This is a genomic window from Erythrobacter sp. SN021, assembly GCF_021864455.1.
Genome location: NZ_JAKKUW010000002.1, coordinates 1 through 57,061 on the forward strand (window position 1 = coordinate 1; position 57,061 = coordinate 57,061).

The 57,061-nt window shown below is 62.0% G+C and carries 55 protein-coding genes, 2 tRNA genes and 1 pseudogene (1 of these 58 cut by a window edge); 20 read left to right on the plus strand and 38 right to left on the minus strand.

The features are described 5' to 3' along the window. Nucleotides 1–1,806, minus strand: a pseudogene (locus L5849_RS04625) (hypothetical protein); the annotation flags it as partial. An 821-nt stretch (nucleotides 1,807–2,627) separates the two neighbouring features. Further along, nucleotides 2,628–2,861 carry a hypothetical protein gene (locus L5849_RS04630; RefSeq protein WP_306664120.1) on the minus strand — a complete coding sequence of 78 codons (234 nt, stop codon included), beginning with the start codon at nucleotides 2,859–2,861 and terminating at the stop codon, nucleotides 2,628–2,630. A 236-nt stretch (nucleotides 2,862–3,097) separates the two neighbouring features. Here L5849_RS04630 and L5849_RS04635 point away from each other — a divergent pair, with 236 nt between their 5' ends. Genes L5849_RS04635 through L5849_RS04670 form a run of 8 tightly spaced genes read left to right on the plus strand, consistent with a single transcriptional unit; the run spans nucleotide 3,098 to nucleotide 10,767 of the window. Next, nucleotides 3,098–3,385, plus strand: a complete 288-nt coding sequence (locus L5849_RS04635; protein ID WP_115416534.1) for a type IV secretion system protein VirB3 — start codon at nucleotides 3,098–3,100, stop codon at nucleotides 3,383–3,385. Continuing rightward, a complete protein-coding gene (locus L5849_RS04640; protein ID WP_236925067.1) occupies nucleotides 3,364–5,739 on the plus strand; it encodes a VirB4 family type IV secretion/conjugal transfer ATPase in 2,376 nt (791 codons plus the stop codon). The genes L5849_RS04635 and L5849_RS04640 overlap by 22 nt, the downstream gene beginning before the upstream one ends. Before the next feature lie 5 nt (nucleotides 5,740–5,744). Continuing rightward, nucleotides 5,745–6,941: a type IV secretion system protein gene (locus tag L5849_RS04645; protein WP_236924625.1), complete on the plus strand. Its 1,197-nt coding sequence runs from the start codon at nucleotides 5,745–5,747 to the stop codon at nucleotides 6,939–6,941. Next, a complete protein-coding gene (locus L5849_RS04650) occupies nucleotides 6,938–7,672 on the plus strand; it encodes a virB8 family protein (protein ID WP_236924626.1) in 735 nt (244 codons plus the stop codon). Before L5849_RS04645 ends, L5849_RS04650 begins: the two co-directional genes overlap by 4 nt. After that, nucleotides 7,672–8,376 carry a TrbG/VirB9 family P-type conjugative transfer protein gene (locus tag L5849_RS04655; RefSeq protein WP_236924627.1) on the plus strand — a complete coding sequence of 235 codons (705 nt, stop codon included), beginning with the start codon at nucleotides 7,672–7,674 and terminating at the stop codon, nucleotides 8,374–8,376. Before L5849_RS04650 ends, L5849_RS04655 begins: the two co-directional genes overlap by 1 nt. Then, nucleotides 8,373–9,428, plus strand: a complete 1,056-nt coding sequence (locus L5849_RS04660) for a TrbI/VirB10 family protein (RefSeq protein ID WP_236924628.1) — start codon at nucleotides 8,373–8,375, stop codon at nucleotides 9,426–9,428. Before L5849_RS04655 ends, L5849_RS04660 begins: the two co-directional genes overlap by 4 nt. Continuing rightward, nucleotides 9,428–10,417, plus strand: coding sequence for a P-type DNA transfer ATPase VirB11 (virB11, locus tag L5849_RS04665; protein ID WP_236924629.1), 990 nt, complete (start codon nucleotides 9,428–9,430; stop codon nucleotides 10,415–10,417). The genes L5849_RS04660 and virB11 overlap by 1 nt, the downstream gene beginning before the upstream one ends. Continuing rightward, nucleotides 10,414–10,767 carry a TrbC/VirB2 family protein gene (locus L5849_RS04670; RefSeq protein ID WP_236924630.1) on the plus strand — a complete coding sequence of 118 codons (354 nt, stop codon included), beginning with the start codon at nucleotides 10,414–10,416 and terminating at the stop codon, nucleotides 10,765–10,767. Before virB11 ends, L5849_RS04670 begins: the two co-directional genes overlap by 4 nt. A gap of 233 nt (nucleotides 10,768–11,000) precedes the next feature. On the opposite strand, the gene L5849_RS04675 is transcribed toward L5849_RS04670, so the two are convergent. Further along, nucleotides 11,001–11,077 (minus strand) — tRNA-Arg (locus L5849_RS04675). Between the two features lie 50 nt (nucleotides 11,078–11,127). Then, nucleotides 11,128–11,544, minus strand: a complete 417-nt coding sequence (locus L5849_RS04680) for an NUDIX domain-containing protein (RefSeq protein WP_236924631.1) — start codon at nucleotides 11,542–11,544, stop codon at nucleotides 11,128–11,130. Between the two features lie 88 nt (nucleotides 11,545–11,632). Here L5849_RS04680 and L5849_RS04685 point away from each other — a divergent pair, with 88 nt between their 5' ends. Together L5849_RS04685 and L5849_RS04690 are read left to right on the plus strand one after the other, a co-directional pair. Further along, nucleotides 11,633–11,812: a Flp family type IVb pilin gene (locus L5849_RS04685; RefSeq protein ID WP_236924632.1), complete on the plus strand. Its 180-nt coding sequence runs from the start codon at nucleotides 11,633–11,635 to the stop codon at nucleotides 11,810–11,812. A 123-nt stretch (nucleotides 11,813–11,935) separates the two neighbouring features. Continuing rightward, entirely contained in the window at nucleotides 11,936–12,109 is a 174-nt protein-coding gene (locus tag L5849_RS04690; RefSeq protein WP_236924633.1) for a Flp family type IVb pilin, read from the plus strand. 78 nt (nucleotides 12,110–12,187) lie between these two features. Here the strand turns inward: L5849_RS04690 and L5849_RS04695 are convergent, their stop codons facing one another. The 5 genes from L5849_RS04695 to L5849_RS15905 form a co-directional block, all read right to left on the minus strand. Further along, entirely contained in the window at nucleotides 12,188–13,666 is a 1,479-nt protein-coding gene (locus tag L5849_RS04695; RefSeq protein WP_236924634.1) for a M48 family metalloprotease, read from the minus strand. 123 nt (nucleotides 13,667–13,789) lie between these two features. Continuing rightward, complete coding sequence (locus L5849_RS04700) at nucleotides 13,790–14,734, minus strand: acetyl-CoA carboxylase carboxyltransferase subunit alpha (RefSeq protein WP_236924635.1); 945 nt, start codon at nucleotides 14,732–14,734, stop codon at nucleotides 13,790–13,792. Between the two features lie 9 nt (nucleotides 14,735–14,743). Next, entirely contained in the window at nucleotides 14,744–15,634 is an 891-nt protein-coding gene (locus tag L5849_RS04705) for a tyrosine recombinase (protein ID WP_368735721.1), read from the minus strand. 1 nt (nucleotide 15,635) lies between these two features. Further along, on the minus strand, nucleotides 15,636–17,498 hold the full coding sequence (locus L5849_RS04710) for a hypothetical protein (RefSeq protein ID WP_236924636.1): 1,863 nt from the start codon (nucleotides 17,496–17,498) through the stop codon (nucleotides 15,636–15,638). After that, on the minus strand, nucleotides 17,495–17,629 hold the full coding sequence (locus tag L5849_RS15905) for a hypothetical protein (RefSeq protein ID WP_255703934.1): 135 nt from the start codon (nucleotides 17,627–17,629) through the stop codon (nucleotides 17,495–17,497). The genes L5849_RS04710 and L5849_RS15905 overlap by 4 nt, the downstream gene beginning before the upstream one ends. A gap of 75 nt (nucleotides 17,630–17,704) precedes the next feature. Between L5849_RS15905 and L5849_RS04715 the strand changes: the two genes are divergently transcribed. Continuing rightward, a complete protein-coding gene (locus L5849_RS04715) occupies nucleotides 17,705–18,271 on the plus strand; it encodes a shikimate kinase (RefSeq protein ID WP_115416520.1) in 567 nt (188 codons plus the stop codon). Beyond that, on the plus strand, nucleotides 18,262–19,371 hold the full coding sequence (gene aroB / locus L5849_RS04720) for a 3-dehydroquinate synthase (protein WP_236924637.1): 1,110 nt from the start codon (nucleotides 18,262–18,264) through the stop codon (nucleotides 19,369–19,371). Before L5849_RS04715 ends, aroB begins: the two co-directional genes overlap by 10 nt. A 12-nt stretch (nucleotides 19,372–19,383) precedes the next feature. Here the strand turns inward: aroB and L5849_RS04725 are convergent, their stop codons facing one another. The 14 genes from L5849_RS04725 to L5849_RS04790 form a co-directional block, all read right to left on the minus strand. Further along, nucleotides 19,384–19,755, minus strand: a complete 372-nt coding sequence (locus tag L5849_RS04725) for a tRNA-binding protein (RefSeq protein ID WP_236924638.1) — start codon at nucleotides 19,753–19,755, stop codon at nucleotides 19,384–19,386. A 1-nt stretch (nucleotide 19,756) separates the two neighbouring features. Beyond that, on the minus strand, nucleotides 19,757–21,823 hold the full coding sequence (locus L5849_RS04730; RefSeq protein ID WP_236924639.1) for an acetyl/propionyl/methylcrotonyl-CoA carboxylase subunit alpha: 2,067 nt from the start codon (nucleotides 21,821–21,823) through the stop codon (nucleotides 19,757–19,759). A gap of 19 nt (nucleotides 21,824–21,842) precedes the next feature. Continuing rightward, a complete protein-coding gene (locus L5849_RS04735) occupies nucleotides 21,843–23,129 on the minus strand; it encodes an O-acetylhomoserine aminocarboxypropyltransferase (protein ID WP_115416516.1) in 1,287 nt (428 codons plus the stop codon). A gap of 17 nt (nucleotides 23,130–23,146) precedes the next feature. Then, complete coding sequence (gene bioB, locus L5849_RS04740) at nucleotides 23,147–24,166, minus strand: biotin synthase BioB (RefSeq protein ID WP_236924640.1); 1,020 nt, start codon at nucleotides 24,164–24,166, stop codon at nucleotides 23,147–23,149. Next, entirely contained in the window at nucleotides 24,163–24,903 is a 741-nt protein-coding gene (locus tag L5849_RS16110) for an HNH endonuclease signature motif containing protein (RefSeq protein ID WP_236924641.1), read from the minus strand. The genes bioB and L5849_RS16110 overlap by 4 nt, the downstream gene beginning before the upstream one ends. Next, nucleotides 24,900–25,058, minus strand: coding sequence for a hypothetical protein (locus L5849_RS04750; RefSeq protein ID WP_236924642.1), 159 nt, complete (start codon nucleotides 25,056–25,058; stop codon nucleotides 24,900–24,902). Before L5849_RS04750 ends, L5849_RS16110 begins: the two co-directional genes overlap by 4 nt. Continuing rightward, nucleotides 25,055–25,315, minus strand: a complete 261-nt coding sequence (locus L5849_RS04755; protein WP_115416513.1) for a DUF2442 domain-containing protein — start codon at nucleotides 25,313–25,315, stop codon at nucleotides 25,055–25,057. Before L5849_RS04755 ends, L5849_RS04750 begins: the two co-directional genes overlap by 4 nt. Then, on the minus strand, nucleotides 25,299–25,532 hold the full coding sequence (locus tag L5849_RS04760; RefSeq protein ID WP_115416512.1) for a DUF4160 domain-containing protein: 234 nt from the start codon (nucleotides 25,530–25,532) through the stop codon (nucleotides 25,299–25,301). Before L5849_RS04760 ends, L5849_RS04755 begins: the two co-directional genes overlap by 17 nt. Continuing rightward, nucleotides 25,532–27,691 carry a methylmalonyl-CoA mutase gene (scpA, locus tag L5849_RS04765; protein WP_236924643.1) on the minus strand — a complete coding sequence of 720 codons (2,160 nt, stop codon included), beginning with the start codon at nucleotides 27,689–27,691 and terminating at the stop codon, nucleotides 25,532–25,534. Before scpA ends, L5849_RS04760 begins: the two co-directional genes overlap by 1 nt. Nucleotides 27,692–27,813: 122 nt before the next feature. After that, nucleotides 27,814–28,599, minus strand: a complete 786-nt coding sequence (locus L5849_RS04770; RefSeq protein ID WP_115416510.1) for an enoyl-CoA hydratase-related protein — start codon at nucleotides 28,597–28,599, stop codon at nucleotides 27,814–27,816. Between the two features lie 90 nt (nucleotides 28,600–28,689). Then, nucleotides 28,690–29,139, minus strand: coding sequence for a methylmalonyl-CoA epimerase (gene mce / locus L5849_RS04775; RefSeq protein ID WP_236924644.1), 450 nt, complete (start codon nucleotides 29,137–29,139; stop codon nucleotides 28,690–28,692). 157 nt (nucleotides 29,140–29,296) lie between these two features. Next, nucleotides 29,297–29,758 (minus strand): hypothetical protein, encoded by a 462-nt coding sequence (locus L5849_RS04780; protein ID WP_236924645.1) that lies wholly within the window; start codon nucleotides 29,756–29,758, stop codon nucleotides 29,297–29,299. Beyond that, nucleotides 29,755–31,287, minus strand: a complete 1,533-nt coding sequence (locus tag L5849_RS04785) for an acyl-CoA carboxylase subunit beta (RefSeq protein ID WP_236924646.1) — start codon at nucleotides 31,285–31,287, stop codon at nucleotides 29,755–29,757. The genes L5849_RS04780 and L5849_RS04785 overlap by 4 nt, the downstream gene beginning before the upstream one ends. Before the next feature lie 55 nt (nucleotides 31,288–31,342). Continuing rightward, complete coding sequence (locus L5849_RS04790; protein ID WP_236924647.1) at nucleotides 31,343–32,092, minus strand: TlyA family RNA methyltransferase; 750 nt, start codon at nucleotides 32,090–32,092, stop codon at nucleotides 31,343–31,345. Between the two features lie 34 nt (nucleotides 32,093–32,126). Here L5849_RS04790 and L5849_RS04795 point away from each other — a divergent pair, with 34 nt between their 5' ends. Beyond that, entirely contained in the window at nucleotides 32,127–32,693 is a 567-nt protein-coding gene (locus tag L5849_RS04795) for a hypothetical protein (protein WP_236924648.1), read from the plus strand. 673 nt (nucleotides 32,694–33,366) lie between these two features. Beyond that, entirely contained in the window at nucleotides 33,367–34,449 is a 1,083-nt protein-coding gene (locus L5849_RS04800; RefSeq protein WP_115416503.1) for a branched-chain amino acid aminotransferase, read from the plus strand. Here the strand turns inward: L5849_RS04800 and L5849_RS04805 are convergent, their stop codons facing one another. The 3 genes from L5849_RS04805 to L5849_RS04815 all read right to left on the minus strand — a co-directional run bounded on the left by L5849_RS04805 (nucleotide 34,450) and on the right by L5849_RS04815 (nucleotide 38,704). Further along, nucleotides 34,450–35,337, minus strand: a complete 888-nt coding sequence (locus tag L5849_RS04805) for a DMT family transporter (RefSeq protein ID WP_236924649.1) — start codon at nucleotides 35,335–35,337, stop codon at nucleotides 34,450–34,452. It lies immediately after the preceding gene. Between the two features lie 2 nt (nucleotides 35,338–35,339). After that, the gene (locus L5849_RS04810) at nucleotides 35,340–37,409 is read right to left on the minus strand and encodes an NAD(+) synthase (protein WP_236924650.1); all 2,070 of its coding nucleotides are present in this window, start codon (nucleotides 37,407–37,409) and stop codon (nucleotides 35,340–35,342) included. 293 nt (nucleotides 37,410–37,702) lie between these two features. Beyond that, nucleotides 37,703–38,704, minus strand: a complete 1,002-nt coding sequence (locus tag L5849_RS04815) for a DNA topoisomerase IB (RefSeq protein WP_115416501.1) — start codon at nucleotides 38,702–38,704, stop codon at nucleotides 37,703–37,705. Nucleotides 38,705–38,798: 94 nt separating this feature from the next. Here L5849_RS04815 and yghU point away from each other — a divergent pair, with 94 nt between their 5' ends. From yghU to L5849_RS04840, 5 genes are all read left to right on the plus strand, one after another. After that, entirely contained in the window at nucleotides 38,799–39,650 is an 852-nt protein-coding gene (gene yghU / locus L5849_RS04820) for a glutathione-dependent disulfide-bond oxidoreductase (protein WP_236924651.1), read from the plus strand. A gap of 69 nt (nucleotides 39,651–39,719) precedes the next feature. Next, nucleotides 39,720–41,129: a glycoside-pentoside-hexuronide (GPH):cation symporter gene (locus tag L5849_RS04825; protein ID WP_236924652.1), complete on the plus strand. Its 1,410-nt coding sequence runs from the start codon at nucleotides 39,720–39,722 to the stop codon at nucleotides 41,127–41,129. Between the two features lie 14 nt (nucleotides 41,130–41,143). Further along, a tRNA-Gln gene (locus L5849_RS04830) sits at nucleotides 41,144–41,218 on the plus strand. Nucleotides 41,219–41,287: 69 nt separating this feature from the next. Further along, nucleotides 41,288–42,799 carry an acetyl-CoA acetyltransferase gene (locus L5849_RS16115; RefSeq protein ID WP_236924653.1) on the plus strand — a complete coding sequence of 504 codons (1,512 nt, stop codon included), beginning with the start codon at nucleotides 41,288–41,290 and terminating at the stop codon, nucleotides 42,797–42,799. Nucleotides 42,800–43,089: 290 nt separating this feature from the next. Continuing rightward, nucleotides 43,090–43,878, plus strand: coding sequence for an N-acetylmuramidase domain-containing protein (locus L5849_RS04840; RefSeq protein WP_236924654.1), 789 nt, complete (start codon nucleotides 43,090–43,092; stop codon nucleotides 43,876–43,878). Between the two features lie 38 nt (nucleotides 43,879–43,916). Here L5849_RS04840 and L5849_RS04845 read toward each other — a convergent pair whose 3' ends face one another. Then, on the minus strand, nucleotides 43,917–45,914 hold the full coding sequence (locus L5849_RS04845; RefSeq protein WP_236924655.1) for an EAL domain-containing protein: 1,998 nt from the start codon (nucleotides 45,912–45,914) through the stop codon (nucleotides 43,917–43,919). Between the two features lie 472 nt (nucleotides 45,915–46,386). On the opposite strand from L5849_RS04845, the gene L5849_RS04850 reads away from it, so the two are divergent. Then, a complete protein-coding gene (locus L5849_RS04850) occupies nucleotides 46,387–46,980 on the plus strand; it encodes a molybdenum cofactor guanylyltransferase (RefSeq protein ID WP_255703936.1) in 594 nt (197 codons plus the stop codon). Here L5849_RS04850 and L5849_RS04855 read toward each other — a convergent pair. The 11 genes in view from L5849_RS04855 to L5849_RS04905 are tightly spaced (at most 12 nt apart) and all read right to left on the minus strand, a layout consistent with a single transcriptional unit that may run on beyond the window. Next, nucleotides 46,961–48,139, minus strand: coding sequence for a molybdopterin molybdotransferase MoeA (locus L5849_RS04855; RefSeq protein WP_236924657.1), 1,179 nt, complete (start codon nucleotides 48,137–48,139; stop codon nucleotides 46,961–46,963). The two genes, L5849_RS04850 and L5849_RS04855, sit on opposite strands and share 20 nt — an antisense overlap. Then, nucleotides 48,136–48,612, minus strand: coding sequence for a cyclic pyranopterin monophosphate synthase MoaC (moaC, locus tag L5849_RS04860; protein WP_236924658.1), 477 nt, complete (start codon nucleotides 48,610–48,612; stop codon nucleotides 48,136–48,138). The genes L5849_RS04855 and moaC overlap by 4 nt, the downstream gene beginning before the upstream one ends. Further along, nucleotides 48,609–49,145: a molybdenum cofactor biosynthesis protein B gene (gene moaB, locus L5849_RS04865; RefSeq protein WP_236924659.1), complete on the minus strand. Its 537-nt coding sequence runs from the start codon at nucleotides 49,143–49,145 to the stop codon at nucleotides 48,609–48,611. The genes moaC and moaB overlap by 4 nt, the downstream gene beginning before the upstream one ends. 12 nt (nucleotides 49,146–49,157) lie before the next feature. Beyond that, nucleotides 49,158–49,619: a molybdenum cofactor biosynthesis protein MoaE gene (locus L5849_RS04870; protein WP_236924660.1), complete on the minus strand. Its 462-nt coding sequence runs from the start codon at nucleotides 49,617–49,619 to the stop codon at nucleotides 49,158–49,160. Then, a complete protein-coding gene (locus tag L5849_RS04875; RefSeq protein WP_236924661.1) occupies nucleotides 49,616–49,891 on the minus strand; it encodes a MoaD/ThiS family protein in 276 nt (91 codons plus the stop codon). The genes L5849_RS04870 and L5849_RS04875 overlap by 4 nt, the downstream gene beginning before the upstream one ends. Nucleotide 49,892: 1 nt before the next feature. Next, nucleotides 49,893–50,924, minus strand: coding sequence for a GTP 3',8-cyclase MoaA (moaA, locus tag L5849_RS04880; protein ID WP_236924662.1), 1,032 nt, complete (start codon nucleotides 50,922–50,924; stop codon nucleotides 49,893–49,895). Then, the gene (locus L5849_RS04885) at nucleotides 50,921–51,733 is read right to left on the minus strand and encodes a peptidylprolyl isomerase (RefSeq protein ID WP_236924663.1); all 813 of its coding nucleotides are present in this window, start codon (nucleotides 51,731–51,733) and stop codon (nucleotides 50,921–50,923) included. Before L5849_RS04885 ends, moaA begins: the two co-directional genes overlap by 4 nt. Continuing rightward, complete coding sequence (narI, locus tag L5849_RS04890) at nucleotides 51,726–52,427, minus strand: respiratory nitrate reductase subunit gamma (protein ID WP_115416489.1); 702 nt, start codon at nucleotides 52,425–52,427, stop codon at nucleotides 51,726–51,728. The genes L5849_RS04885 and narI overlap by 8 nt, the downstream gene beginning before the upstream one ends. A 3-nt stretch (nucleotides 52,428–52,430) precedes the next feature. Then, entirely contained in the window at nucleotides 52,431–53,132 is a 702-nt protein-coding gene (narJ, locus tag L5849_RS04895) for a nitrate reductase molybdenum cofactor assembly chaperone (RefSeq protein WP_236924664.1), read from the minus strand. After that, nucleotides 53,132–54,658: a nitrate reductase subunit beta gene (narH, locus tag L5849_RS04900; RefSeq protein WP_236924665.1), complete on the minus strand. Its 1,527-nt coding sequence runs from the start codon at nucleotides 54,656–54,658 to the stop codon at nucleotides 53,132–53,134. The genes narJ and narH overlap by 1 nt, the downstream gene beginning before the upstream one ends. Continuing rightward, nucleotides 54,655–57,061, minus strand: the 3' portion of a protein-coding gene (locus tag L5849_RS04905; protein ID WP_236924666.1) for a nitrate reductase subunit alpha. Its footprint extends 1,331 nt past the window's final position; the window shows 2,407 of its 3,738 coding nt (coding positions 1,332–3,738); its start codon lies beyond the right edge, outside the window; the stop codon is at nucleotides 54,655–54,657. Before L5849_RS04905 ends, narH begins: the two co-directional genes overlap by 4 nt.

Consider the following 57,061-nt stretch of genomic DNA (forward strand, 5'->3'; position numbering starts at 1 on the left):
TTGTGTCAGCCGCCCCAGCAAATCGTAGGCGTAGCTTGCATCCGGCTCTGAGCCGGGCAGGTTCTTCGAGACGAGCCGGTTCAGATTGTCATAGCCATAACCGATCGTCTGCCCGTCGCGCAGGCGCCGGCTTACGATATTGCTCGCTGCATCGTAGCCGACCTGTTCGTAGTCCGCTCCGTTCGAGGTATTCTTCGCGGTCGGATGCGGGAAGAGTGTGCGCGACAGCCGGTCGAAGGCATCGTATGTGTAGGTCGTGCGGTTGCTTTCACCATCGGTCAGCGTCTGGGTCAGTCCGTTGAGGGTAAAGGTCGCCACGAAATCGTTCGATGCCGCTGCCGTCCCAACACCGCTTTCGACCCGCACAACGCGATCATCGCGATCATAGTGGTACCGTGTAATTCGATCCGGTCCGTGAGAACCCTGCGCCGCGAGCACACAGGCCGAGGACGGAAGCGTGGCATAGGTCGCCGGATTCATCCGGATCGCCTGGCACGACAGCCGGTTCTCGGTGTCGTAGCTGTATTGCGTGAGGTTGTAGATCTGTCCGGCGGAAACGAGCCGCTGCTGCGTTCGGCGCCCCTTGCTGTCGTAAATGTTCTCGATCCGCTGGCGAACCGTCATGGTGTTCAAATGTGTTTCGCCCGTTCCGGTCGCCGTTCCGACATCGGCGAACAGGATGTTGCCGCCAGCATCGAATGTATACCGAATCGCTTGGCGCAACATCGCCCCGCCGCCGTCCGGATCAGGGCCGATGATGCCGCGACGCCGGTCGCGCGCGTCATAGAAATAATGCGTGGTATCGCCGCCGCCCGACAAAGGGCCGTCGACGCTGGTCACGTTGCCGCGAGCATCGTAGCCGAGCTGGCTGGTGGAACTGACCGCGCCGTTGCCGCTGGCGGTAGTGATCGTGACCGGATGTCGACCGTAGGTATCGTAACCATAGGTTGCAACGCGCTCGTTCGCCGAACCCGCGCAGTTTGCAGCAGAGCTGCAGTCTCGCCTCTTGGTGAGCTTCCACTTGTTCGCGATCTGGCTGTATTCGAAATAGGTCGTCGGCCGTGCTTGCCCGCTGGCAGGCGCCGGACGCCGGATTTCAGTGACCATGCCGTGGGTAGGCCCATAAACATAGTCGGTTCGCTTGCCGCGCTCATCGATGATATAGTTCGGTTTGTTGCATTTAAGCGTATTCGAACACGTGGTGTCGTAACCGGCGCTCGACGAAATCACGCTGCCGTCTTTGCCGACTCTCCGCGTCTGGGTCACGTTGCCGCGCGCATCGCGGACATACTGGATATAATTGCCTTCCGGATAGGTAGCGCGTGTCAACCGCCCGTTGGAATCGTAGCTGTTCACCGTCGACGCACCGCGAGAGTCCGTTACGGTGCCTGGGCGACCGATGCTCGGGTCGGTCACGACACGGCCATCAGCGCCGCTCGCATCGCTCCGATCGAGCACCGTATTCCCTCCGATGGAATTCCAACTGTAGGATGTCGTCGCGCCATCGTCGGTTACCGAAGTGACGCGATTGGCGGTATCGCGATTGACGAACAGAGTATCGGTACTGCGTCCCGGCTTTCTGATCGCCAGATTTCCGCCATTGGTGGTGATACGCCAGTCTCCGGACTGGCTGTTGGCGATTACCAGAACATTGCTCGACGGACGCTGATAGGTGACGATCTGGGAGCCAGCGCCGTTTGGTCCCTGCGAGGTTTGATAGAACTTGACCGACTTGCGATTCCAAAAGGTTGGTGGGGGGAAACCACCGTTGAAAGTCGCCTGATCTGACTCGAAGGCGAACTCCATGGAATAGTTGGAGTTGCTACTGACCGACTGTAGTCGGAATGGTGCGATACACGATTGGTTGCTTGGCTCTTCCCACCCGCCAATTATAATCGGTTGTCCCCCCGACGTGCAATGCAATCGGACGTCCCATACCATCTCATAGACAACACCATTCGGTGCAGTCACTTCGACGGGCAGCCCGCACCTATTGCCGTCTTGAGAACATCCGGGACCGCCATAAGAAACCGGGATGGACCCACTGTCATAAGTCATTGTGGATGGCTTCTGATATTTGATCGCAATACCGTCCGACGACCGATACAGCCAACCACCCGGGATATCCGTCAAATTGCCGCCATTCGCCTTCGCCGAAATCCAAGTCGAACCGCTTTTGGTGAACTTCTCGGAAATCTTGCCAAGCGAAACGACGGCTGTCTGCCCGGTGCCCCACAGCTGCAGCGTGCCCGACCAATTGTCCTGCAATCCAGCCTGCCCATAATATCTGACGAGCGAAAGCGCACCATCGCCCGAACCGATGCTACCTTCGACGATATCGAGATAATATCGGCCATTGGCCAGATCGACACCATTTTCGTCCGTTGCGACCCAATTCTCGGTAGGAGCCGCCGTCTGCTGCGCGAACGATGGCGAGGATAGACCTGCGCAAAGAATTGTCGATGCTAGAAGAATGTTTTTCACGCAGCGAGACGAACTGTTTTTCACACGCGACCCCCATTTGTCTTTCAGATGCGCCCGACGGCACCTTCCTCAATTCTTAGCTGTAATCCCCACAGCTTTTCCCATTTGGCTCTCCACCGGCATGAGCCCACATCGTCATTGAGTTATTGATTCGAACCGGTCGTTTTCACTCGCTTTCGATTATCCGCCCTGTCATGCTCGTATTCGGTCTTCGCACCGTTATTGCTGCCTCCGGTACGTTCCACTTTCACCAGCCTTCCTTTTGCGTCGTACGTATAGGTTACAGTTTCCGATGCTACGGCCCCTGAAGATGTGAATCCCATAGTCAGGACTAGACAGCCCAATATATACTTCAACGGATTTGATTTCATCATCATCGCCCCCTGATTCGCGCAATCATGACGGAATTTTAAGGTTATGCAAGTCACAGCAATCGCAAGCTGAGAAACTTTTTCAAACGACCGAAGTCAAAGCCCGCAAACAACCTAAGTCCTATTCTATTTAGTGATATACCATGAGCTGACGGACCGGTCATTACGTTTCGCTCTTGTAATTTCGGAGGAAACAGGGGAAGCTGCAGTCCAACAGGGAATGGGGCGCAGAAACCTTCGCAATGACCGATCAGTTACGCCGCGACGTTTGCTTTACTGCGTTAACCCGTCCGCAGATGTTCGCGGGCGTCACCTACACATTCTTCGTCATCAATGCGGTGATCGCGGTCGAGCTCTTCCTATTATTCCGTTCTTGGTGGGTTCTGCTGGTCGCGGTCGCGCTGCACGGCATCGGCGCGCTTCTGTGCCTGAGGGAGCCGAGGTTTTTCGATCTGTGGATCACGCGCGTGCGCAATTGCCCGCGGGTAAAGAATTACGATCTGTGGAAATGCAACTCCTACCGGCCTTGACGCGCGATCCGAAAGTCATCGCCCGTGAGGCGCCGGCTGGAAATCATCTTCCCTATGCCCGTCACCTAGACGAGCGGACGATCGAGACGCGCGATGGACTGCTGATGCAGACCATCCGTCTGGGCGGCCTCTTGTTCGAGACCGCGGATAGCGAGGAATTGAACTACCGGGCCGAATTGCGCGATGCGATGCTGCGCGCGATCGGCAATTCACGCTTCGCCATCTACCATCATATCGTGAGGCGGCGGGCCGATGTGGCCATGCGGGCCGAGTTCCCCGATGCCTTCTCCGAGCGGCTCGACGAGCGTTGGCGGGCTCGGTTGTCTCGCCGCCAGCTCTATGTGAACGAGCTTTTCCTCACCATCATGCGCCGTCCGACACAGGGGCGGATGGGGATTGCCGACAGGCTCAAGGGCCTGTTCGCTTCGGCGACCGATAATCGGGCCGCTCTGCTCGCGGCGGAAAAGCACGCGCTCGACAATGCCCGCGAAGCCTTGGTTGCAGCGCTCGGCCAATACGATCCGCAGGTGCTGTCCACCTACGACACTGGCGACGGTACGCGTTCCGAACCGCTCGAGTTTCTCGCCTACCTCTTCAACGGCGATATGCGTCCGGTCGTCGTGCCGCATGGCGATATCGGCCATCACCTGCCTGCGAGACGGGCGAGCTTCGGAATCGATACGGTAGAACTGGCGCCCACGGGCCCGCTCGACCGCCGCTTCGTCGCGCTGGTCTCGGTCAAGGATTGGCCGCAATCGACCATGCCGGGCATGTTCGACGAACTGACCCGCCTGCCCTTCGAGATGACGATGAGCCAGAGCTTCGCCTTCGTCGAGCGCGGCGCGGCGCTGGGCCGGATGAATTTGGCGCTGCGGCGTATGAAATCGGCCGAAGACGAGGCGCTCTCGCTGCGCGACGAGTTGGCGATCGCCAAGGACGAGGTGGCGGCGGGTCGTGCCGGTTTCGGCGAGCACCATACGACCGTAGCGATCCATGCCGAGAGCTTTGCCGAGCTCGACAGTCATGTTGCCGAAGTGATCGCCCTGCTCGCCGATCTCGGCATCACCGCCGTGCGCGAGGACATTGCGCTCGAGCCCGCCTTCTGGGCGCAGTTTCCGGGCAATTTCCGCTATATCGCGCGGCGTGGCCTCGTCTCGACAACCAATTTCGCAGGGTTTGCCAGCCTGCATAACTTCCCGGTCGGGAAGGCTTCACGCAACCATTGGGGCGAAGCGGTCACGCTGTTCGAAACGACCGCGGCCGGCCCCTATTTCTTCAACTTCCATGCGCATGACCTGGGCAATTTCACCGTGATCGGCCCCTCGGGATCGGGCAAGACGGTGGTGCTCAATTTCCTGCTGGCTCAGGCGCGCAAATATCGCCCGCGCACGATTTTCTTCGACAAGGACCGGGGTGCGGAACTGTTCATCCGCGCGATCGGCGGCACCTACGACCGCTTGCGCCCAGAAGCGCCCAGCGGCCTCAATCCGCTCCAGCTCGAGGATACGCCCCAGGCGCGCGTATTCCTCGCCGAATGGCTCGGGCTACTCGCAGGCGGGCTCGACGAAAGCGAAGCGGAACAGGTGCGCGAGGCGATCGACACCAACTTTACCGCGCCGCCGGAGCGGCGACGCCTGCGCCATCTGGTCGAGCTTTTCCGAGGGGGCGACCGCCCACGAGCAGGAGACCTCTATTCGCGCATGCGGGGCTGGTGGGGCGAGGGAGACCGCGCCTGGCTGTTCGACAACGAGCGTGACCTGACCGATCTGTCACAAGAGACGGTCGGTTTCGACATGACGGCGATCCTCGACGATCCCGTCGCGCGCACGCCTGCCATGCTCTACTTCTTCCACCGGGTCGAACAGCGGCTCGACGGAACACCGGCGATCATCGTCATCGACGAAGGCTGGAAAGCGCTCGACGACGATGTCTTCGTGCGCCGGATCAAGGATTGGGAAAAGACCATCCGCAAGCGCAACGGCATCGTCGGTTTTGCTACACAAAGCGCACAGGATGCGCTCGAAAGCCGGATCGCCAGCGCGATCATCGAGCAGGCGGCAACGCAGATCTTCATGATCAACCCCAAGGCGCGCGCCGAGGACTATATCAACGGCTTCGGCCTCTCGCGCCACGAGTTCGAACTTGTGCGCACCCTACCCGATAGCGCGCACTGCTTCCTCATCCGGCACGGCAAGGACAGCGTGGTCGCCAGGCTCGACCTGTCGGGCGAGAAAGAGCTTCTGACCATCCTTTCGGGCCGTGAAAGCACAGTCCGCCTGTTCGACGAACTGGTAAAGCAGCACGGCGAGGACCCCGCCAAATGGATGGGCCCGCTGCTGGGCAAGGCGGCCTGACACAGATGGCCTGTCCCGCAATCCTGACCGGCGATCAATTCCTCACCCGCGTGCTTGGGGCCCTTGATTGCCAGGCAGCCTATCTGGGCAGCTATGGCTGGCAGGCGCTGGGACACCCCGGTTCGCTTGCGGCCACGGTAATGACGGGGCTGCTGACCCTGTTCGTCGCGCTATTCGGCATCCGCCTGCTGTTCGGCCCTGCGCCGGGCGCGCGCGACATGGTCGGCGACGTCATCAAGATCGGGATCGTCCTTACGCTCGCCTTCTCCTGGCCCGCCTTTCGCACGATGATCCATGACGTCGTGCTCGATGGGCCGGGAGAACTGGCCGCAAGCGCGGGCGCTTCGCTCATGCCGCAGCAGACGACTCTCGTCGGCGGTCTCCAGCAAGCCGACGATGCCATGCTCCGGCTGATCGAGCAGGGGACCGGGCGGCAGACCGGCGCCTATATCGACGCCGACGAACCCGGCGGGACGTTCCAAGGCCAGGCTCTGGAGGATGAAAACTCCTTCGGCCTTGCCCGCCTGTTCTATCTGACCGGAATATTGGGCAGCTATGGACTACTCCGCATTATCGCAGGACTACTGCTGGCCTTGGCTCCCCTGGCCGCGGGCCTGCTGCTCTTCGAGGCGACGCGTGGAATTTTCGCAGGCTGGCTGCGCGCGCTGGTGCTGGCTCTGATCGGATCCGCAGCGGTGAGCGTCGCGGCGGCTGAACAACTCGCCATCTTGCTGCCGTGGCTCGGCGATGCGCTCCGGCTCCGGGGCCTCGGCTATGCAACGCCCGCTGCGCCGACCGAATTGCTCGCGCTGACCCTCGGTTTCGCGCTGATCCAGTTCGGGTCGATCTGGCTCATGGCCAAAATCGCCTTCAATCGAGGCTGGATGACTTTTCCGGCGCTGTCGGACTTGCGGGTGTCGGCGACAGAGCGCTCCCCGGCCCTTCGCGGCGACCCAGCGCCGACCTTTGCCCAATCGCGCTCGCAGCGTCTGGTCGATCACATGGAAACGCAGCTAAGGCGCGAAGAGAGTTTCCATCACGAGCGCACCGATCATCGCCTTCTGACACGGACAGGCGGTGATGCTTCGCAAGGCAATGCCGCCACGAGCCGCGAGCGTAGCGTCGAGCCCTTGGGCAGTTCCTGGCGCCGCACCTCGCAGCGACGCTCTCTCGCAGGCACACGTAGGGACCAAGGCGTATGAACGCACATCACACTATCGATGGCGAAAAGGTCGAGATTTCGGATAGCTGGGGCGCCAGCATCACCGAGGATCTCGAGCGTTCGCGCCGCATCGCATGGATCGTAGCCGCCTGCGCAGGAGCAATTGCCCTGCTGCTGGCGCTCGCACTCGTTATCATGCTGCCCCTGAAAACGGTGGTGCCCTATACCCTTCTGGTCGATCGCCAGACCGGCTATGTCGAAGAGCTGGCCCCGCTCGGTGCGGCATCGGTAAGCCCGGACACCGCGCTTACCCGCTCGTTTCTCGCGCAATATGTCATCGCGCGCGAGAGCTTCGATGCAGCAAATCTGCAGCGCGATTACCGCAAGGTGGCACTGTGGAGCGAAGGAGATGCCCGCCAGCGCTACGTCGCCTCGATGAACTCTTCCAACCCTTCGAGCCCGATCGCGCAACTGGGCAATGGGGCGACCCTACGCACCGAAGTGAAAAGCGTCTCCTCGCTTTCGAGCGACAGTGCACTGGTACGCTTCATCACCGTCCGCACGGATCGCGGTGGCCGCGAGCAGGCTCCCGAGCACTGGGCCGCGGTCATCAATTATCGATTCAGCGGCGCGGAAATGAGCGCCGATGATCGGCTCGTCAATCCGCTCGGATTTCAGGTATCGCGCTATCGCCGGGATCAAGAAGCTCTTCCGGAAACAAGGGGGCCGCGTTTGCCCCAGTCCGCTCCGCTTGCCGAGCCCGACGCATGATGAGACTGGCGACCCTCGCAGGATTGGCCGTTTGGCCGATGGCTCTGGCAGCGCAGACCACGCCGCAACCGGGCGCCGATACGCCCCGCATGCAGAGTCTGCAGTTCATCCCGGGCTCGCCCGTGCTGCTCACCATGCTGCCCGAAACGCCGATCACGGTTCTACTCGAACCCGGCGAGTATATAACGGGCGTGACGCCGGGCGAAGGTGACGATTTCCGGATCCGCGTGTCTTCGGACCGCAATTCCTTCATGATCCTTCCAACCGAAAATGCACGCATGGGAACGCTCGATATCGGTACGCGGGGGCGGAGCTACAATTTTTCCCTGCGTGTCGAGCCCAGCCATTCCGCTGCCTTGCTTGTACGCTTTGTAAAGGATGCGCTCGTTGATGCCGCTCATGAGGCCCAATCCGAAGCAGACCCCCGCCCGCTGCAGAGCTGGCGCTATCGCCTGCGCGGCGACCGGGAAGTTCAACCGGCGAGCCTTTTCGACGACGGTATCAAGACCCGCATAACCTATGCTCCCGGACAGGCTTTGCCGGCTGTCTTCGCCATTGGCCCGACGGGCGAAGAAGAGGTCGTCAACGGCTACATGCGCGACGGCGTCTTCGTCATCGATCGGGTCTATGGCGAGCTGGTGTTCCGGATCGACAAGGACAAGGCAACCGCGCGGCGCAACGACACACCCGAGGACGCATCATGACCACGGCATCCTCGACATCGAACGAGACACCTCGGACCAACGATGTCCGACCGGTGGTGGCTACCGGTAGCTCCGGCAAGCTCGGCCTGGCTGCCTTCCTGATCGCTTTGCTCATCGGCGGGGGCTGGATCGTGTCGCTGATGAGCGAGAGGCGCGCGACGCTCGAACAGGAAGGCCCGCTCGGCACGGTTCCGGAGCCCGGCGCTCGCATCGCATCCCCGCCACCACTGGCCTTGCCCGGGGATTTCGGGCGCGGACCTCTCGGCGAACGCGGGCCCCTTGCGCAAGCGGCACCGACACCGGCGGCGCCCACGCCCAACGCACCCGTCCAAGCTCCGCGCGTGATCGTTCAAGCGGCCCCCGCCGATCCCCCCTATGTTCCGCGAGAGCCATTCCGCCCGGTCGAACCGCCGGTGACATTTTCCGCGCCTCCCGTCCCTTCGGCGGCACAATCGGCATCGCCAGCGGCAGCCGGTACGGTGGAGCGGGTCAACGCAGCCCGGTTCGAGAAACCCTCGCGCACCGTTCCGCAGGGCACGGTGATCCCCGCCGTGCTCGAAACCGCGCTCGATTCCACACGGCCCGGCGGCGTGCGCGCGCTCGTTCAGCGCGACATTCACGGCTTCGATGGATCGCGCGTCCTTATCCCGCGTGGCAGCCGTCTCTACGGCGAATACGATGCCGAACTGCAGCGCGGGCAGAACCGCGCGCTCATTCGCTGGACGCGGCTGATCCGTCCCGATGGCGTGACCATCGCGCTCGATTCGCCTGCTTCCGACCCGCTGGGACGCGCCGGGGTCAGGGGCAAGGTCGACAGCAAGTTCTTCCAGCGCTTCGGCGGCGCGCTGCTGCAATCCGTGCTCGATATCGGCGTCGGGGTTGCGACCCGGGAGGCGACCGATGGCGTGATCGTTGCGCTTCCGGGCAGCACACAGAATGTGACACCGCGCATCGCGGAGGGCGAAATCCGGCCGACGCTCAAGGTCCGCCACGGCACCAGCGTGTCGGTCTTCGTCGCCAACGACCTCGATTTCTCGAGCGTCGAACCGTGATGGAAGATGGTGCTCTTACCGCAAGCCAGGGCTTTTATCTCGACAATTTCCTGGCTCCGCTTGCCCCATGGCTCGCCCGCGCGGACGTCACCGATATCTATGTGAACCGGCCCGGCGAGATCTGGATCGAGAGCCTGGGAGGCGGGATCGAACACCACGAGGATCCCGCGCTGACCGAGCAACTCCTCGCCCGCCTTGCCCGCCAGATAGCTGCGCACGGATCACAGGGGATCAGCCGCGCCGCACCGCTTCTCGCGGCATCGCTGCCCGATGGCTCGCGCGTCCAGATTGTCGCCCCTCCGGCGACCCGCGGTGGGCATGTGCTCGCCATCCGGCGGCACGTGAAGGCTGAATTCTCGCTCGCCGATTGGCGCGATAGCGGTGCTTTCGAGGGTCTCGCCGAGGGCGATACCGCGCTCGACCGCGAGCGCAGCTGGCACACTCTCGGTGGAAAGGATGCGCCCGCCATCCTCACCGAGGCTGTCAGGACACGGCGCAACATCATCGTCTCGGGTGGGACTTCGAGTGGCAAGACGACCTTCCTCAATGCCCTGCTGGCAGAGATCCCGCGCGACGAGCGCCTGCTGACGATCGAGGATACCGAGGAATTGCGGATCGAACATCCCAATGCCGTGGGCCTGATTGCGGCGCGCGGACGGCTCGCCGAGGCCGATGTGAACGCAGAAGACTTGCTCATTGCCGCGCTGCGTATGCGTCCCGACCGGATCATCTTAGGCGAACTCCGCGGATCGGAAGCCTTCACTTTCCTGCGCGCCGTCAACACAGGCCATCCCGGCTCGATGACCACGATCCACGCCGATACGCCGCAAAGGGCGATCGAACAGCTTGCCCTGCTTGTCCTCCAGACCGGCTCGCGGCTGTCGCGCGACGATGTGCGGCACTACGTGCGCGAAAGCATCGATGTCTTCGTCCAGCTCGAGCGGCGCCACGGCCAACGCCGCGTGTCGCAAGTGATGGTGGCCGAATGAACGGACCCGTCGCGCCTCCCGGATCCGAAACCGCTCTTGCCGGAGCCATCGGGTGGATAAACGATCTTCTGCTTGGCAGCCTGGCGACCGGACTGTCCATCCTTGCCGTCAGCCTTGTCGGCCTGCTTATGTTGATGGGCCAAATGCCCATAAGACAAGGCATGCGGGTCATCCTCGGCTGCTTCGTCCTTCTCGGTGCCCCTGTGATCGCCGCAGGCCTGTCCGGAGCCTGGCAGTCCGCATCGCCCCCCGCGCCACAGCCCATGGTGTTCATCCCGAAAGAGACGCGCGGACCACTGCCGTCGGCCGACTACGATCCCTATGCCGGGGCTTCGCTCCGCCGAAATTGACCATTAGGACGGTAATCGAGCGAACACCTCGCAAGCAGCCAAATTCGCTTCATCGTCCACACGTCCAGGCCAAGCAGTCATATTTTGCGAGACAACTACGCAGACCATCCGCCCGCGAACACGCAATCGCAAGGCCCCGTATCACCGTCGTGCGCGGTCCGGTGGCTAGCCTGGTTCAGGCGGTGAGCACTCTCGAAGGCAACACGCCCCCAGTGCGTACTTCCATGGGAAATTGGCGCGCCCGGAAGGATTCGAACCTCCGGCCCCCAGATTCGTAGTCTGGTGCTCTATCCAGCTGAGCTACGGGCGCGCTTGGAGGGCGCCAAATAGGCAGGCGCCTGCGTCTTGGCAATCCCTAAATCACAGTTTTTCGAACAACTGCGTCGTCAGTGAGATATCCAATGGCGGTTTGTCCAGTCGCGCAACCCCCTGTGGGTCGAACCAGCCGAGTTCGCCGCCTTCCCGAGCGCATAGCGGGCTGCCGTCATACAGCGATCTGTAAAGCATTATGACAATCGGCGGACGACCTTCAACTGCGCCTTCTTCCGCGAAGGCAACGGGCACGAGATCGCTTTTTCGAATCGTAATGCCGAGTTCCTCGTCGATCTCACGCACCAACGCATCTCGCGGTTTCTCGCCCGTTTCGACCTTGCCGCCGGGAAATTCCCACAGGCCGCCATGGTGCTTGTCGTCCGGTCTCCGCTGCATCAGCCATTGCCCCCGACCGTCGGACAGGGCCAAGGCGACGACACAGGTCCATGTCGGGATTTTTTCCAAAACCGCAGGCCTTCTCAACGCTTTTTTAACCGGGTTGGCCGTACTCCCCTACCGTCAGCTTGGACAAGTGGCGATTGGGGCAACGCGAATGGTCAATTTCCTGCACAAACTGGGACGTGACACACGCGGTGCCACTGCCGTCGAATACGGGCTGATCCTCGCTCTGATCTTTCTCGCCATGGTTGGTGCGATCCAATCATTCGGTGCTTCGGTAATCGCCATGTGGTCGAAAGTCGAAACCGCGGTGGTTGCGGCGATGGGCATCTAACGGGGCAATCGGCATGGCCATGGGGATTAGGAGTTTTTCAATCTCTTCCATGCAGAAAGCGAAATTGCTCGAACCGCATTTACGGAACGAGCCGGGTACGAAGACTGAACCAGGAGACGACAGATGAAGTTTTTCCGCAAGCTGCGCCGCGACGAAGAAGGTGCAACCGCCATTGAATATGGCCTCATTGCCGCGCTGATCGCCGTTGCCGCGATCACCGCGATGAACAGCCTCGGGGGCGAGCTGAGCTCGACCTTCAACAAGGTCTCGACCACGATGAGCAAAGCGAACTCCTAATTTCAGGCTGATCGAACAATCGGGGCGGCGGGTAGAGAACCCGCCGCCCTTTTTCGTGCATGATGCGATCGTCCGTCCTTACCGACCCCGGACGACGATTTTTACCTTCTGACCCGGCCGGACATTCTCGTTCGAGGTCAACCCATTCAATACGCGGAAGCGCTCCACCTGACTGTCGCTGTAAGCCATCCGCCGTGCGAGCGATTGAACCGTGTCACCGCTCTGCACCGTCACCACATCGATCACGCGCGGTATGACATTGGCCGCAGTTCGCGCATCGATCCGCCGCATCGAGGAGAACATCTGGTTGAACGTGGACGCCCGTCCCGCCGGTGTAATGGCAAGGAAGTGGTAAGCCCGATCATTGGAAAACTCGTAGGCGAAAACCGTGACGTCGACCTGACCGCTGTTCGAATTGACCCGCGCAGTGCCATACGCGGCCGGCAGGCCATTCACGCTCGTTTTCTGGATCGATTGCGGTCGCACCTGCTGCTGCTTGCTCAATCCTGCAAATACGCTGGCCACATAGCTGTCGAGATTGTTGTTGTAGGGTGCGAGCGTAAACTGCGCTTGCCCGCTCTGGCCATTGATCGATACCGCACGCGTGCCGTTCATCATGTAAAAGCCTTGTGGCGCGGTGAAGGCGAGCCGCAAATCGGGATGAATGAACTGGCGCCCCTCGACGACGCCTTGCGACGGATCGTCGCCATAGGTCAGCCCGTCGATCCGCGACAGGAACGTGTCGCGATTTGTAATGCCACCCGCACCACCGGTTGCCTGGGCCTTGGACAATGCGGTCTGCACCCGACTGGCAGGGTCGGGATGCGTCGATGCCCATTCGGGGAGCCGCGCATTGTCGCGCCCCTGAACACGCGCGTCGAGAGCATTCTGCAAAGCCAGGCTGCGAAGCACGGTTCCCATGGCCCTCGGGTCGTATCCGGCCTGATTCAGATAGCGGATACCCAGTTCGTCAGCCTCGAGCTCCTGACTCCGCGAGAATTTCAGCGTCAGGAGCTGCGACCCCTGCAGGGCCGCCTGGCCGAGCTGCTGCCCCAACCCGCTATTGCCCAGCAGTAGTCCGGACAGGATCGCTCCGGCGGCACCAAGCAACGTATTGCGCTGGGCCGCAGCCTGGCGACGCTGCGAGTGGCGGGCGGCGACATGGCCGACCTCGTGCCCCAGCACCCCGGCAAGCTCGGCCTCGTTATTCATCAGCGCAACAAGCTGACGCGTGGTATAAATATAGCCGCCGGGAATGGCGAAGGCGTTGTTTACCGGGCTGTTGAGCAGCGAGACGGTAAACGATTCGCGGGCGTTCCCGAGCCCGGACTGGACGGCGATATTCTTGCCGACCTGCGCGACATATTGGGCATGCGAACCGCTCATCGCACCGCCGAACTCGTCGAGCAGTTGGGGATGAGCCTTGGCCCCCATCTGCGCCTCGCTTTGCGTAATCGGTGTGGATGCGCTGGGAATGTCTCCCCCGCCCATACAGGCGGACAGGCCAAGCGAAAGCGCGGTGACGGAAGTGGCGGCGGCGAGTTTGATGCGCGACATGAACGGTTCTCCCCGATCTGCAAGCGCGCGCGAGCCGTCCATTGCGACCCGCACGGCTGTGTTCGTATACGGTAGGAAGAACCTGAGCAGGCGCGCGTGGTTCCCGCGCCCCGGCGCTTTGTTTCAGCCCGCCAGCGCGAGAAAGCGTTCCTCGCGCATGCGCCTCAACTCATCCGAGGGAAACCGGCCCAGCTTGTCGAGTTCTTCGCCGATTGCCGATCCCAGCGTCGTCGCGGCCAGTCGCGGATCGCGATGCGCACCTCCGACAGGTTCGGCCACGATGCGATCGATCACCCCGAGACTCTCGAGATCCTGCGCAGTGACCTTCATCGCCTCCGCCGCATCCGGCGCCCGCTCCGCCGTACGCCATAAGATCGAGGCGCACCCCTCGGGCGAAATGACGGAATAAACCGCATGCTCCATCATCAGCACCCGCTCGGCACTGGCCAGCGCGACGGCGCCGCCGGAGCCCCCTTCACCGACAATTGCGGCGACCATGGGGACAGGAAGGGCAAGGCAGGCTTCGGTGGACCGGGCGATCGCTTCGGCCTGACCTCTTTCCTCGGCCTCGATTCCCGGGAATGCCCCGGACGTATCCACCAGCGTCACCACGGGCAGACCGAATCGTCCTGCCAATTCCATCAGGCGAATCGCCTTGCGATACCCTTCGGGCTTGCCCATGCCGAAATTGTGGCGGATCCGGCTGGCGGTATCGTTACCCTTTTCGTGGCCGATCAGCACTACCTTACGACCGTTCAGCTTGGCGAGACCACCGAGGATCGCCTCATCGTCGCCATAACAGCGATCACCGCCCAGCGGCACAAATTCCTCGAACGCGTGTTCGACGTAATCACGAAAATGCGGGCGCGAAGGATGCCGCGCGACCTGCGTTTTCTGCCACGGACTGAGCGACTCGTAAGTGCTCGCGAGCAAATTGGCGCTTTTCAGTTCGAGCCGTTGAAGTTCGTTGGAAATATCGACATCGTCGCCTTCCGAGGCGCTGCGCAGTTCGGCGATGCGCTGTTCGAGCTCGGCAACCGGCTTCTCGAATTCGAGATAGGAAATCATGCGCTCGCGCTAGTCCGAAGATGGCGCGCGCGCAAGCGGATGCCGCTCGTTCACCAGCTTTACCAAACGCGCCGCATCGACATGAGTGTATATCTGGGTTGTCGAAATATCCGCATGTCCAAGCAGCGTCTGCAAAGCGCGAAGGTCCGCCCCGCCTTCGAGCAGATGCGTCGCGAAAGCATGTCGCAGGACATGCGGGCTCAACTTTTCGGGCGGCAAATCGGCGCGCACTGCCAGTTCCTTGAGGAGCTGGAACAGCCGCACACGCGAAAGATGGCCATTGCGCGACGGGAACAGCCACGGCGAATCCGGATTGCGAAGCGGTAACCACCGGCTCAGCACCGCACCGGCGCGGCGGCTGACGGGCACCAGCCTGGCCTGCCCGCCTTTCCCCATGACCGTCATGAACGGCGCATCGCGCGGCACGGCGGAAACCGGCAACGACACCAGCTCCGTCGCGCGCAGGCCCGACCCGTAGAGCATCTCGATAAGTGTTAGCAGTCGAACAGCGGTAGGCGTGCCTACCACCGCCTCTTCCTCCGCCGTAGCGAAGAGGGCCTCCACTTGGTCATGCGAAAGAATTTTCGGTAGCGGGCGGCGCGCTGTCGGACGAGGAAGGGCATGGGTGGGATCGTCCTCGCGCAGACCTTCGTCGACGAGAAAGCCGAAAAACTGCCGCAAAGCCGACACCTTCCGCGCGAGCGTGGCCGGGGCAAGCGAAGACCAGCCTTGGCCGAGCTTGGCCAGTTGGGCGGGCGTCGCGGCAGCGAGCGCCCCACCGATCAGCGCCTCGGCCTGTTCGAGATCACGCCCGTAGGCAAGGATAGTGTTGCGCGCCGCGCCTCGCTCGGCAGCGAGCATGGCGAGGAAATCGTCTGTCGATGATCCCGGCGCGCTCACGTCAGGCGCGGGCGACCGCCTCCGCGGCGATCATGCGGGCTTCGGCATCGAGCCCCACCCGGCGCAGCGCCGCCACGATGTGGAACAGATGGCGAGCGGTCATCTGATCCCATCCGGAGCCCTGCATGCCCAGCCCCGCCAGCATCGCTACCAGAGCGGGATTGTCGACCGCAGCCGCGCCCTCGATCATCCGTGTCCAGCGTGTCGGGGCGGACAGATCGATGCCGAGGCGATCGCTGTATTCTCCGATCTCCGCATCGTCGATCCGATCGAGACCGGCCAGTCCTGCCAGCAGCATGCGCGACTTTTGCTGCCCCGACGAATCATCGTCGTCGACGAAGCTGTCGAGCTGGCCGTCGGTTACCCGAGTGCTCCGGTTCGGATCGGCGAGAGCGAGCAAGGCCCAGCCAAGGCTTCCCTGTTCGACTTCGCCCGACCAGCGCATGGCATCGCCGTCGAGCCCGGCCGCGAGCATCGAGGCGATGAGATTTCCCGCCTCGTCGGCGAAGTCGGCCCGCACCGGCACGCGCGCCGCAGCATAAGCGGTGAGGACCACGCGGCCATAGGAAAACTCGCCTCCGCCCGACCATATGTCCCGGATCGCTGCCAGCCGCTGCACGGGGTCGCTGCCGACATAGGCCTCGCGCAGACGCGAGGCGGTCAGCGCGGGATCGCCCTCCACGCCCTCTTCGGCGAAAATCTGGCTGTAGAGATCAACCATCGCCGAAGCCGAGAGAATGCCGCTTGCCCCGGCAATGTCGACCGCCGGAGCGCGCTGGGCGGGAGACAGCGCCGGTGTCAGCGCCGCCATGCGGAGAAGGTCCGCCCCCGCGTCTTCGAGCAAGTTCGACGGGACCGGCTCACCCAGAGCATTGGCCAGAGAGAATCGCCACGGAGTGATCGGTCCGGTATCCTCCCACTCGATCGTCACCGCACGCCGCCCGCGCCCGGCGGCACCGGCAAAGCGTTGCGCCAGCAACACGTCGATGCGATCGTCCTCGGTTCGATTGAGCAGGCGGCGCAGATCGTTCTGAGCGCGGGTCTCTTCGCCTGCGTAGGCATTGCAGATACCCGCCAGCATCTGCCACTCGGTATCGTCGCGCCCGGTATCGACCAACCGCACGGCGGGGCAGGCGCCGACGATATCGGTACTGCCGACATAGGCCCTGACCGCAGCATTGGCGAGCGCGGGGGAATAGTCCGCCGTGTCGACATCCTGAACCAATGCCCGCGCCACGACATGCTCGCCCAGAGCGTTGAGAACCTCGACCCGCAGCGTAGCGAACTCGACCGGGTCCATTCCCGAGGGAGCTTCCAGCCTGCTGACCAGGGCTCGGCGCAGGAGAATATGCCCCCAGCGCGATACCATCTGACGATTGGTCCCGGCGAGGATAGCCCGGACCAGGGGAGCCGGCTGGCGGGCGAGCGAACCGGCTGTCAGCCCTCCCTCGCCTGCTGCGATGATACCGACCCGTTCGGTCGAACGGCGGGCCGCGTCGGGTATGTCGAACTTGGGTTTCAGGCCAAGCAGTTCGTCGAGCTCGTCGGTCGACATTGCCTCCAGCTCTTCGACTGTCGGCAGGTTCGACAAGTCCAGATTCGCGCGCGACGGAGCCGTTTGTGTCGGCAGGGGCTGAACGATCTCTCCCGATTGCGTCGCGCCCGGCCGGGGCGTTTCGGCGGCGGCAGGCGGGCCGGATTCCGAAGCTTGCGTAGCCCGCGCCGTCGGCGTCGATGTGGGTGTGGGGCTGGGCGCAGGCTGGTTGAATCCCGGGGGCAGCAGGTCGACCGGAGCATCCTGGGCAAGACCCATGGCCGAAGTGAAGACGAGGGCCGCCGTGCCCAGGAACCACGCGGTCTTCACCGGCCGATCCCCGGAACTTCGATCGCTTCCTCGATCGGGTGCAGCGGCTCCTCGCCGCCATGGATCAGGGCAGCTACCAACAGCACCAAGAACACCATCGCCAAGATAGCTCCGATCCGTTTGCCGCTCATCGCCAAGTTTTTCGCGTCCCGCTCCAAGTGCTGATACCTTGCCCGCGCCCTAGCCCAGTTCTAGGCACGGCGGCAATGACCGATGCAACCGCCCTTACGCCTGGCGAAATCGCCAAGATCGCCGCGCGGATCGACCGCCCGGTGGTGCTTGTCGGCCTGATGGGTGTCGGAAAATCGACCGTCGGGCGCAGGCTGGCGGCCATGCTCGGGACCGATTTCGTGGATGTCGACGACGAAATCGAACGCGCTGCAGACCGCACGGTAAGCGAAATTTTCGAAGCGCATGGAGAAGCCTATTTCCGCGCCGGGGAACGCAGGGTCATCGCCCGTCTGATGGAAGAGGCGCATGGCGTGATTGCCACCGGCGGCGGTGCTTTCGTCGATCCGGAAACACGCGCGCTGATTCTCGATCAAGCCATCGCGGTCTGGCTCGATTGCGATATCGACACCTTGGTAGAGCGCACATCCCGCCGCAATGATCGGCCCCTGCTGCGCAATGGCAATGCGCGCGAGATCCTGACCGACCTCAAGGACAGGCGCGGCGCAGCCTATGCCGAGGCGCAGATCCATCTGGTGACCGATAACGGACCCCATTCCGAAACCGCACAACGCATTCTGGAGGCGATCGACGCATGGCTGTAATACCTGTCGAACTGGCCGGACGGCGGTACGAAGTCCGCGTCGGCCCCGGCCTGCTGGCCGATCTCGGCGCGCACGCGAAGCCTTTCCTGCGCAAGAGCCATGCCTGCATCGTTGCCGACCGAAATGCGCGAAAGCACTGGGGCGAGACGGTCGCCCGGTCATTGCAGGCCGAAGGTATCGAGCCGCGATGGTACGATGTCGCGCCGGGAGAAGCCTCCAAAAGCTGGGAGAGCCTCGCACATCTCACCGACTGGCTGCTTGGCCAAGGCGTCGAGCGGGGCGATCATGTCTTCGCTCTCGGCGGCGGCGTGGTCGGCGATCTCACCGGCTTTGCCTGCGCCATTCTCAAGCGCGGTTGCGGATTCGTCCAGCTCCCGACCACCCTGCTCGCGCAAGTCGACAGTTCGGTGGGGGGGAAAACCGCAATCAATACCGCTGCGGGCAAGAACCTGATCGGCGCATTTCACCAGCCATCGCTGGTGCTGGCCGATCTCGATACGCTTGCCACCCTGCCCGAACGCGAACTGCGCGCAGGCTTTGCCGAAGTGCTCAAATACGGGGTGCTCGGCGATCGCGACTTCTTCGCCTGGCTCGAAGCGCATGCGCCGGGGGTGCTTGCATTGGATCCAGCCGATCTCGAACATGCAGTGGCGACCAGCGTCGCGGCCAAGGCGCGCATCGTCGCGGAGGACGAGCGCGAGACCAGCGGCGCGCGCGCAATGCTAAATCTCGGGCATACTTTCGGCCACGCGCTGGAGGCGGAAACCGGATTTTCCAACCGCCTGCTCCACGGCGAGGCGGTGGCGCTGGGCATGGTGCTGGCCGCCCGCTACTCCGCCCGGCGCGGCGACATTTCGCTGACCGATGCCGAGCGCTTGACGCGCGCCGTCGATGCCGCGGGCTTGCCATCGGAAATCGCCGCGATGCAATTGCCCTGCGATGGGCGCGCGCTTGCCGACCACATGCTGCACGACAAGAAGATGGATGCGGGCACGCTGCCCTTCATCCTGCTGCGCAGCATCGGTGCAGCATGTTTGGCACGGGACGTCGCGCTGGATGATGTTGCCGCCTTTCTGGACGAGCAACTGCAAGCGCACTGAACCCGCAGCAAATCAGAACAGGCGCGATCCGTCGGGCACTTTCTTGTCCGGCGCGAACAGAACCACCTCGCCCGCCTCGTCGGCAAAGCCCAGCGTGAGCACTTGCGACATCAGCGGGCCGATCTGTCGCGGTGGAAAATTGACCACTGCCGCGACCTGCCGCCCGACCAGTTCGTCGGCGGAATAGTTCGCGGTGATCTGCGCGCTGCTTTTCTTTTCGCCGATGACCGGGCCGAAATCGATCACCAGCTTGTAGGCCGGTTTTCGCGCTTCGGGGAAATCCTCGGCCGAGACCACCGTGCCGATGCGGATATCCGCCTTCAGAAAGGTCGCGAAGTCGGTTTCCTCGGCTGCGGGTGTATCGGGCGAATGCGAAAGGTGCATCCTATTCCAGCTCCAGGATCACCGCGTCCACTGCCAGGCTGTCGCCCTCGGCTGCGTTGATCTTGCCGACGGTCGCCTGCTTTTCGGCGCGCAGGATGTTTTCCATCTTCATCGCCTCGACCGTGGCGAGCGGCTGGCCGGGCTGAACCTCCTCGCCTTCGCTCACATGCAGTTTCACCAGCAGGCCCGGCATCGGGCAGATCAGCATCTTGGAAAGGTCGGGCGGGGTCTTCTCGATCATATGCGATGCGAGAGGGGCGATGCGGGTCTGCAGGATACGCAGATGGTGCGTCGCGCCGCGTGTGGTGATGTCGTAGCCCATGCGCGTGGGTTCGAGCTGGAAGGTGTAGCGATCGAGCGGCTCGGCATCCTCGTCCGCGCCGTTTTCGAACAGCGCCACATCCATCATTGCATCGCCCGGCGTGTACCGCATCTCGATGGTAACCTGTTCGCCGTCGACGGTCAGCGCGTTTTCCTCCAGCCGCACCTCATGCGAGGTCGCCCCTTCCTCGCGTTCGCCGATGCGAACCGTCCAGTCGCCCGGTGCGTAATTCTCGCCGGCGAGCTGCTGGTCGATCCGCCGAGCCCGGTCGGCATCGGCGGTGGCGATCACGCCGCCCACAGCGGCCAGAACCTTGGTCAGCCCGGCGGATGCGGGCGCGCCTTCGAAACCATCGGGATATTCCTCGGCGATGAAGCCGGTGGTCAGCTCGCCCGAACGAAAGCGGTCGTGCTGCATGATCGCGCTGAGAAAATCGATATTATGGCCCAGCCCTTCGATACGGAAAGCGTCGAGCGCGGCGATCTGGAGATCGGCGGCCTCGTCGCGTGTCCCGCCCCAAGTGACCAGCTTGGCGATCATCGGGTCGTAGAACATCGACACCTCGCCGCCTTCGAACACGCCGTCGTCCACCCGGATACCGTCGACACCGCGGCGGCCGTTCTCCTCGCCATCGTCGGCCCAGGGCTCGACCGGCGGCTGGTAGCGCACGAGGCGGCCCGTAGAGGGCAGGAAGCCGCGATAGGGGTCTTCGGCATAGACCTGGTTCTCGATCGCCCAACCGTCGATCTTGACGTCGTCCTGCTTGATCTGGAGTTCTTCGCCGGCCGCGACCCGGATCATCTGTTCGACGAGGTCGACGCCCGTGATCGCCTCGGTAACGGGATGCTCCACCTGCAGGCGGGTGTTCATTTCCAGGAAGTAGAAGCTTTCGCCCGTCGGGTCGGCGCCCGAGACGATCAGTTCGACCGTACCGGCGCTGTGGTAGTTCACTGCCTTGGACAGCGCGACGCATTGTTCGCCCATGGCCTTGCGCATCTTGGGCGTGACGAAAGGCGACGGCGCTTCCTCGACCACCTTCTGATGGCGCCGCTGGATCGAGCATTCGCGCTCGTTAAGATAGATCACATTGCCATGCTTGTCGCCGAGGATCTGGATCTCGATATGGCGCGGGTTCTCGATGAACTTCTCGATGAAGACACGGTCGTCACCGAAGGAATTGAGGCCCTCTCGCTTGGTCGCCTCGAAACCCTCGCGCACGTCCTTTTCCGACCAGGCAAGGCGCATGCCCTTGCCGCCGCCGCCTGCGCTGGCCTTCATCATTACCGGATAGCCGATGTCGTTGCTGATCTCGACCGCATGGTCGGTATCGCGGATTTCGCCGACGAAGCCGGGGACCACATTCACGCCGGCTTCCTTGGCGAGCTTCTTGGATTCGATCTTGTCCCCCATCGCCGCGATGGCATTCACCGGCGGACCGATGAAGGCGATGTTCTCTTTCGCCAACGCCTCGACGAAACTCGCGCGTTCGGAGAGGAAACCATATCCCGGATGCACTGCCTCGGCGCCGGTCTGCTTGGCCGCGGCGATGATCTTGTCGGCGATCAGATAGCTTTCCGCCGCAGGCGCCGGACCGATATGCACCGCCTCGTCCGCCATCCGCACGAAAGGCGCGCGGGCATCGGCATCGGAGTAGACGGCCACTGTCTGGATACCCATGCGGCGCGCGGTCTTGATGACCCGGCAAGCGATTTCGCCGCGATTGGCGATGAGGATTTTCTTGAACATCGTTATCTTCCCAGTGTCCCTAAATCTGTGCCAGTGCGGCATCGAGATCGGCGACGATATCGTCGATATGTTCGATCCCGACCGACAGCCGCACCACGTCCGGACCGGCGCCCGCCGCGACCAGCTCTTCCGCCGAAAGCTGGCTATGCGTGGTCGATGCGGGGTGAATGATCAGGCTTCGCGTATCGCCGATATTGGCGAGGTGGCTGAACAGCTTGACGCTGGAGACGAGCTGCTTGCCCGCCTCGAATCCGCCCTTGAGGCCGAAGGTGAAGACGGCTCCGCCGCGGCCGCCCAGATATTTGTCCGCAAGCGGCCTGTATGGATCGTCCTCCAACCCGGCATAGGATACCCAGGCCACCTTGGGATGCGCGCGGAGCCACTGCGCCACGGCCAGCGCGTTGCTGCAATGCCGATCCATTCGCAGCGCCAGCGTTTCCATCCCGGTCAGCGCGAGGAAGGCATTCATCGGCGCCATGGCCGGGCCGAGATCGCGCAGGCCGAGCACCCGGCAGGCGGTGATGAAGGCGATCGGTCCGACCGGCTCCAGCGCGTCGACCAGCACCGCCCCGTGATAGGACCCGTTGGGCGCCGTGAGACTGGGAAACTTGTCGCTCGCCTTCCAGTCGAAACGGCCCGAATCCACAATCAGCCCGCCAACCGCATTGCCGTGCCCGTTGAGGAACTTGGTGCAGGAATGGACGATGATGTCGGCACCATGGTCGAACGGGCGGCACAGCGCGGGCGTCGCCATCGTATTGTCGACGATCAACGGTACCCCGGCGTCATGCGCGACCTCGGCGATGGCCGCGATATCGCTGACGACACCGCCCGGATTGGCCAGGCTTTCGATGAAAACACAGCGCGTCTTGTCGTCGATGGCGGCAGCGACATTTTCCGGATCATCGGCATCGACGAAGTGGGTTTCCCAGCCGAATTTGCGAAAGCTCTCGCCAAGCTGGTTGAGCGATCCGCCATAAAGCTTCTTCGCCGCGACGATATTGCAGCCCGGCTCCATCAGCGTGTGGAATGCGATCAACTGCGCCGCATGGCCCGATGCGAGCCCCAAAGCGCCCACACCGCCTTCCAGCGCCGCAATCTTCTTCTCCAGCGCATCGTTGGTCGGATTCATGATGCGGGTGTAGATGTTGCCGAATTCCTGCAGGCTGAAAAGCCGTGCAGCGTGCTCGGGATCGTCGAAGACATAACTTGCCGTCTGATAGATCGGCGTAATCCGCGCTTTCGTGGTCGGATCGGGCTCGCATCCGGCGTGAATGGCTAGCGTATCGAGTTTCTGGTCGGACATGGGTTCCCTCAAATTCGCTATTCGGCCGGAACGGCCTGGGAGCGGCAAGCGGCCGCCCGCATCGGTTCTTCCTGTTCGAGTGCGGTCAGGCCGAGCTTGGCGAACAGCGCGGCGTCGGTGTCGTCACCAGCGTTGGGTGCGGTCAGCAGCTTGTCGCCGGTGAAGATCGAATTCGCGCCCGCCATGAAGCACAGCGCCTGCGTGGCTTCGGACATCGACTCCCGGCCTGCCGACAGGCGCACCATGCTCATCGGCATCGTGATGCGCGCCACCGCCACGGTGCGGACGAATTCGATATCGTCGATCTTGGCCATCGGCGTACCTTCCAGCATGTCGCCCAGCACCGTGCCCTTGACTGGGACCAGTGCGTTGACCGGCACGCTTTCGGGATGCCGCTCAAGCGTGGCAAGCGTGTGGACGAAGCCCACCCGGTCCTCGCGCGTTTCGCCCATGCCCACGATCCCGCCGCTGCACACATTGATGCCAGCGTCGCGCACGTTCTGGAGCGTATCGAGCCGGTCCTGGTAATTGCGGGTCGAGATCACGCGCTCGTAATATTCCGGCCCGGTATCGACATTGTGGTTGTAGTAATCGAGGCCCGCTTCCTTGAGCATGTCCGCCTGTTTCGGCGTCAGCATGCCCAGCGTCATGCAGGTCTCCAGCCCCATGGCGCGCACGCCTTTCACGATCTCGACGATCGCGGGCATGTCGCGGTCCTTAGGGTTGCGCCAGGCGGCGCCCATGCAGAAGCGCTGGCTGCCCGCATCCTTCGCCTGCGCCGCGCGCTGAAGGACCGATTGCACCTCCATCAGCTTGGTCGCCTCGACCCCGCTATCGGCCTTCACCGATTGCGAGCAATAGCCGCAGTCCTCGGGGCACCCGCCAGTCTTGATGGAGAGAAGCGTGCAGAGCTGGATCTGCTCGGGCGGGTGGTATTCGCGGTGTACGGTGGCCGCGCGGAACAGCAGTTCGGTGAAGGTAAGGTCGAACAGGTCCGCGATTTCCTCGCGGGTCCAGTCGGTTCGGATTTGGGTCACTTGTTGATCTCTTCTAGAATGCCGAGGAACTTGGTTTGAAGGTTTTCCCAGTTTCTCCCGAAATGAGCTTCTCTATGGTGGTTAGGACAAAGGGCAATCACATTCGAAACCTTGTCGGGGCCTTGTTCTGACAGTGAAATGACGTGATGGCATTCCACAAAAGAAGAACCACCCACACTCAAAAACGCTGACGTTCCGCAATATTCGCATTTCCCATTTGCGCGCTTGAGAACCTTCCTGCGCACTTTCTCGCTTCTCACATAGTGACCCGACATTCGCTGCTGGTATTCAGGATCATCATTTTCCAAGTCAGCTTCCGCAAGATCATCGATTGCCGACTGAAATGGCTCAGTAAGATTTGCAGGCTTCACCATCCAGAAAGTATGCGCATAATCTGCCAACCCAACTCCCAAACCAGCACAAAAGTCAGCCAACTGTTTTTCGCGCATCGAGCTAGTCTCGGGCATGGATTTCAAGACTCGGCTGATCTTTGCTGTGCTTACCGATCCTGAACGCGTGGGTATTGTGCGCCTGTAAGTTTCGATAGAGTTGCCGCCATATCCAATGAATTTCGACGGTGCGAAACCTATCACTCCATTGAATTTGAATGGATAATAGACGTGCCCTTTCCGCACCAGTGTACCAGCGAACTCGCGTTCTCCACGAGTGCCATTCAAAGCCGCCGCGAAGGTCCGCAAATTTGCAAGGAGCGCGGCTCGACTGGAGACAAGGCTCACTCCGCCGCCTCGTCCATATCCTCGCCCGCAGGCGGCATATTGTGGCCCATCAGGCGCAGCACGTCCGCCGCGCATTCGACCACATTGCTGCCCGGGCCGTAGATGCCCTGCACCCCGGCATCGCGCAGGAAGACGTAATCCTTTTGCAGGTTCACGCCGCCCTCGGAGCCGGAGCGCCACGGAGAAGACCCTCGGTGCTCAGATCCTCATCGATGTCGGGCCAGTGAATGCCATAGCCCGCCCCGGCCCTTTCCCATCCAGCTCGCTGTTCGGGTGTCGCCCTCAGCAATCGCGGATACCAAGCCAACGGCACCGAAATCGTCCGCCCGTCCATCAGGTCGACGATCAGGCTGGCCTCGTCGAACCGGACGTCGAGAACGCGCTCATCGGTCACCTTAGCCGAAATATTCATGCCACGCCTCCGTCAGCGCATCGCGATGGTTCGCGACGAGCTTGATAATGTCATTGATCTCATGCGCGCGAAAGCCTCGGCTTTTCGCGACCTCCCCGCTGTCCAGCCAAACCTTGATCGTCGCGTCGCCCTGATCGACATGGATATGCGGCGGCTCGTTCGGCTCATGGCTGTAGAAGTAAAACCGGAACGACCCGATCCGCATAACGGTGGGCATTACTCAGCCGCCTCGTCCAGATCCTCACCCGCAGGCGGCATATTGTGTCCCAGCAGGCGCAGCACGTCAGCCGCGCATTCGATCACATTGCTTCCCGGGCCATAAATGCCCTGCACCCCGGCATCGCGCAGGAAGTCGTAATCCTTCTGGGGAATCACGCCGCCTGCGATCACCTTGATGTCGGGGCGGCCGGCTTCCTTGAGCAAGCCTATGAGTTCGGGGATCAGCGTCTTGTGACCAGCGGCGAGGCTGCTCGCGCCGATGGCGTCGACATCGTTTTCCAGCGCCATGTCGCGGGTTTCGGCAGGCGTCTGGAACAGCGGGCCGGAGACGACCTCGAAGCCCATATCGGAAAAAGCGGATGCGATCACATTGGCGCCGCGATCGTGGCCGTCCTGCCCCATCTTGGCGACCATGAGTTTCGGCGCGCGGCCTAGGCGACGCTCGACCGCCTTCACGCCCTCGACCACCTGCCGGTAGCGATCGTCATCGGCATAAGCTTGCGAATAGACCCCCCGCACGGGCTTGGGCACGGTGTCGTAGCGGCCATAGGCGTCTTCCATCGCCTGGCTGATTTCGCCGAGCGTGGCATCGTGGCGCGCGGCCTCCACCGCGAGGTCGAGCAAATTACCTTCGCGCTGCGCAGCCCCGCGTGCCAACGCATCGAGCGCAGCCTTGCAGGCGAATTCGTCGCGCCCTTCGCGCACTTTCTTGAGGCGCGCGATCTGGCTCTGGCGCACGGCATGGTTGTCGATGTCGAGCGTGTCGATTTCGGCCTCTTCGGGCAGGCGATACTTGTTGACGCCGACGATAACCGTCTCGCCCTTGTCGACGCTCGCCTGCTTGGCGGCGGCGGCTTCCTCGATCTGCGCCTTGGGCTTCCCGCTCGCGACATACTCGGTCATGCCGCCCGCCGCCTCGACCTCGTCCAGCAATTTGCGGGCCTCGTCTATCAGGGCAGCGGTGAGACTTTCGATGTAATAGCTGCCGCCCAGCGGGTCGGCGACATTGGTAATGCCGGTTTCTTCCTGGATCACCAATTGCGTGTTGCGCGCGATGCGGGCGGAAAAGTCGGTCGGAAGCGCGATCGCCTCGTCCAGCGCATTGGTGTGGAGCGATTGCGTGCCGCCCAGCACCGCCGCCATCGCCTCCACCGTGGTGCGGATGACGTTGTTGTAAGGGTCCTGCTCCTGCAGGCTGACACCGCTGGTCTGGCAGTGCGTGCGCAGCATCTTCGACTTCTCGTTCTGCGCCCCCAGCCCTTCCATCACATCGTGCCACAGCGCACGCGCGGCGCGCATTTTGGCGATCTCCATGAAGAAGTTCATGCCGATGCCCCAGAAGAAGGACAGGCGCGGCGCGAAGGCATCGATATCCAGCCCCGCTTCCATGGCGCGCTTGGCGTATTCCTTGCCGTCAGCAATGGTGAAGGCGAGTTCCTGCACCGCCGTCGCCCCGGCTTCGTGCATGTGATAGCCCGAGATCGAAATACTGTTGAATTTCGGCATATTGGCCGAAGTATATGCGATGATGTCCGAGATAATCCGCATGCTCGGTTCGGGCGGATAGATATAGGTGTTGCGGACCATGAACTCCTTGAGGATGTCGTTCTGGATGGTCCCCGAAAGCTTGTCCTGAGAAACGCCCTGCCGTTCCGCCGCGACGATGTAGAACGCCATGACCGGGATCACCGCGCCATTCATCGTCATCGACACGCTCATCTGGTCGAGCGGGATCTGGTCGAACAGGATTTCCATGTCGCGCACGGTATCGATCGCGACGCCCGCCTTACCGACATCGCCGACCACGCGGCTGTGGTCGCTGTCATAGCCGCGGTGGGTGGCGAGGTCGAAGGCGACCGACAGGCCCTTCTGCCCTGCCGCGAGATTGCGGCGATAGAAGGCGTTCGATTCCTCGGCGGTCGAGAAGCCCGCATATTGCCGGATCGTCCACGGCCGACCGGTATACATGCTGGCATAGGGGCCGCGCGTGAACGGCGCGATCCCCGGAACACCGGGGTCGAGGTCGGCGGTGTCCTCGCTCGTATAGAGCGGCTTGACCTCGATCCCCTCAGGCGTGTGCCAGGTTAGGTCGCGGCCCTTCACTTCCTTGTCGGCGAGGGGCTTCCAGTCATCGTATCCGGGAGTCTTCTCTCTCATGGGAGACCCCCTAGCGCGGTGTTCCTACGATGCCAATCTATCCATTCTATCTAAGCCTATCCGGCCACCTTTACCGGTATCGCTGCAAGGTTTCCGATCTCGAGGGCGCCCCAAACATGGGCTCATTCGCCCTTGAATGCGGGTTTGCGCTTCTGGAGGAAGGCCATTCCGCCTTCCATCGCGTCCTGGCTCGCTCCGGCCACGCGCTGCCCCTCTGCCTCCGCAAGCATTACTTCGTTTACCGTTCCGTCGAGAGCGGCGGAGATATTCCGTTTCATGGTGCGCAGAGCCAGTGTGGGGCCATTCGCGAGCTTTTCCGCCAGTGCCCTTGCCTCGCCCATCAGTGCCTCGTCATCGACCGCCTTGTGGATGAGGCCCCAATCCTCGGCCTGCTGCGCACCGATCTTCTCGCCCAGCATCATCATGCGCGTGGCACGTGCGCGGCCGATGGCGCGTGCCAGCAGCCAGGTGGAACCGCCGTCGGGGACCAGGCCGATATTCACGAAAGCCTGAAGGAAATAGGCACTCTTGCCCGCCAGCACGAAATCACCGGCAAGGGCCAGGCTGCAACCGATCCCCGCAGCCGGTCCGTTGACCGCGCAAATTACCGGGACCGGCGCGCGCAACACCATGCTGATCGCCGGATTATAATGGTTCTGCAACGCGCGGTGGCTGCCCCCCTTATTATCGAGCACGCTACCCTCGCCCCGGGCGGACAAATCCGCCCCGGAACAAAAACCCTTGCCCGCACCGGTTATCAGCACGGCGCGGCTATCGCCCAGGTCATAGAAAGCCGCACCGATCTCGTCCGCCATCTGCGGCGGCATCGCGTTCAGCCGGTCGGGCCGGTCGAGCGTGATGGTGGTAAGCGGGCCGTCCTTTTCGACGATAATGGTTTCGTAGCTCACGCGTCTCTCCCCGAAGGTTTATCTCGGCAGGAGGTTTACGCTAACGTCAAGCTAGAGTGCAAGGACGCTACGGCGCGCGGCGTTCGGCTCTCAGTTCGACCAGTGCGCGCCTTCCTTGGGCGTTTCCATGATCTCGGTCAGTTGGCCCATCATGTCCTTCGGGTGGAGGAAGAAGATCGGCGTGCCATGCGCGCCGATGCGGGTGGGGCCGAGGATGCGCTTGCCGAGGTCCTCGAACCATTTGCGCGCGTCCTCGATATCCTCGACCTCGTAGCAGATGTGGTGCTGCCCGCCTGCAGGGTTCTTGGCGAGGAAACCGGTCAGCGTGGACTGTTCGCCGAGCGGTTCGATCAGCTCGATCTGCGTACCATGCGTGCCGTTTTCGCCCGGCGTGTCGACGAAGCAGACCTTCACGCCCTGTTCCTCCAGATCGAAAGGCTCATGCGCGATCGTGGCGCCCATGACATCGCGGTAATAGCGCAGCGATTCCGCGATACTCGGTGTGGCCACCCCAATGTGATTCAACCGCCCCAATTTCATACAACAACTCCCACCGAACCGTCATGCTGAACTCGTTTCAGCATCCATGTCTCCGCCTGCGCCCTTCGCCCGTGAGGCGGGATGGACCCTGAAACAAGTTCAGGGTGACGGAAAGGAAAAAATGTCGCGACGCCGATATGGTGGAGACGGCCGAGTTTCATAGCTGATCCTGTGAGCGAACTTCTACGCGGGCTGGAAATTGAAGAAGGGCTGCATCGCAACTAGCGGTTAGGTTGACGAGGCTGGAGCGAGTTACATCAATGCAGAGAAAAGACTCATCTAAGCCTCTGACTTCCAATCCTCTCAGCAGGGCCTCAAACCCTTCTCTTCCGAGATTGAAGGTAAGTGACCATCCACCGCCCAGCGGACCAGATTGGTGGACATCAAATTCGCCGAAGTAACTTGCGGGCTTGTCTTCCACGCGTTCGATCAAATCCTCATATCGCCCAGTTAATTCACTCCGATCACCTAGAGCCACATGGTGCCTGTTCAGGTCACCTACCGTCCAAGTCGTGCGAAACTCGTCAGACAACTGCACTGACCCCGCCTCGACTTGAAAGATCGGAGAGATCACGAAGCGAAGATCGTGGGCGATAATGTCGAAGGGTTTACGTGTCACAGCGGAATATTATCATGCTTCTTCCACGGGTTCTCGAGCTGCTTGGTCCGCAGCTTCCTTAGCCCCAGGGCGATCCGCTTGCGGGTCGAATGCGGGTAGATCACTTCGTCGATATAGCCGCGTTGCGCTGCCACGAAGGGGTTGGCGAAGCGGTCTTCGTATTCCTTGGTTTTCTCGGCGATCTTGTCGGGATCGTCGCGGTCCTGGCGGAAGATGATCTCGACCGCGCCCTTCGCGCCCATCACCGCGATTTCGGCGGTGGGCCAGGCGTAGTTGAGGTCGCCGCGCAGGTGCTTGGACGCCATCACGTCATAGGCGCCGCCATAGGCCTTGCGGGTGATCACGGTGATCTTGGGCACGGTCGCTTCGGCATAGGCGAAGAGCAGCTTGGCGCCGTGCTTGATGATGCCGTTATGCTCCTGCGCCGTGCCGGGAAGGAAGCCGGGCACGTCGACGAAGGTCAGGATCGGGATTTCGAAAGCATCGCAGAAACGCACGAAGCGCGCGGCCTTCTTCGAGGAATTGATGTCGAGCACCCCGGCCAGCACCATCGGCTGGTTCGCCACCACGCCCACCGTGCGCCCTTCCATCCGGCCGAAACCGCAGATGATATTGGCCGCGTGGTTCGGCTGGATCTCGAAGAAATCGCCCTCGTCCAGCGTCTTCCGGATGACTTCGTGCATGTCGTAAGGCTGGTTGGCATTGTCGGGGATCAGCGTGTCGAGGCTCGGCTCCTCGCGGTCCCATGCGTCGCTGGTCGGGCGCTCGGGCACCTCCTCGCGGTTCGACAGCGGCAGGTAATCGACGAAATCGCGCGTGGCGAGCAGTGTCTCGATATCGTTTTCGAAGCTGTTGTCGGCCACGCTGGTCTTGGTGGTGTGCGTCTTGGCTCCGCCCAGTTCCTCCTGCGTGACGACTTCGTTGGTCACCGTCTTCACCACGTCGGGGCCGGTGACGAACATGTAGCTGCTGTCCTCGACCATGAAAATGAAGTCGGTCATGGCGGGGGAATAGACCGCGCCGCCCGCGCACGGCCCCATGATAAGGCTGATCTGCGGCACCACGCCGCTGGCCAGAACATTGCGCTGGAAAACTTCGGCATAGCCGCCGAGGCTGGCGACGCCTTCCTGGATGCGCGCGCCGCCACTGTCGTTGAGGCCGATCACGGGCGCGCCGACCTTCATCGCGGTATCCATGACCTTGCAGATCTTTTCTGCATGGCGTTTGGAAAGAGAGCCACCGAAGACTGTGAAATCCTGAGAGAAAACATAGACGAGGCGGCCGTTGATCGTGCCCGATCCGGTGACCACGCCATCGCCGGGAATCTTCTGTTCCTGCATGCCGAAATCGGTGCAGTCATGTTCGACATAGGTGTCGAGTTCCTCGAAGCTGCCTTCGTCGAGCAGGACATCGAGCCGTTCGCGCGCGGTCAGCTTGCCCTTGGCGTGCTGGGCATCGATCCGCTTCTGTCCGCCACCCATGCGGGCAGCTTCGCGGCGGCGTTCCATCTCGGCGATATTTGAAGACATGCTCTCTCCGTGAAATGCGGTTGCACGAGCGCCTAGGGCCAAGTGTGCCGCAGCGTCAATTCCGCCTTTGGTCGCGTTGGGCGGAAATGAGGAACTCAATATTTCCTTCCGGTCCCTTAATCGGGCTTTCGACTATGCCCTGCACCTCGAAACCAAGCCCTTCGATCCATTGGCGGACTTCGCCGCAAACCCGATCGTGCAGCATGGGATCGCTGACAACGCCCTTCTTGCCCACCTCTTCACGCCCGACTTCGAATTGCGGCTTGATCAGCGCGACTAGGCGGCAGCGCGGCCCGGCCAATTGCAAGGGTACCTCGAGCACTTTGGCGAGGCCGATGAAACTCGCATCGCACACCACCCAGCTAACGGGCCGATCGATAAGATCCGGCGTGAGAATCCGGGCGCTGGTCTGTTCGAGCACGGTCACGCGCTCGTCTTGCCGCAGCTTCCATGCGAGCTGGTTGGTCCCGCTATCGACCGCGAAAACATGCGCCGCGCCGTTTTGGAGAAGCACATCGGTGAACCCGCCGGTCGAGCTGCCAATGTCCATCGCGGTGACGCCCGCCGGATCGAGCCCGAAATGCTCGATCGCGTGGGCAAGCTTGATCCCGCCTCGCGAGACCCAGGGATGATCGCGCCCGCGCACATCGAGCGGCGCATCCTCGGCAAGCTGCTGCCCCGGCTTGGCGAGCTTCTGTTCGCCGGAGAAAACCAGCCCCGCCATGACCAGCGCCTGCGCACGCGTGCGGCTCTCCACGAGGCCGCGGTCCACCAGCATCTGATCGAGACGTTTCTTCTTCGGCATTGGAAACTTGGCGCTTAGCGATCATTGAAGCGGCATGAAACCGATCTATTTCCCATTCGGCGGCGCATTGGCGCTCAGCTTCACCATCGCGGCCTGCGTACCCGCTCCGGATTCCACCCCCGCACCGACGCCGGCCCCCACGCCGCCCCCGGTGCAGACAGCCCCTCCGCCGTCCGCTCCGGCACCGGCACCGCCGTCAAAGGACTGGATCGACGAGGCGCGTAGCCCGGGCGAGTGGACCTATAGAAGTGGCGGCGCCGATGGTTCGGCTCAGTATGTGGACAGCCGGGGCGCGCCGGTCTTTTCGATTCTCTGTATGGCAGACGATGCCAGGATTGCCTTGGTCCGCCATGGCGCGGGCAGCGATACACCCGCAATGACCATTCGCACCGAAACGAGCGATCGCATGCTGAACACGAGTGGTGTGTCACCCGATACAGCGGGGCGCCCGGCAATCGCCGCCTACCTCGGTCGCACCGATCCGCTGCTCGATGCCATGGCGCTGACCCGTGGACGATTCGCCGTGGAAATCCCCGGACTGTCTACCCTCTACCTGCCGCCTTGGGCCGAAGTGACCAGAGTGATCGAAGACTGCCGCTGATGCGATTCCCGAAACCGCGGCCCTCCTGATCCCGACCGGATCGGACAAAGAAAAAGGCCCGGAGAATGCTCCGAGCCACAAACGCCAATTCTGACGTGGGAAAACTTTTTTTCAAGGGTTGTTTTCGCGCGCTGAGAGCAACAGATTGATACTCAAGATCAGCGGCAAAACGCGGTCTTAATTCTCCGGAAACGGGGTACTTTGGCTCTAAACAGCGCGAAAGGAGGTGATCCGATGTCTCATGGTTCAGCAGAGAGGTCGGCAAGTTTCCGCGCGAGGTACTATCGGTAAGCAGAACCGATAGAGACTTCGTGAGCGGCACTTCCCGCCGCTGACCATGCGAAGGGCGATCCTCCTACGGGCGAGGGTCGCCCTTCTCATTTTGCAGGATGGGTGCGGGTCATTTTGTTGGGTGCCGGCAGGACATCCGTCCGTCCCTTCGGCACCGGCCCTCGCCCCCACCCGGATTTCGTGCTGCGTGCGTGCCGCACGTCGCTCCGGCCCTTCGGCTGTTCCTTCCCGCGCCCCCTCCCGGCCACCCACGGGACTATGCTGAATGGGTGGCCGGGAGGGGGCGCGGGAAGGAACAGCAAGCTATCGACTGATGTCGATAGCGCACCGAACAAAAGACTCCTCCTTGCCTCTGGCGCCCTCACCCATTACCCGCGCATCCATGGATTTCGAGCACCTTCCCCACCCAGCCCCGGTTCCTTCCGGAACGCGCCAGCAAGCGTTGGAAAATCCCGGCTTCGGCCAGCTATTCACCGACCACATGGTCGTGATCGACTATGACGAGGACAAAGGTGGCTGGCACAAGGCGAGCCTGGGGCCGCGCGAGGCGATCAGCCTCGATCCGGCGGCGGCGGTGTTGCACTATGCGCAGGAAATCTTCGAGGGCATGAAAGCCTATAAGCAGGGCGACGATAGCCTTGCGCTATTCCGGCCCGAGCAGAACGCGCGCCGCTTCAACGAAAGCGCGCGGCGCATGGCGATGCCCGAATTGCCCGAGGAACTGTTCCTCGAATCGATCCGCCAACTGGTCGCGAAGGATCGCGACTGGGTTCCTTCCGATCCCGACGGTTCGCTCTATTTGCGCCCCTTCATGTTCGCTTCCGAGGCCTTTCTCGGTGTGCGGCCCGCGCGGCAATACAAGTACATTCTCATCGCTTCCCCCGTCGGCCCCTACTTCAAGGGCGGCGCGAAGCCGGTGAAGATCTGGGTCAGCCGCAACTACACCCGCGCAGCCCCCGGCGGCACGGGCGCCGCCAAGACCGGCGGCAATTATGCCGCCAGCCTTGTTCCACAGGCGGAAGGCATCGATCAGGGCTGTGATCAGGTGGTGTTCCTGGATGCGGTCGAGAAGAAATGGATCGAAGAACTGGGCGGTATGAACCTGTTCTTCGTGTTCGCGGACGGCACGGTCATCACACCCCCGCTCACCGGCACAATTCTGCCCGGAATTACGCGCGACAGCCTGATCCAGTTGCTGCGCGAAGAAGGCCTCCAGGTGCGCGAAGAACCCTATTCGATCGACCAGTGGCGCGCCGATGCGACCGAGGGGCGTCTGCTCGAAACGATGGCATGTGGCACCGCCGCGGTCGTGACGCCGGTCGGAACCGTGCTCGGCCCCGATGGCGAATTCACGATCGGCACGGGCGGCACGGGGCAGATGACCCACAAGATTCGCGAGAAACTCGTCGGCATCCAGAAGGGCGCCATCGAGGATATTCACGGCTGGACGGTCAAACTCGACTGATCAGAAGCGTGGGCGCACCAGGAAGCGACGGGTAAAGGTTTCGCTTGGCCGCAAGACGATGATCGCCACCCCCGCGAGCGCTATAGCGCCGCCGATTACCAGTCGTTCGCCGATCGCATCCCCGGTCAACCAGGCCCCGAAAAGGATGGTCAGGATCGGCGTGAACAGGGTAAGCGGAACGACGAGGTTCGCGTCATGCTCTTGCAGCAGGCGATAGTAGGCTGTGTGCGCGCCGACCGAGACGATAATCGCGGCAAAGAACAGGCAGGCGGCAAGTTCCCACGGGGCTTTCGAGAGTGCCGCCACTTGACCAACTTCCATCGCTACGGTCAGCGGCACCAGCACTGCGACGGATGCGACCGCCGCCCAGGCCTGCAATCGGATCGAGGGTATTTCGAGACGCTTCACGAAAACCGATCCGAGCGCGCCGACGACCGCCGAGGCGAACACAAGCAGGAGACCCGTGCCGGTCTCCATCTGATTGTCTCCGGCCATCGCGAACAGGACGCCGCCGAAGGCCAGTCCGATCCCCAAGCCACGCCGCCAGCGAATCCGCTCGCCGAGAAAAATGATTGCAAACAAAACGGTCATCGGTGCCCCGGTCAGGCTGACGACCCCCGCCGCCGACGGACTTGCCGTCGCTAGTCCCATGAAGAGCAGTGCGAACGAACCGCCACTGATTGCGAGACCGATCAGGAGCACCTGCCAGAGCTTTTCCGGCGACGGGCGCAGCAACGGTATGAGAACTGCCGCAACGATCACCGAACGCAGCAGCGCGTAGAACAGTGGCGGCGTTCCGAGATCGGCGATAGCAATTTTGCTGACGACGACATTGAGCGCCCAGACCACATTGCAGAACGTCATGAGCAGCAGCGCCCGCAGCGGCATCGTCAGTCGTCCAGATCGGGCAAGGCAGCCACCAATTCCGCCAGCCAGGTATCGGCCACCGCATCGCTTGGTGCGCGCCAGTCGCCGCGCGGGCTCAGCGCACCTCCGGCGGAAACCTTCGGCCCGTTGGGCAAGGCGCTGCGCTTGAACTGGCTGAAGCCAAAGAAGCGTTTGAGGAAATTTTCCAGCCACCTGGCAATCGTGGCGAGATCGTATTCATTCTTCGCATCGTCCGGGAATTCGATGGGCCAAAGCCCTGATTTCGCGTCTTTCCAGGCATGCCAGGCAAGAAAGGCGACGTGGCTCGGCTTTTGCCCCCAGCGGATAATGTGGTGGAGAAAGAAGTCGTTGAGCTCGTAAGGCCCAATTATCGACTGAGTGCTCTGAATCTGGCCATCCTCACCAGCAGGTACCAGCTCGGGACTGATTTCGGTATCGAGGATATCGGCCAGCACGGCATCGACCCCGCTGTCGAACTGGCTGGTCTGGGTTGTCCAGCGGATAAGGTACTGAATCAGTGTCTTGGGCACGCCCGCATTGACGCCGTAATGGCTCATATGGTCACCCACGCCATAGGTGCACCAGCCCAGTGCAAGTTCGCTCAGATCGCCCGTCCCGATGACCCAGCCTCCATGCTGGCCGGCAAGACGGAAAAGGTAATCGGTCCTTAGCCCCGCCTGCACATTCTCGAACGTCACGTCATAGACCGGCTCGCCCTCGGCAAAGGCGTGGCCAATGTTCTCCAGCATCATGGTCGCGGTTGGCTTGATGTCGATTTCCTCGGCCGTGAGGCCGAAAGCGTCCATCAGCCGCCAGGCATTGGACTTGGTCCCTTCGGACGTCGCGAAGCCGGGCATAGTATACCCCCGGATGTCCGTGCGCGGGCGACCGAGCCGGTCCATCGCCTTGGCTGCAACGATCAGGGCATGCGTGCTGTCGAGCCCGCCCGATATGCCAATCACCAGGCATTTTGGGTTGGTCGCCTGGATACGCCGCATCAGCGCGTCGACCTGGATGTTGAAAGCCTCGTAACAGTCCTCATCCAGTTTGTGCGCGCGGTTGGGCACGAAGGGAAAACGCCGCACGGGCCGCTCCAGGCCGATATCCGCGCGCGGGGCACTATGGTCGAATTCGATGCGGCGATACCAATCTTCCGGGCGCCCTGCCGCCTCGGCTGCATCGTTGAAGGTCTGCATCCGCATGCGCTCGGACAGGATGCGCTGCGTATCCACATCGGCGATGCACAATTCAGGCTCCAGCTCGAACCGGACGCTTTCGACAAGCAGATCGCCCAGCTCGTAGATCATCCCCTGCCCGTCCCAGGCGAGATCGGTCGTGCTCTCGCCGTGTCCGCTGGCCGAATAGGCATAGGCGCAGACCGAACGGCTCGAGCTTGCGCGGCTGAGGAGATGGCGTTCGTCGGACTTGCCGATCGTGATGTTCGACGCGGATGGGTTGAGCAGGATGGTCGCCCCGGCAAGCGCAGCCATCGTGCCCGGCGGATTGGGCGACCAGAAATCTTCGCAGATTTCGATTCCGAAGGTAAATCCGGGTAAGTCGCTGGCGGAAAAGATCAGGTCGGTCCCGAACGGTACCTCCCGCCCGCCGCAGCGGATCGTCAAGCCAATGCATTCGCGGCCATGGGCGAACCAGCGCTTCTCGTAATATTCGCGGTAGTTCGGCAGGTAGCTTTTGGGCACGACACCGAGCAACTCGCCGCGTGCCACGACCAGTGCGCAATTGTAGATCCGGCCATTGCGCCGCAAGGGGGCGCCGAAAACAAGCGCGGGTGACAGGTCGCGCGATGCCTCGCAGATCGCCTCGATCTGCGTTTCGGCTGCATCGAGCAGTGCCGACTGCAGGTGGAGATCATCAAGGGCATAGGACGAGAGGGAAAGCTCGGGATAGAGCAGCAGGTCGACGGCTCGCGCATCCGCCATCCGCGCCTGTTCCAGAATTCCTTCGGCGTTATAGGCGATATCGGCGGTGCGCACTTTAGGAGTGCTCGTTGCCACACGCACGAAACCGTGAGTGTGCAGGTCGTAAAAGGGATGGGCGTCGTTACCGCTCATTGGGACGTGACCTTTCTCGTCGATGTTTTTCGGAGCGGGCTCGAGCCAGTCCGCCGGCTCGCAAATCCCGAGTTCGGCGAGACGCTTCTGGACGGTTGGGCGCGCGACCTTTCCCTTCGATTCCCAGTTATAAACCGTTTGGCCCTTCCAAGCAGAAGGAGCACCGTAAAGCTTGCCAAATGCTTCTGCGGATAGGGGGGGATCGTGATCTGCACGCCAGTTTCGAATTTTCAGACCTGCGAGAGTTGTCATCACGCTCGATTATTCTTTAAGGCGAAAATTCACAAGAAGTTTTAGGCCGCCAGCAATACCGCCGCCGCAGGACTATTCTGAAGCAACTCGATCAGCCCGCGCTCCTCGGGCCTCAACCACTTGGTCGCTCGCGGCAGACGTATATCGGCGCGCCATTCTTCCTGCCGTTCGACCAGATCGATCACGGCAGGATGGATATAACTCTTGCGGGTGACCGCGGGAGTATTGCCGAGCCTGTCCGCGACGCAATCGAGCAGCGCCTTGATCGGCAGTTTCCCTTCGCCTTCGAGCAGGCACTGAAACGCCATCACGCTGCCATGCCAAGTGCGGAAATTCTTGGCCGTGAACCGCTCGCCCATGGTTTCGGCAAGATATTCGTTGACGTCGGACGAGCCCACAGCCTGGACATCTCCGTCCTCGTCCACATATTTGAACAGGTTCTGGCCGGGCAGATCCTGCATCTTGCGCACAAGCCGCGTCAAACTGCCATCCGACAGGGTTACTTCACGCAGCTTGCCGCCCTTGCCCTTGTAGCGCAGCCGCAGGGTCCTGCCCGTTAGCTCCGCATGGCGCTTCCGCAGGGTGGTTGCCCCGAAGCTCCGGTTGCGCTGTGCATATCCCTCGTTCCCGACCCGCACCGCGCCGAGATCGAGCAGGCGGACAACGCTGGCGACCGCCCGCTCGCGCGTCAGCTTGCGGCCCCGCAGATCGTCTTCCACACGTTTGCGCACCAGCGGCAGCAGGCTGCCGAAGGTGACGCAGCTATCGAACTTCTCGCCCTCTCGCGCCGCGCGGAAATCGGGGTGATAGCGATATTGCTTGCGCCCCTTGGCATCTACGCCGGTGGCCAGGATGTGCCCGTTGGGCGCAGGGCAGAACCAGGCATCGCTATAGGCTGGGGGCAGCGCAATTGCGTTGAGCCGTTGCTTCTCCTGCGGATCGGTAATCAGCCGGCCTTCGGCATCGTAATAGGCCCATCCCTTTCCCGCACCCTTGCGGGTGATCCCGGGCAGATCGTCGTCGACATAGATGAGCTTCGTCATAGCGTAGGGAACAACCGTGGGATCGCAATGACGGTTCCCCACCTTGTGACGAATGGCAGGGTGAACTAGCCATCCCGCCCAAAGGAGAACGAGTTTGGCCGATCCCACCTATACCCCGCCCGAAGTCTGGACCCACGACGCCGAAAACGGTGGCCGCTTCGCCAGCATAAACCGCCCCACATCCGGTGCGCGCGAGGATAAGGAGCTGCCTGTCGGTCAGCACGATTTCCAGCTCTATTCGCTCGCCACGCCCAACGGGGTGAAGGCAACGATCATGTTCGAGGAATTGCTCGAGGCGGGCCATGCGGGCGCCGAATACGATGCCTGGACGATCGATATCGGCGATGGCGACCAGTTCGGTTCGGGCTTCGTCGGCCTCAATCCCAATTCGAAGATCCCCGCCCTGCTCGACCGCAGCGGCAGCGAGCCCCTGCGCGTGTTCGAAAGCGGTGCGATCCTGATGCATCTGGCCGAAAAGTTCGGCGCTTTCCTGCCCACCGACCGCAGCCGCGCGGAAGTTCTGAGCTGGCTGTTCTGGCAGGTCGGCAGCGCGCCCTTCATCGGCGGCGGCTTCGGCCATTTCTACGCCTATGCTCCGGAGAAATACGAATATCCGATCAATCGCTATGCGATGGAAACCAAACGCCTGTTCGACGTCGTCGACAAACGCCTGGCGGATAGCGAATTCCTGGGCGGCAAGGATTACACGATCGCCGACATCGCCGCCTACCCCTGGATCGCTCCCTTCGTTTTCGGCGAAATTTATGGCGAAGCGAAGACCTTCCTTTCCATCCAGGAATACACACATGTGGAACGCTGGGTGAGACAGATCGCCAAGCGCCCGGCAGTGCGGCGCGGACGCATCGTCAACAAAGTTTGGGGCGAAGATGACGAACAGCTACGCGAACGCCATTCGGCCGCAGATTTCGAAGACAAGCGATATTGATCGCACCGCCGCGGACTTGACTTCGCGCCTTCCATGACCTCCCAATAGGTTTCATGGGAGAACCGAGTTGTGAGTAAGCCGATCCCCGCCGCCGGGCGACTGGAGAAGATCGGGTACGGGATCGGCGATCTCGCATCGTCCTTCTACATCAACTTCTTCAACATCTACCTGCTCTATTTTTTCGTGGAGCTGGGCGGTGTTGGCCCGGCGGCGATGGGCCTCATGCTGCTGCTGACAAAGTTCTTCGATGCCATAACCGACCCGGTAATGGGCGCGATCGGAGACCGGACACGCAGCCGGTGGGGGCGCTATCGCCCCTATCTGCTGTGGGGCGCGGTTCCCTTCGGCCTGTTCGGCGCGGCAATCTTCGCGGCACCCGACATGTCGAAAAATGGAATGCTCGTATGGGCTTATGTGACCTATACGCTGACAATGGTCGCATTCACCGCGACCAATGTGCCTTATTCGGCGCTGATGGGGGTGGTGTCTCCCAACGCCGATACACGCTCGTCCTTCGCCGCCTACCGCATGGTTTTCTCCGCTTTGGCCGTGGTGGCGGTGGCGGTTATCGCGACAACGCTGGTACGTGAGTTGGGCGCGGGAGACGAGCGGCGCGGAATCATGCTGACGATGTTCATTATCGCCGGTGCCGGATCGCTCTCGCTGCTGATCGCATTCGCCTCGAGCAGAGAGAGAATACCACCGGCCCGGACCAATGGGCGCATTCGCGACGACGTGAGATTGCTCGTCCGCACGCCAGCCTGGATAGCCGTTGCCGTCGCCGCGATGCTGACCCCGGTGGCCCTCGCCTCGCGCGCGAGCAGTGCGCTGTTCTGGTTCCGCTATGTGGCGGGCGACGATGGCACGCCAATCTTCCTGTTTCTCGACAGGATCGGTCTCTTCTACACAGCCTTCGCAGTGGGCCAGTTGGCGGGTGTCGTTTTCGCGGCATCGATGGCGCGTCGGCTCGACAAGGCCCATCTCCTGATCTTCGCCGGATCGGTCGAAGTCGCTGCGATTGCGATCTTCCATCTGATGCCCCTTGATGCGATCTGGCCGCAAACGATCGCGCAAGTGTTCGTGGGGGTGGGCCTCGGCATGATGATGATGCTCGCTTACTCGATGTTTACCGACATTGCCGAATATCTCGACTGGTCGACGGGCCGCCAGATGACCGGCCTAGCCGTGTCGGGCGCGGTTTTTGCGATCAAGACCGGTGTGGCGGTCGGAGCGGCGTTGCCGGGTATGCTGTTCGCGGTGACCGGGTTCGAGGCGGGGGCTGTGCAGACCGATTCGGCGAAGTTCGGTATCGACCTCGCCTTTGCGATAGTACCCGCCGCAATCATCATTCCCGCTGGCGTTGCGATGTTCTTCTACAAGCTCGACCGCCGGACGATTGCGCGATTCGAAGGCGAGCTTGCCGAACGACGCATGCAATCCGAGCCCACCCCCTTCCCTTCCGCGCCGGACACGCTATAGGGGCGCGCACCTGCTGGGGTGTAGCCAAGTGGTAAGGCATCGGTTTTTGGTACCGACATTCGCAGGTTCGATCCCTGCCACCCCAGCCAGCTCCCTTTGAACTTTCGGTTGCAGCTTGAAACCCGCTTGCTACGCATGGCAGCGAGAGGAGAGCCTACGTGCCAGATCAGGACCCCGATAGAATTCCCGTCATCGTCGGCGTAGGGCAGATCAACGACCGGCCCGAACAGCCCGGCGACGGCCTCGATCCTGTGGGCCTGATGGCCGAGGCGCTGCGCCGCGCCGATGCGGATGCGAATGCCGGACGCGGCCTGCTTGCCGATTGCGATTCGCTGGCCGTGGTCGCACAGCTCGGCTGGCCGCAACTCAACCCTGTCGACGAAAAGGTGGCAGACAGCCTCCGGATCGATCCGTCCCACCGCATGCAGACCGCCATGCCCAATGGCGACAGCCCGATCCTGTTGCTGAACGAGGCGGCCAACCGGATCGGTCGGGGGGACGCGAAGATCTGCGCCGTTACCGGCGGCGAAGCGCTCCGCACCGCAGCCGGGCTTGTCGCCATGAAAAAGGACGCGACTGGCGAAAGACCCAATGCCCTGCGCGATGCGACGCACCGCGTGCACAAGGGCTATGCACAAAGCTATGGTTTGGTCGTCCCGACCGATGTCTATCCGTTATACGAAAATGCAGGCCGCGCCGCATATGGCCAATCACTCGCCGAAGGACAGGCCGAGAGCGGCCAGATATGGGCGCGAATGAGCGAGGTCGCGGCCACGAACGAAGGGGCATGGATCCGTACTCCCGTCACGGCCGAAGACATCGTCACGCCGTCGGAGAGCAACCGACCGATCGCCTTCCCCTACACAAAGCTGCAGGTCGCCAATGCCTCGGTCAACCAAGGCGCCGGCTTCATCATGACCTCGCTTGCCGAAGCCAGACGACGAGGAATCGCGAGCGATCGTCTTGTCTATGTCGGTTACGGCGCAGCCGCGCACGAAAGCGGCAATTTTCTCGAACGCGATCGCTACGATGCATCGCCCAGCCTGGTGGTCTCGCTGGAGAAAACGATGGAACTGAACGCCGTCACGGTGGGCGATCTCGCGCATGTCGAACTCTATAGCTGTTTTCCCTGCGTGCCGAAGATGGCCCGCCGCGTCCTCGAATGGCCGGTCGACAAGCCGGCCACCGTCTTCGGCGGGCTCACTTTCGGCGGTGGGCCGATCGGCAATTATATGAGCCACGCCGTTGCCGCGATGGTCGAGGTCCTTCGCGGAACGGCGGATAGGGGCCTGCTATTCGCCAATGGCGGCTATGCCACGCACAACCATACGATCCTTCTGTCCGGATGTCCCACCGACGCGCAATTCCCGCAGGATTTCGATTACCAAGCGGAGGCGGACCGAGGGCGCAGGGAGATCCCGTCTCTCGATGAACACTATAGCGGCCCCGCCACCGTCGAAACCTATACGGTGCATTACGATCGCGGCGGAGTGCCGCGATCGGGCGTCGTCATTGCACGGACACCCGAGGGGGCTCGAACCCTTGCCCGCACTTCCGCCGACGATGTAGAGACGATCGCCTTCTTTACCGATGGAAAGGCGGAGCCTGTCGGAACGAGCGGATCGATTCACCGTAACGGTGACGATATCGCTATCTGGGACGTCGATTGATGTGATCCGGGCTGTTCATATCGTCGCCTCGACGATGAACCTCGTAGTGCTTTATCGGTTCTTGGCATAAGTTCGAGCCGGGAAAGCTCACCCATCATCGCGCAATCGCCTGGAGTAAATGCGGCCGGTTCTCGCAAGATGATCCAGCCGCGCCGTCGCAAGCCCTGCCAGGCGATCGGGCCGCTTTCCTACACGCCGAAGGGGCGTCATCACGAGTCGCACCGAGATGAACCGGGTGGGCATTTGCCTCACGCCCGTCGTCTCGGACACACGCTGGATGGAGAAAAGCCATGCCCTTGCAGTTTGCCGGCCCGGCATCGCCACTCGATGAAGAAGCCATAGAGAAAGCCGCTCGTGACATCGGCTGCCGGGTCGCGGCCGTGCGCGCGGTGATCGATGTCGAAAGTCGCGGCGGTTTCCTCGCCGACAAGCGCCCGAAGATCCTTTTCGAGAGACACTATTTCTCGCGCCTGACGAAACGCCGGTACGACCGTTCGCATCCGGCCATTTCGCAGCCAGACCCGGGCGGATATAAGGGAGGTAGGAAGGAATACGACCGACTTGCCCAGGCAATCGACCTCGATCGCGACGCGGCGTTGCGCTCGGCAAGTTGGGGGGCCTTCCAGATCATGGGTGATAATTATCGCATATGCGGCTTCGACGATGTCGAAGATTTCGTTTCCGCCATGGTCTCGGGCGAGCCTGCTCAGCTCCGCGCATTCGTCGCTTTCGTGAAGTCGAGCAATCTGGACGCCGCGCTCATTCGCCGTGACTGGGCGCAATTCGCGCGCGGCTATAACGGCCCGGCATATCGCGCCAACAGATATGACGAGAAGCTCGAAGCTTCCTATCGCTTCCATGCGGCGGGCGAACCACGTGTGCACCCCGCACGCCCGTTGCTACGTCAAGGAGATCGGGGAGACCCGGTCCGCGCGATGCAGAACCTCCTGAATATTCTCGCCGACGGTTATTTCGGTCCGATTACCAGACGGGCGGTGATCGCTTTTCAGAAATCGAAAGACCTTTCCGCCGATGGCGTGGTCGGCAAAAAGACCTGGGCGGCACTGGCTGCAAACTGAAGCCCGAACACCGATGCTTGGCGTGGACTGTGTCCTTACTATCGGTTTGCCAGGACAGGGAGCAATCGCATTTTGCCCATGGCATTGGTTTTGAGTGCACCCCGCCCACTTGCATGGTGGCCCGGGAGACTGTCAATATTGGCTGGTGGGCGTGATCGGTGCTTGAGCAGCAAATCGAGTACTCCGCCCCGGGATAGAGGGCGGCCGAGGTAGAAACCCTGGCCGAATCCCGCACCCAAAACCAGCGCCGCCTCATGGTCTTCCGCCGTAGCGATGTATTCGGCAACGCTTTCCAGCTTCATCGCCTCGATCATCTTGATCACACCGCGCAGCATGTCGCGCCCCTTGGGATGCCGCGCTTCCCGGATCAACGAACCATCTATCTTTACCTTGTCGAACTTGATTTCGCGCAGATAGACCAGCGAGGCGAAACCAGCGCCGAAATCATCGAGGGCGATCCTGCATCCCGCACGGCGCAGGATTTCAACGTTTCTTCGCGCAACCTCGAAATTCACCAACATGGCGGTTTCGGTAATCTCGAATTGCAAGCGGTTGGAGGGAAATTGCTTGCGGGAAATGAGCGCCACGATTTCGTCGGCCGCGTCCTCGCCGCAGATATGCGCGGCACTCAGGTTGAAGGATAACCGGCATGGTGGTTGCCAATCCGCGGCGAATTCCAACGCTTTTTCCAGCAAGGTGAGCGTTATCTCCCGTATCCGGCCAAGCCTCTCGGCTATCGGAATGAACTGTACCGGCGAAACTTCACCCAGCGTGGGGTGGTACCATCTGGCAAGCGCTTCGAACGATGCCAGATCGCCCGTCCGGAGGTTCACTATCGGCTGGTAAGCGAGCGACAGGTACTCGTCCGAGTCCAGCTTTATCAGCTCAGCCTCGATCGCGTGGGTACGCAAGGTTTCGTCGCTGATCTTCTGATCGAAAAGCTTGGTTGTCTCGTCCCCTTCGCGTTTGGCGACATACAGGGCCACGTCAGCCTCGCGAAGCGCCTGACCGACATCGGTCGTGTCCGATGCGACCAGGCGAGCGCCGGCACTTGCTCCCACCCTGACCACAGTGTTCGAAAGCCGGATGGGTCTGCGCAGATGATCGAGCGCCCGATCGCACATCGCCACCAGGCTCGACAGCTTGTTTACACAATCGGGACCGCTGACGAACAATCCGAATTCGTCTCCACCCAGGCGTCCTACAATGGCGTGGGGCGGCACGACACGCTGCAATCGCCGGGCAACATAGCGGAGCACCTGGTCACCGGCGTGATGGCCATATAGATCGTTTATCGGCTTGAACCGGTCGAGATCGACTAGAGCCAGTAGCCCGCAGCGCCCGTCCGCCAGCATCTCTTCTACATCCCGGATGAAGGCAAACCGGTTTCTCACCCCAGTAAGATCGTCATACTCCGCCCGGTGCTGAACATTCCTGCGCGCGTCGGTCAGTTCGAGATTGACCTTTTCCATCCGCAAAAGCGCCTGATCCGCATCGTACTGAGCCTTGAACAGGCGCAGCTGCATCTTGTGGCTGGTCTCCGCGAGGTAGAAACTGACCGCGGTGAGCACGACCACCGCCGAGGAGGCAACCAGGTTTTCCGCCGCAAAAAGGTAGAGGATAGCCAATACCAGCGGCAGCACGAAACAGAAGAAGATCACTCTCGATGCGAAAATTATCCCTGTGAGGGCAGCGCCCTGAGCGAGGGCCGTGAGCAGCCCTAAGCCCAAGACCTGCAACCACTCTACACCCTGTGGGGATGCAGCAGCGATGGCGAAAGCGATCGATAGATAAAAGTATGTCTGCGCGCAGGAAAGGAGGATCACCATCCCCCCTGTGATCCGCGCGGCTATGGGATTTACATCTTCGGATTTTCCGGATGGCTGCGGCACCATCCAGTGCCGAAAACGCAAGGCGACTGCGATTAGCAAGATCATGCCAACCAGCCTGGTTGCCGGATGATCCCATTTGACCCAGGCAACTCCCACGAATGGAGCGAGGATCGCAAGGTAGTAAAGATGTATGATCTTGCGCACCGACCTAATGCGTTCGCGACCGAATTCCACAGCAATCGCATTGTCGGATTCGAAGCTGATTATTCTGTCGATGCGCCGCAAAGCTGTCACCCGGTTCTCCTATCCGGACGGCATATGTCAGTAGTTTGAAACCTGATGGTAAACCGGTCTCTAGTGAAATTACTAGCGAACCGTGAGGAGTGGCGTCGATTTCGAAGAGCCGCGCCTGAAGCCTCTTACCCTGCAGGTTTGACCACCGCGTGGATCGCCCCTCTTCACCAAGTGAAGACAGAGTATCGGAACCCCATTGCCTGGTCCCGATCTCCCTGCGAAAGTCTTTCTGATCATCCGATATACGTTTATATCGCGCAGGAAATTGGGCAGGGGCACTCGATAGGGAGGTCGCATTCCTCGCTGGTGAACTCGGTGACTGCGGCGGCGCGATAGCCGCACGGGAAAGTCTGCATGGCATGAAGCGGCTCGCTGATATGAGATGGTAAAACCGGGCATCGTCATTGCTTGCGGCGGGCTGGGAAAGCGCATGGGCGGTTCCAAACCGCTGCGCATGCTTGGTGGGGCAACACTCCTCAGACACGCGTGTGACTGGGCCACAGCTCGGTCGGATCAGGTCGCGTTGGCGGTTCGCCATGACAGTCAGTTGCTCGACCAGGAGTTCCCCCTGTTGATCGACCGTCATACCGGAATCGGACCCATCAGCGCTTTGGCGAGCGCCTTCGATTTCGCTCTGGCAACAAAACGCGAGTATGTTTTGGTGATAGGCTGCGACCAGCCTTTCCTACCCAACGACCTCGTTGCGCGCCTGTCAGCGGCCATCGGCGATCGCGGGGCCGCAATGCCAACGAGCCTCGGGCGCGAACAGCCGCTGGCCACGCTCTGGCGCGCGGATCGCGGCGCGCTGACGGAGTATCTGGGAAAGGGCGGGCAATCGCTGAGGGGGTTTGCGCATCGCGTCAATGTGGTGACCGTCGAATGGGAGACCGAACCCAGTTGCGATCCGTTTTTCAACGTCAATGACCCGGTAGCCCTGGAGGAAGCCGAGCGGCGGTTCAGAAGGACACGGCGGTAACGGTCGATCCCGGCGCAAGAGCCGCTTGATCCGGCGGGCAGCGGATCAGCCAGTCGGCTTCCAGCAAAGCTGCTTGTGCACCGCTGTCCTGGTTGCCGATGGGAACCAGTCCGCCTTCATCGAAACGCGCGCGAACAAACGTCTCTCGTCCGCCAGTTGCCTTCAGCGGTGCGGCAATAGGAAGGCTGTGCCAACGATGGGACACATTCGCCCCGCCCAGCGCCTGGAAGATCGGGCGCAAAAACAGCGCCCCGGTAACCATGGCCGAGGTCGGATTCCCTGGCAGGCCAAGCACGATTTTCCCCCGCGCCTTTCCCAACCAGACCGGCTTTCCGGGCTTAATCGCGACCTTGGGTATAATCACCGAAAGACCGTGCGGCTTGAACATGGGCTTGGCGAAATCGCGGTCTCCGACCGATGCGCCCCCGGTGACGATAACAAGATCAGCGCACACCAGCGCCTCGCCCGCCGCACGAGTGAGCACATCGAGATCGTCGGGGCACTTCGCCCGGTGCACTACGCAACCGCCCGCTTCCCCGACCAATGCGGTAACGCCATAACTCACGCTTTCGGGGATCGCGTCGCGCACTGCATGAGCCGAGCCGGGCACTGCAAGCTCGTCGCCCGTACCGATGATTGCCACGCGCGGACGCACCGCCACCTCAACTTCAGCGACATCGGCCGCCGCGGCACCGATCATGGCCCGCGCATTTAGCAAGGTACCGGCAGGAACGAGCACATCGCCCGCGTCGAAATCGCTACCCATGGCGCGGACATGCCCTGCCGGACCGTACCCTTCGGCGAAAGTCACGCTATCGCCAGTGCGGGTCGCATATTCCTGCATAATCACATAGTCGCTGCCCTCGGGCATCGGGGCGCCGGTAAAGATGCGCACCGCCTCGCCCTCGCCCACGCGCCCCTCGAAGCGTCGCCCGGCGACCGCTTCGCCAATAACAGCGATAGCGCGACCCGGCTGCGTTGCTGCCTCGATCACGGCATACCCGTCCATGGCCGACACCGGAGCGCGCGGCGCGGCGCAGCGGGCCGTCAGATCGCACGCGAGCCTTCGCCCGCTTGCCTCGGCCAGCGGGACCGTTTCCGTCCCGAGTGGCACGATATGATCTGCTATGCGCGCCAGTGCTTCTGCGAAAGGGATCATATCTGCTCCCATGCGCCCGACTTGCCCCCTTCCTTGGCTGTCACATGGATCGCACCGATCGCCATTGTCCGGTCGACTGCCTTGAGCATGTCGAACAGGGTGAGGCAGGCGACCGAGACTGCGGTCAACGCTTCCATTTCGACCCCGGTGCGCCCCTCGGTCCTCACAGTCGCGACGACAGAGAAACCGGGTAGCGCTTCCTCCACCGCAATCGCGACATCGACCTGCGATAGCGCCAGCGGGTGGCACAGGGGAATCAAATCCGCCGTACGCTTGGCCGCCATCACACCGGCAAGTTCGGCGGTTGAAATCACGCTGCCCTTGGGCGTCTTTCCCGCCCTGACCAGCTCGAGCGTCGCGGCGGCACATCGTAGCTCGCCTTTAGCCCGCGCCCGGCGGGCCGTGACAGCTTTGTCGCCGACATCGACCATGCGCGCCCGGCCCTGATCGTCCAGATGAGACAGACCATTCATGCGCATACCTCCCTCAACCGCGGCAATTGCCCGGCAATCGAACAGGGACGGTAGCGGCTGTCGAACTCATAGCGCAGCACCAGGTCCCAGGCGTCGCGACAGGCGCCGGTAGAACCGGGCACGCAGAAAACGAAGCTGTCGCCCGCCTGCCCCGCAAAGGCGCGTGATTGCAGAGTTGAAACCCCGATCGTGCCCATGCTGACCTGATGGAAGACTGCACTGAACCCGTCCATCACCCGGCGCAGCAAAGGCATTACCGCCTCCGGCGTTACGTCGCGCGGAGTGAAGCCGGTACCTCCCGTGCTTAGCACGATTTCTACATCGGGATCGTCGATCCAGGCCCGTACCCGCGCTCGGATCGCGTCGACATCGTCCTTCACGATCGCCCGCGCTACCAGTTCGTGCCCCGCCTCTACCAGACGAGAGGCGAGCAATCCTCCCGATGTGTCGGTTTCAGCGGTGCGGGTATCCGATACCGTCAGCACTGCGATCTTCAGCGGATGGAAGGGCAGGCTCTCGTCTATTCCTGGCATTGTCATTCCTGTTCACGAATGCCAGCGGCGGGCATCTTCATGATCGCTTTCGCGCGGCTCGATCCATCGGCGTCCCAGCGGGCCTTCCTCGCGTTTCCAGAACACCGCTTCGGTCTTGAGCCGGTCCATGAGATAGTCCGCAGCTTCGAACGCGGAGCGGCGATGGGCCGAAGCGGTGGCGACGAAAACGATGGCTTCGCCCGGCGCGATACGGCCCGCCCGATGGACCACCCGGCAACGCGTGACATCGAAGCGCGCCATCGCATCGGCGGCGATGTCTTCCATTGAGGCGAGTGTAACGCCACGGTAGCTCTCCAGAACCAGCGCATCGACCAGCGCACCATCCTTAGCCCTGTCTCGCGCATGGCCGGTGAAACTGACGACTGCCCCCTCCCCCTCAAGCTCGCGCGAGAACCTGCCCAGCAGCTCCGCAGGGTCGAAGGCTTCCGTGGCAAGGGTAACCTGTGCGCTCATCCGCCCGAGACCGGGGGGAACAGAGCTACCTCGTCCCCCGGCATAACGCGCGCATTGGGGGCGACGACTGCCTCGTTGACACAGGCCCTGATCCGACCGCCGCCAAGCGATGGCGCTAGCGCCGGGTGTTGCCGCGCCACCATAGCGAACAGTTCGGTGACGCTGCATCCCTCTGCGGGAATGACGGTCTTCACAAATGCTCCGCCGACATCGGCGAGCTTCCCGCACAATTCTAGCTCCAGCACGGTTCGTGCCTCGTCCGCAGTCGTCACGCTAACCTCCGATGGATGCGAGATGGGGTGTCGCGCCGCTATTGCCCTGGTGCAGGCGGTGCCCCGGGGCCTTGCCTTTCGTCAGGGCGACAATGCGCGCAATGAGTTCGTCCTGCTGGCTGTCGGACTGCAGAAGGTCGCGCAGATCGAACCCGCCATCGCCGAACAGACACAGGTGGAACTTGCCATCGGAACTTAGACGAAGTCGATTGCAGTCGGCGCAGAAATCCTTGGCATAGGGTGCGATGATGCCGATCCGTCCACGCGCTTCGGGGTGGCCGAACTCGACCGCCGGCCCGGCACCGTCTTCACGCGGAAGGCGTTGCCAACCTGCTGCTTGCAATTGTTGGACGACGCTTTCGCCAGGCACGTGCCGCTCGGCGAAGAATTCCGCATTGTCATTGGTCCGCATGACTTCGATGAAGCGTAGCGAGAGATCGCGAGCGGTGACGAAGCGGATCATCGCCTCAAGTTCATCGTCGTTAACCCCGCGCATCAGCACGGCATTGAGCTTGATACTGGAAAACCCCGCATCGCGGGCGGCGTCGATGCCGGCGAGCACTTCACCCAATCGATCGTGACCGGTGATGGCCAGGAAACGTTCCGGATCGAGAGAATCGACGCTGATATTGAGCGCATCGACCCCTGCCTCACGCCAGCGCGGCGCTCTTTTGGCGAGGCGATAGCCATTGGTGGTCATGGCCACACGGCGGATACCCGGTATGGCGGCGACAGCACGCACCACATCTTCGAAATCGCGCCGTATGGTCGGCTCGCCACCGGTCAGCCGCACCTTCCACAGACCCAGTTCGGCAAAGGCCCGCACGGCGCGCTCGATTTCGTCGATTGTAAGTTCGGCGGGTCTGCCGCACGGCCGACGATATCCATCGGGCAGACAATAGCTGCAGCGGAAGTTGCATACGTCGGTGAGCGACAACCTCAGATATTCGAACCGGCGCCCCAAACCGTCGCGCAAGCGCGGGCGCCGCGCTTCGGCGAGCGGGAGGTAATCGCGTGGGCGATCGATAGTCATTGGACAAGCGGTCCTTCGCTGGCCGGAAGTGCAACGCCCCGAATATCGGCCTGCGACGCAAGGATCGCAAGGTATTGTGCCATGGCGCGCCTCAGCGAGGATTCCTCCAGATAGGCGCGGATCGAGGCATCGACCGCCTCGAAAGGAAGCTGTTGGGCTTCCACCTTGCGCCCTGCCCGTACAATGTGCACGCCATAGGGTGTGCATACCGGCTCGGCGCACAGTTCGCCCTCGCCGAGAGCGAAGAGCGCCCTTTCGAATTCCGACACGGTCTGGCCCGGGCCGATCTGGCCGAGATTGCCCCCCTGCTCGCGCGAGGGACAAGCCGAATGCGTCCGGGCAAGTTCGGCAAAACCGTCTGGATCGTCCCTGAGCCGGCGCATCAGTCCGCGTGCATCGCTCAGCGCCATGTTCCAGGCGATTGCGTCATCGGGCGAGGCGGAGAAGAGGATATGCTCCGCCTCGACCAACGGCTCGCTGGTGAAACGATCGGGATGCGTTTCGTAAAACCGGCGCGCCTCGGCCTCGGTCGCCACCGGAACGCTGACTTCACGTTCGATCAGCGTCTCGACCAAGGCATCTTCCTCGGTCATCTTGCGGCCACGGTGGTCGCTCGTCTCTTCCGGCTCGATACCCAAGCGCCGCGCTTCGCCGAGCAGCAGTTCGCGCACTATAAGAGCCCTCGCCGCCGCTTCCCAGGCAGCCTCCGCATCGTCGGCCGGGTGGTTCTGCATCTCTGCGGCGATCCGATCGGCAGAGATAACCTCCCCTCCCACACAGACTGCGTCCTTCTCGATCTGGTCAACCATTGATCAGGCTCCGACGGCTGCGCACGATCTGATAACCGCCTCGCCAGATATAGCGCACCGGCACCGAGAGCATGTGCGGCAAGCGCGTGAACGGGAAAACCAGGAAGATCGTCAGCCCGAGGAAGATGTGGGTGCGGAAAATCCAGTGTGCTCCATCGATCCACAACGAGGCCGTGGGATTGAAGGTGAAGATGCCGTTCGCCCAGGCCATGAACTTGACCATCTGTTCGCCATCCATATGGCCAAGCGAGATCGGCACGGTGGCCAGGCCGAGAGCAAGCTGGACCCAGAGCAAGACCAGAATACCGGTGTCGGCAAAGGCGGAATTCACGCGGATTCGGGAATCGAACAGGCGGCGGTGGAGCAGCATCGAAGCGCCGATAAAGGACACCAGACCCGCAGTACCGCCACCATAGACCGCCAGAGCCTGCTTCCATTCGTGCTTCACTGCCAGCGAATCAAAAACCCATATCGGCACCAGCAGGCCGACGATGTGGCCGAACAGCACGAACAGCACGCCGGTATGGAACAGGATCGATCCCAGAACGAGCTGCTTGCGCCTGAGCAGTTGGCTCGAACTGGCTCGCCATGAATAGGGTTCGCGTTCGAAGCGGATGATTGTGCCGACCACCATCGTGGCAAGGGCGATGTAGGGATAAATGCCGAAAAGCAGGTGGTTGAGATAGGTGTTCATGGCTCAGTTCCTCATCTCGGCAGCATCGCCCTCGGGCTCGAGAATGCGGCGCATCATCGCGCTCGCCTGCGGGCAGGCGGCATTGGGGTCGGGAAGTTCATTGGTGAAGCGGACTTCCTCCTCTTCCCATTGCGCATCCAGCTCGGACAGCGTCTCGGGATCCTCCGGCGGCGGCAGTGAATTGGCTGCCTCTTCGTCCATCTCGACACCGGCAATGTCGCACAGCACCGCGAAGACGGGCGCATAGTCGGATTCGCGATCGGCCAGCCGCGCGGCCAGCGCCACCAGCACGATGCCCGGTTCGGCAAGTGCCTCGCGCGCGGCTTCTTCGGGCAGGGTCGAGCAATAGTCGAGGAACAGCGGGAGGTAGTCGGGCAGTTCGTTTGCCACCGGGTCGAGCCCGGCCGCGACATAGCGTTCGCGCAGATCGACCATCGCCTGCCCCCGGTCGCGGCTTTCGCCATGAACGTGCTCGAACAGGTGCAGACTCAGCGCCCGGCCTCGGTCGAACAATTCGCCATAGGTTTCCTGCGCAGCATAGATATCCTGCGTGGTCAACCGGTCGAGCAGCGGAGCGAGGCGCTGGATGGTATCGGCAGGCATGGCGGGATCGGCGGCGAGCCGCTGGCGCAAATCGTCCATCGCGCCGGTCAGTTCGAGCGTCGGATATTGCAGCAGCAGCGAAAGCAAATGCAGATTACGCATCAGAACACCTCCGCAGGAGTTTGGAGTTTCTTGCGCGGATTCGTGCCGAACAGATTGGCCTGCGTGCTGCCACCCGAGCAGCCATTGCCGAAGGAGAAGCCGCAGGCCCCGCGCTCGTCATACATGTCCTCGGCATCCTCGCGGTGGCCGGAGGGGATAACAAAGCGGTCCTCGTAGTCGGCCAGCGCCATGACCTTGTACATTTCCTCGATCTGTAGGCCGGTGAGGCCGACTGCTTCGGCAATGCTTTCCTCGGTGACACCCTCGACAGTCTTGGCGCGCATAAAGGCGCGCATGGCGATCATGCGCTCAAGGCAGTCAGCGATCGGTTCTTCGTCGCCAGCGGTCAGCAGGTTGGCGAGATATTTGAGCGGGATGCGCAAACTGCGAATGTCGGGCATGCCATTGTTGGTGGCGATATCCCCGGCCTCCGCCGCCGCGCTGATCGGCGAGAGCGGCGGGACATACCAGACCATTGGCAGGGTGCGGTATTCTGGGTGCAGCGGGAAGGCGACCTTCCATTCCATCGCCATCTTCCAGATCGGCGAATGGCGCGCGGCCTCCAGCCAGTTGTCGGGCACGCCATCGCGGCGCGCCTGCTCGATCACCGCAGGATCATTGGGGTCGAGGAAAATGTCGAGCTGGGCCTGATAGAGGTCCTCGACATTCTCCGCGCTCGCCGCCTCTTCGATCCGGTCGGCATCATAGAGCATCACGCCGAGATAGCGGATGCGCCCGACGCAGGTTTCGCTGCACACGGTCGGCTGGCCGGCTTCGATGCGCGGATAACAGAAGATGCATTTCTCGCTCTTCCCGGTTTTCCAGTTGTAATAGATCTTTTTGTACGGGCAGCCTGAGACGCACATGCGCCAACCACGGCAGGATTCCTGATCGATCAGGACGATGCCGTCTTCTTCCCGCTTGTAGATCGCACCCGAAGGGCACGCCGCGACGCAGGTCGGGTTGAGGCAGTGTTCGCACAATCGCGGCAGATACATCATGAAGGTGTTTTCGAACTGGCCGTAAATCTCTTTCTGGACACCTTCGAAATTGTAATCCTTCGACCGTTTGGCGAACTCGCCGCCGAGGATTTCCTCCCAGTTCGGCCCCCATTCGATCTTTTCCATCCGCTCGCCCGAAACGAGCGAACGCGGGCGCGCAGTGGGGAAGGCCTTGCTTTCGCCCGACTGTTGCAGATGGGCGTAATCATAGGTGAAGGGTTCGTAGTAATCGTCGATCTCGGGCAGGTCGGGATTGGCGAAGATATTCGCCAGCACCCGCCACTTGCCGCCCATCTTCGGGCGGATCGAGCCGGAGGGGGTACGGACCCAGCCGCCATTCCAGCGGTCCTGATTTTCCCAATCCTTGGGATAACCGATGCCCGGCTTGGTCTCGACATTGTTGAACCAGGCGTATTCCATGCCTTCGCGGCTGGTCCACACGTTCTTGCACGTTACAGAGCAGGTATGGCAGCCGATGCATTTGTCGAGGTTCAGGACCTTGCCGATTTGTGCGCGGATTTTCATGCTGCATTCTCCCCTTCAGGAAGGGCATCTTCGAGCCAGTCGACCTTCGACAGTTTGCGCACCACGACATATTCGTCGCGGTTCGATCCGACCGTTCCGTAGTAGTTGAAGCCGTAGGCGAGCTGGACGTAGCCGCCGATCATATGGGTGGGTTTGAGGATCGCACGGGTGACACTGTTATGGATGCCCCCGCGCTGTCCGGTGAGCGGCGATCCGGGCACGTTCACGATCTTCTCCTGCGCGTGATACATGAAGAGCGTGCCTTCCTTCATGCGCTGCGAGACAACCGTGCGCGCGACCAGCGCACCGTTGGAATTGAACACTTCGACCCAGTCGTTATCGACGAGGCCCGCTTTCGCCGCGTCCACTTCGGACAGCCAGACAATCGGTCCGCCGCGCGACAGCGTCAGCATCAGCAGATTGTCGGTGTAGGTCGAATGGATGCCCCATTTCTGGTGCGGGGTGATGAAGTTGAGGACGACATGCTTTTCGTCCTTCGCCTCGTGGATCACCGGATTGATCGCGCGGGTATCGATCGGGGGGCGATAGACGCAGAATCCCTCGCCGAATGCGCGCATCCACAGATGGTCCTGATAGAGCTGCTGACGCCCGGTCAGCGTTCGCCAGGGGATCAGTTCGTGGACGTTGGTATAGCCTGCATTGTAGCAGACATGCTCGCTCTCCAGCCCCGACCAGGTGGGCGAGGAGATGATCTTGCGCGGCTGCGCCACCACGTCGCGGAAACGGATCTTCTCCTCTTCTTTGGGCAGGGCAAGATGCCGGTGATCGCGGCCGGTATTGCTTGACAGAGCGTCCCAGGCCTTGACCGCCACTTCACCATTGGTTTCTGGTGCCAGGCTCAGGATCACCTCGCAGGCATCGATCGCACTATCGATCCGGGCGAGGCCCTTCGTCGGCCCGTCTTCGGTCACCGTACCGTTGAGCTTGCGCAGCAGCTCGACCTCGTGATCGGTGTTCCAGCCGATCCCCTTGCCGCCATTCCCGAGCTTTTCCATCAGCGGGCCGAGCGAAGTGAAGCGTTTGTATAGATTGGGATAATCCCGTTCCACCACCGCGATATTGGCCATGGTTGTACCAGGGACAGGCTCGGCCTGTCCCTGGCCCCAGTCCGCAACTCCGAAGGGCTGGGCGATCTCGTTCGGACTGTCATGCTGGATCGGCACGAGGACCACGTCCTCTTCCACACCCAGAACTTCCGGCGCGACCTCCGAGAATTTCTTTGCGATGCCGCGGTAGATGTCCCAGTCGCTGCGCGATTCCCACACCGGGTCGACCGCCGCGGTCAGCGGATGGATGAAGGGGTGCATGTCCGAGGTGTTGAGATCGTCCTTCTCGTACCAGCTCGCGGTCGGCAGGACGATGTCGGAATAGACGCAGGTGGTCGACATGCGGAAGTCCAGCGTGACCAGCAGGTCGAGCTTGCCCTGCGGCGCCTCGTCATGCCAGCGCACCTCCTTCGGTTTGCTGCGGCCCGTTTCGCCCAGATCCTTGCCCTGCACGCCATGCGCCGTGCCGAGCAGGTGTTTGAGGAAATATTCGTGCCCCTTGCCCGAGGAGCCGAGCAGGTTCGAACGCCAGACGAACATGTTGCGCGGCCAGTTGGCCGGATCGTCCGGATCGAAGCAGGACATTTCCAGATCGCCCGATTTGAGCCTGTCGGTCACGTAATCCTTCGGCTCCATCCCTGCGGCGCGGGCGGCCTTGGCAACTTCCAGCGGGTTGGTCTTGAGCTGCGGCGCGGATGGCAGCCAGCCCATGCGTTCGGCGCGGGCGTTGTAGTCGATCAGGCTCGCATCCCATTCGCCCTCGGGCGCTGTGGGCGAAAGGATGTCCTCCACATCCAGCGTCTCGTAGCGCCACTGATCGGTATGCGCGTAGAAGAAGCTGGTCGAATTCATCTGGCGCGGCGGACGGCCCCAGTCGAGACCGAAAGCGAGCGGCAGCCAGCCGGTCTGCGGGCGCAACTTCTCCTGCCCGACATAATGCGACCAGCCGCCACCCGACTGGCCCACACAACCGCACATCACCAACAGGTTGATGATGCCGCGATAATTCATGTCCATGTGGTACCAGTGGTTGAGACCGGCCCCAAGGATGACCATCGATTTGCCTTTGGTCTTTTCGGCATTGGACGCAAATTCACGCGCCACGGTGACGATTTGCTCTGCCGGAACACCGGTAATCTTTTCGGCCCAGGCGGGCGTGTATGGCTCGTTTTCGGAATAATCGCTGGCCACGTTTTCCCCGCCAAGGCCGCGATCGAGACCGTAATTGGCGCAGAACAGGTCGAAGACGCTTGCCACCAGCGTCTTACCGTCGGCGAGCTCGATCTCGCGAACGGGGACATTGCGGGGCAGGACACTGGCATGATCGGTGCCTTCG

Coding starts and splice junctions, on each gene's coding strand:
- L5849_RS04630 (WP_306664120.1), bottom strand. CDS start 2,861: ATGATGATGAAATCAAATCCGTTGAAGTATATATTGGGCTGTCTAGTC.
- L5849_RS04635 (WP_115416534.1), top strand. CDS start 3,098: ATGACCGATCAGTTACGCCGCGACGTTTGCTTTACTGCGTTAACCCGT.
- L5849_RS04640 (WP_236925067.1), top strand. CDS start 3,364: ATGCAACTCCTACCGGCCTTGACGCGCGATCCGAAAGTCATCGCCCGT.
- L5849_RS04645 (WP_236924625.1), top strand. CDS start 5,745: ATGGCCTGTCCCGCAATCCTGACCGGCGATCAATTCCTCACCCGCGTG.
- L5849_RS04650 (WP_236924626.1), top strand. CDS start 6,938: ATGAACGCACATCACACTATCGATGGCGAAAAGGTCGAGATTTCGGAT.
- L5849_RS04655 (WP_236924627.1), top strand. CDS start 7,672: ATGAGACTGGCGACCCTCGCAGGATTGGCCGTTTGGCCGATGGCTCTG.
- L5849_RS04660 (WP_236924628.1), top strand. CDS start 8,373: ATGACCACGGCATCCTCGACATCGAACGAGACACCTCGGACCAACGAT.
- virB11 (WP_236924629.1), top strand. CDS start 9,428: ATGGAAGATGGTGCTCTTACCGCAAGCCAGGGCTTTTATCTCGACAAT.
- L5849_RS04670 (WP_236924630.1), top strand. CDS start 10,414: ATGAACGGACCCGTCGCGCCTCCCGGATCCGAAACCGCTCTTGCCGGA.
- L5849_RS04685 (WP_236924632.1), top strand. CDS start 11,633: ATGGTCAATTTCCTGCACAAACTGGGACGTGACACACGCGGTGCCACT.
- L5849_RS04690 (WP_236924633.1), top strand. CDS start 11,936: ATGAAGTTTTTCCGCAAGCTGCGCCGCGACGAAGAAGGTGCAACCGCC.
- L5849_RS04695 (WP_236924634.1), bottom strand. CDS start 13,666: ATGTCGCGCATCAAACTCGCCGCCGCCACTTCCGTCACCGCGCTTTCG.
- L5849_RS04700 (WP_236924635.1), bottom strand. CDS start 14,734: ATGATTTCCTATCTCGAATTCGAGAAGCCGGTTGCCGAGCTCGAACAG.
- L5849_RS15905 (WP_255703934.1), bottom strand. CDS start 17,629: ATGAGCGGCAAACGGATCGGAGCTATCTTGGCGATGGTGTTCTTGGTG.
- L5849_RS04715 (WP_115416520.1), top strand. CDS start 17,705: ATGACCGATGCAACCGCCCTTACGCCTGGCGAAATCGCCAAGATCGCC.
- aroB (WP_236924637.1), top strand. CDS start 18,262: ATGGCTGTAATACCTGTCGAACTGGCCGGACGGCGGTACGAAGTCCGC.
- L5849_RS04725 (WP_236924638.1), bottom strand. CDS start 19,755: ATGCACCTTTCGCATTCGCCCGATACACCCGCAGCCGAGGAAACCGAC.
- L5849_RS04730 (WP_236924639.1), bottom strand. CDS start 21,823: ATGTTCAAGAAAATCCTCATCGCCAATCGCGGCGAAATCGCTTGCCGG.
- L5849_RS04735 (WP_115416516.1), bottom strand. CDS start 23,129: ATGTCCGACCAGAAACTCGATACGCTAGCCATTCACGCCGGATGCGAG.
- L5849_RS04755 (WP_115416513.1), bottom strand. CDS start 25,315: ATGAATATTTCGGCTAAGGTGACCGATGAGCGCGTTCTCGACGTCCGG.
- L5849_RS04760 (WP_115416512.1), bottom strand. CDS start 25,532: ATGCCCACCGTTATGCGGATCGGGTCGTTCCGGTTTTACTTCTACAGC.
- scpA (WP_236924643.1), bottom strand. CDS start 27,691: ATGAGAGAGAAGACTCCCGGATACGATGACTGGAAGCCCCTCGCCGAC.
- mce (WP_236924644.1), bottom strand. CDS start 29,139: ATGAAATTGGGGCGGTTGAATCACATTGGGGTGGCCACACCGAGTATC.
- L5849_RS04785 (WP_236924646.1), bottom strand. CDS start 31,287: ATGTCTTCAAATATCGCCGAGATGGAACGCCGCCGCGAAGCTGCCCGC.
- L5849_RS04790 (WP_236924647.1), bottom strand. CDS start 32,092: ATGCCGAAGAAGAAACGTCTCGATCAGATGCTGGTGGACCGCGGCCTC.
- L5849_RS04795 (WP_236924648.1), top strand. CDS start 32,127: ATGAAACCGATCTATTTCCCATTCGGCGGCGCATTGGCGCTCAGCTTC.
- L5849_RS04800 (WP_115416503.1), top strand. CDS start 33,367: ATGGATTTCGAGCACCTTCCCCACCCAGCCCCGGTTCCTTCCGGAACG.
- L5849_RS04805 (WP_236924649.1), bottom strand. CDS start 35,337: ATGCCGCTGCGGGCGCTGCTGCTCATGACGTTCTGCAATGTGGTCTGG.
- L5849_RS04810 (WP_236924650.1), bottom strand. CDS start 37,409: ATGAGCGGTAACGACGCCCATCCCTTTTACGACCTGCACACTCACGGT.
- L5849_RS04815 (WP_115416501.1), bottom strand. CDS start 38,704: ATGACGAAGCTCATCTATGTCGACGACGATCTGCCCGGGATCACCCGC.
- L5849_RS04840 (WP_236924654.1), top strand. CDS start 43,090: ATGCCCTTGCAGTTTGCCGGCCCGGCATCGCCACTCGATGAAGAAGCC.
- L5849_RS04850 (WP_255703936.1), top strand. CDS start 46,387: ATGGTAAAACCGGGCATCGTCATTGCTTGCGGCGGGCTGGGAAAGCGC.
- L5849_RS04855 (WP_236924657.1), bottom strand. CDS start 48,139: ATGATCCCTTTCGCAGAAGCACTGGCGCGCATAGCAGATCATATCGTG.
- moaC (WP_236924658.1), bottom strand. CDS start 48,612: ATGAATGGTCTGTCTCATCTGGACGATCAGGGCCGGGCGCGCATGGTC.
- moaB (WP_236924659.1), bottom strand. CDS start 49,145: ATGCCAGGAATAGACGAGAGCCTGCCCTTCCATCCGCTGAAGATCGCA.
- L5849_RS04870 (WP_236924660.1), bottom strand. CDS start 49,619: ATGAGCGCACAGGTTACCCTTGCCACGGAAGCCTTCGACCCTGCGGAG.
- moaA (WP_236924662.1), bottom strand. CDS start 50,924: ATGACTATCGATCGCCCACGCGATTACCTCCCGCTCGCCGAAGCGCGG.
- L5849_RS04885 (WP_236924663.1), bottom strand. CDS start 51,733: ATGGTTGACCAGATCGAGAAGGACGCAGTCTGTGTGGGAGGGGAGGTT.
- narI (WP_115416489.1), bottom strand. CDS start 52,427: ATGAACACCTATCTCAACCACCTGCTTTTCGGCATTTATCCCTACATC.
- narJ (WP_236924664.1), bottom strand. CDS start 53,132: ATGCGTAATCTGCATTTGCTTTCGCTGCTGCTGCAATATCCGACGCTC.
- narH (WP_236924665.1), bottom strand. CDS start 54,658: ATGAAAATCCGCGCACAAATCGGCAAGGTCCTGAACCTCGACAAATGC.